The 56,668-nt window shown below is 56.6% G+C and carries 56 protein-coding genes and 1 tRNA gene (1 of these 57 cut by a window edge); 29 read left to right on the forward strand and 28 right to left on the reverse strand.

The features are described from left to right. Positions 1-123 precede the first annotated feature (123 nt). Complete coding sequence (locus tag DS906_RS14370; RefSeq protein ID WP_113790835.1) at positions 124-1,119, forward strand: helix-turn-helix domain-containing protein; 996 nt, start codon at positions 124-126, stop codon at positions 1,117-1,119. 234 nt (positions 1,120-1,353) lie between these two features. On the opposite strand, the gene DS906_RS14375 is transcribed toward DS906_RS14370, so the two are convergent. Together DS906_RS14375 and DS906_RS14380 are read right to left on the reverse strand one after the other, a co-directional pair. Further along, a complete protein-coding gene (locus DS906_RS14375; protein ID WP_113790836.1) occupies positions 1,354-2,991 on the reverse strand; it encodes an adenylate/guanylate cyclase domain-containing protein in 1,638 nt (545 codons plus the stop codon). 120 nt (positions 2,992-3,111) lie between these two features. Next, entirely contained in the window at positions 3,112-3,804 is a 693-nt protein-coding gene (locus DS906_RS14380) for a Crp/Fnr family transcriptional regulator (RefSeq protein ID WP_113790837.1), read from the reverse strand. 181 nt (positions 3,805-3,985) lie between these two features. Between DS906_RS14380 and hemA the strand changes: the two genes are divergently transcribed. The 3 genes from hemA (at position 3,986) to DS906_RS14395 (ending at position 6,382) form a co-directional block, all read left to right on the forward strand. Then, positions 3,986-5,209, forward strand: a complete 1,224-nt coding sequence (hemA, locus tag DS906_RS14385) for a 5-aminolevulinate synthase (RefSeq protein ID WP_113790838.1) — start codon at positions 3,986-3,988, stop codon at positions 5,207-5,209. Positions 5,210-5,303: 94 nt separating this feature from the next. Then, positions 5,304-5,783 carry a hypothetical protein gene (locus DS906_RS14390; RefSeq protein WP_147235263.1) on the forward strand — a complete coding sequence of 160 codons (480 nt, stop codon included), beginning with the start codon at positions 5,304-5,306 and terminating at the stop codon, positions 5,781-5,783. Further along, positions 5,780-6,382 (forward strand): hypothetical protein, encoded by a 603-nt coding sequence (locus DS906_RS14395; protein ID WP_113790840.1) that lies wholly within the window; start codon positions 5,780-5,782, stop codon positions 6,380-6,382. The genes DS906_RS14390 and DS906_RS14395 overlap by 4 nt, the downstream gene beginning before the upstream one ends. Before the next feature lie 18 nt (positions 6,383-6,400). On the opposite strand, the gene DS906_RS22645 is transcribed toward DS906_RS14395, so the two are convergent. Genes DS906_RS22645 through DS906_RS14425 form a run of 6 tightly spaced genes read right to left on the reverse strand, consistent with a single transcriptional unit; the run spans position 6,401 to position 11,819 of the window. Continuing rightward, positions 6,401-6,697 carry a cytochrome C oxidase subunit IV family protein gene (locus DS906_RS22645; protein WP_369934939.1) on the reverse strand — a complete coding sequence of 99 codons (297 nt, stop codon included), beginning with the start codon at positions 6,695-6,697 and terminating at the stop codon, positions 6,401-6,403. Next, positions 6,694-7,242, reverse strand: coding sequence for a cytochrome c oxidase subunit 3 (locus tag DS906_RS14405; RefSeq protein WP_113790842.1), 549 nt, complete (start codon positions 7,240-7,242; stop codon positions 6,694-6,696). Before DS906_RS14405 ends, DS906_RS22645 begins: the two co-directional genes overlap by 4 nt. Next, positions 7,239-9,161, reverse strand: a complete 1,923-nt coding sequence (locus tag DS906_RS14410; RefSeq protein WP_113790843.1) for a nitric oxide reductase activation protein NorD — start codon at positions 9,159-9,161, stop codon at positions 7,239-7,241. The genes DS906_RS14405 and DS906_RS14410 overlap by 4 nt, the downstream gene beginning before the upstream one ends. A gap of 9 nt (positions 9,162-9,170) precedes the next feature. Continuing rightward, positions 9,171-9,980 carry a CbbQ/NirQ/NorQ/GpvN family protein gene (locus tag DS906_RS14415; RefSeq protein ID WP_113791204.1) on the reverse strand — a complete coding sequence of 270 codons (810 nt, stop codon included), beginning with the start codon at positions 9,978-9,980 and terminating at the stop codon, positions 9,171-9,173. A 5-nt stretch (positions 9,981-9,985) separates the two neighbouring features. Beyond that, entirely contained in the window at positions 9,986-11,353 is a 1,368-nt protein-coding gene (locus tag DS906_RS14420; RefSeq protein ID WP_058274912.1) for a cbb3-type cytochrome c oxidase subunit I, read from the reverse strand. A gap of 16 nt (positions 11,354-11,369) precedes the next feature. Next, entirely contained in the window at positions 11,370-11,819 is a 450-nt protein-coding gene (locus DS906_RS14425) for a cytochrome c (RefSeq protein ID WP_113790844.1), read from the reverse strand. Between the two features lie 269 nt (positions 11,820-12,088). On the opposite strand from DS906_RS14425, the gene DS906_RS22520 reads away from it, so the two are divergent. Then, complete coding sequence (locus DS906_RS22520) at positions 12,089-13,198, forward strand: Hint domain-containing protein (RefSeq protein ID WP_233494805.1); 1,110 nt, start codon at positions 12,089-12,091, stop codon at positions 13,196-13,198. A gap of 27 nt (positions 13,199-13,225) precedes the next feature. Here DS906_RS22520 and DS906_RS14435 read toward each other — a convergent pair whose 3' ends face one another. Next, the gene (locus DS906_RS14435; protein ID WP_113790845.1) at positions 13,226-14,404 is read right to left on the reverse strand and encodes an NnrS family protein; all 1,179 of its coding nucleotides are present in this window, start codon (positions 14,402-14,404) and stop codon (positions 13,226-13,228) included. Between the two features lie 235 nt (positions 14,405-14,639). Here DS906_RS14435 and DS906_RS14440 point away from each other — a divergent pair, with 235 nt between their 5' ends. The 20 genes from DS906_RS14440 to DS906_RS14535 all read left to right on the forward strand — a co-directional run bounded on the left by DS906_RS14440 (position 14,640) and on the right by DS906_RS14535 (position 35,014). Next, positions 14,640-16,316, forward strand: a complete 1,677-nt coding sequence (locus DS906_RS14440; protein ID WP_113790846.1) for a cytochrome D1 domain-containing protein — start codon at positions 14,640-14,642, stop codon at positions 16,314-16,316. 124 nt (positions 16,317-16,440) lie between these two features. Then, positions 16,441-18,231, forward strand: coding sequence for a NapC/NirT family cytochrome c (locus DS906_RS22670; RefSeq protein ID WP_113790847.1), 1,791 nt, complete (start codon positions 16,441-16,443; stop codon positions 18,229-18,231). Between the two features lie 54 nt (positions 18,232-18,285). Further along, entirely contained in the window at positions 18,286-18,687 is a 402-nt protein-coding gene (locus DS906_RS14450) for a plastocyanin/azurin family copper-binding protein (RefSeq protein ID WP_113790848.1), read from the forward strand. A 190-nt stretch (positions 18,688-18,877) separates the two neighbouring features. Continuing rightward, complete coding sequence (gene cobA, locus DS906_RS14455) at positions 18,878-19,639, forward strand: uroporphyrinogen-III C-methyltransferase (protein ID WP_113790849.1); 762 nt, start codon at positions 18,878-18,880, stop codon at positions 19,637-19,639. After that, positions 19,632-19,982 (forward strand): cytochrome c, encoded by a 351-nt coding sequence (locus DS906_RS14460; RefSeq protein ID WP_113790850.1) that lies wholly within the window; start codon positions 19,632-19,634, stop codon positions 19,980-19,982. Before cobA ends, DS906_RS14460 begins: the two co-directional genes overlap by 8 nt. Beyond that, the gene (locus DS906_RS14465) at positions 19,979-21,124 is read left to right on the forward strand and encodes a cytochrome D1 domain-containing protein (RefSeq protein ID WP_113790851.1); all 1,146 of its coding nucleotides are present in this window, start codon (positions 19,979-19,981) and stop codon (positions 21,122-21,124) included. The genes DS906_RS14460 and DS906_RS14465 overlap by 4 nt, the downstream gene beginning before the upstream one ends. Before the next feature lie 3 nt (positions 21,125-21,127). Then, the gene (locus DS906_RS14470; protein ID WP_113790852.1) at positions 21,128-22,117 is read left to right on the forward strand and encodes an AsnC family transcriptional regulator; all 990 of its coding nucleotides are present in this window, start codon (positions 21,128-21,130) and stop codon (positions 22,115-22,117) included. Continuing rightward, positions 22,114-22,563: an Lrp/AsnC family transcriptional regulator gene (locus tag DS906_RS14475; RefSeq protein WP_113790853.1), complete on the forward strand. Its 450-nt coding sequence runs from the start codon at positions 22,114-22,116 to the stop codon at positions 22,561-22,563. Before DS906_RS14470 ends, DS906_RS14475 begins: the two co-directional genes overlap by 4 nt. Continuing rightward, positions 22,560-23,042 carry an Lrp/AsnC family transcriptional regulator gene (locus DS906_RS14480; protein WP_113790854.1) on the forward strand — a complete coding sequence of 161 codons (483 nt, stop codon included), beginning with the start codon at positions 22,560-22,562 and terminating at the stop codon, positions 23,040-23,042. Before DS906_RS14475 ends, DS906_RS14480 begins: the two co-directional genes overlap by 4 nt. Positions 23,043-23,045: 3 nt before the next feature. Continuing rightward, on the forward strand, positions 23,046-24,260 hold the full coding sequence (nirJ, locus tag DS906_RS14485) for a heme d1 biosynthesis radical SAM protein NirJ (protein ID WP_113790855.1): 1,215 nt from the start codon (positions 23,046-23,048) through the stop codon (positions 24,258-24,260). After that, positions 24,235-25,788 (forward strand): nitrite reductase, encoded by a 1,554-nt coding sequence (locus DS906_RS14490; RefSeq protein WP_199528575.1) that lies wholly within the window; start codon positions 24,235-24,237, stop codon positions 25,786-25,788. Before nirJ ends, DS906_RS14490 begins: the two co-directional genes overlap by 26 nt. After that, a complete protein-coding gene (locus DS906_RS14495) occupies positions 25,745-26,008 on the forward strand; it encodes a hypothetical protein (RefSeq protein ID WP_058274926.1) in 264 nt (87 codons plus the stop codon). Before DS906_RS14490 ends, DS906_RS14495 begins: the two co-directional genes overlap by 44 nt. An 89-nt stretch (positions 26,009-26,097) precedes the next feature. After that, a complete protein-coding gene (locus tag DS906_RS14500) occupies positions 26,098-26,562 on the forward strand; it encodes a hypothetical protein (RefSeq protein WP_233494806.1) in 465 nt (154 codons plus the stop codon). A gap of 44 nt (positions 26,563-26,606) precedes the next feature. Beyond that, entirely contained in the window at positions 26,607-28,730 is a 2,124-nt protein-coding gene (locus DS906_RS14505) for a 4Fe-4S binding protein (protein WP_369935127.1), read from the forward strand. A gap of 13 nt (positions 28,731-28,743) precedes the next feature. Next, complete coding sequence (gene nosZ / locus DS906_RS14510) at positions 28,744-30,651, forward strand: TAT-dependent nitrous-oxide reductase (protein ID WP_113790857.1); 1,908 nt, start codon at positions 28,744-28,746, stop codon at positions 30,649-30,651. A 3-nt stretch (positions 30,652-30,654) separates the two neighbouring features. Beyond that, complete coding sequence (locus DS906_RS14515; RefSeq protein ID WP_113790858.1) at positions 30,655-31,911, forward strand: nitrous oxide reductase family maturation protein NosD; 1,257 nt, start codon at positions 30,655-30,657, stop codon at positions 31,909-31,911. Next, a complete protein-coding gene (locus DS906_RS14520; protein ID WP_113790859.1) occupies positions 31,901-32,794 on the forward strand; it encodes an ABC transporter ATP-binding protein in 894 nt (297 codons plus the stop codon). Before DS906_RS14515 ends, DS906_RS14520 begins: the two co-directional genes overlap by 11 nt. Beyond that, the gene (locus DS906_RS14525) at positions 32,791-33,612 is read left to right on the forward strand and encodes an ABC transporter permease (protein WP_113790860.1); all 822 of its coding nucleotides are present in this window, start codon (positions 32,791-32,793) and stop codon (positions 33,610-33,612) included. The genes DS906_RS14520 and DS906_RS14525 overlap by 4 nt, the downstream gene beginning before the upstream one ends. Beyond that, positions 33,609-34,124 carry a nitrous oxide reductase accessory protein NosL gene (locus tag DS906_RS14530; RefSeq protein ID WP_113790861.1) on the forward strand — a complete coding sequence of 172 codons (516 nt, stop codon included), beginning with the start codon at positions 33,609-33,611 and terminating at the stop codon, positions 34,122-34,124. The genes DS906_RS14525 and DS906_RS14530 overlap by 4 nt, the downstream gene beginning before the upstream one ends. Continuing rightward, complete coding sequence (locus DS906_RS14535; protein ID WP_113790862.1) at positions 34,121-35,014, forward strand: FAD:protein FMN transferase; 894 nt, start codon at positions 34,121-34,123, stop codon at positions 35,012-35,014. Before DS906_RS14530 ends, DS906_RS14535 begins: the two co-directional genes overlap by 4 nt. A gap of 225 nt (positions 35,015-35,239) precedes the next feature. Here the strand turns inward: DS906_RS14535 and DS906_RS22065 are convergent, their stop codons facing one another. The 6 genes from DS906_RS22065 to DS906_RS14565 are packed head-to-tail and all read right to left on the reverse strand — an operon-like array spanning position 35,240 to position 44,523. After that, on the reverse strand, positions 35,240-36,118 hold the full coding sequence (locus tag DS906_RS22065) for an HNH endonuclease (RefSeq protein WP_147235265.1): 879 nt from the start codon (positions 36,116-36,118) through the stop codon (positions 35,240-35,242). After that, on the reverse strand, positions 36,115-37,641 hold the full coding sequence (locus DS906_RS14545; protein ID WP_113790864.1) for an AAA family ATPase: 1,527 nt from the start codon (positions 37,639-37,641) through the stop codon (positions 36,115-36,117). Before DS906_RS14545 ends, DS906_RS22065 begins: the two co-directional genes overlap by 4 nt. 33 nt (positions 37,642-37,674) lie before the next feature. Further along, on the reverse strand, positions 37,675-39,162 hold the full coding sequence (locus DS906_RS14550) for a class I SAM-dependent DNA methyltransferase (RefSeq protein ID WP_113790865.1): 1,488 nt from the start codon (positions 39,160-39,162) through the stop codon (positions 37,675-37,677). Continuing rightward, entirely contained in the window at positions 39,159-40,076 is a 918-nt protein-coding gene (locus DS906_RS14555; RefSeq protein ID WP_113790866.1) for a GIY-YIG nuclease family protein, read from the reverse strand. The genes DS906_RS14550 and DS906_RS14555 overlap by 4 nt, the downstream gene beginning before the upstream one ends. Then, complete coding sequence (locus DS906_RS14560; protein ID WP_113790867.1) at positions 40,073-41,617, reverse strand: restriction endonuclease subunit S; 1,545 nt, start codon at positions 41,615-41,617, stop codon at positions 40,073-40,075. Before DS906_RS14560 ends, DS906_RS14555 begins: the two co-directional genes overlap by 4 nt. Beyond that, entirely contained in the window at positions 41,614-44,523 is a 2,910-nt protein-coding gene (locus DS906_RS14565; RefSeq protein ID WP_199528577.1) for a DEAD/DEAH box helicase family protein, read from the reverse strand. The genes DS906_RS14560 and DS906_RS14565 overlap by 4 nt, the downstream gene beginning before the upstream one ends. 561 nt (positions 44,524-45,084) lie before the next feature. On the opposite strand from DS906_RS14565, the gene DS906_RS14570 reads away from it, so the two are divergent. Further along, positions 45,085-45,372, forward strand: a complete 288-nt coding sequence (locus DS906_RS14570) for a hypothetical protein (protein WP_113790868.1) — start codon at positions 45,085-45,087, stop codon at positions 45,370-45,372. 134 nt (positions 45,373-45,506) lie between these two features. Here the strand turns inward: DS906_RS14570 and DS906_RS22225 are convergent, their stop codons facing one another. The 13 genes from DS906_RS22225 to DS906_RS14630 all read right to left on the reverse strand — a co-directional run bounded on the left by DS906_RS22225 (position 45,507) and on the right by DS906_RS14630 (position 55,120). Then, positions 45,507-45,689, reverse strand: coding sequence for a hypothetical protein (locus DS906_RS22225; RefSeq protein ID WP_233494807.1), 183 nt, complete (start codon positions 45,687-45,689; stop codon positions 45,507-45,509). Positions 45,690-45,824: 135 nt separating this feature from the next. After that, on the reverse strand, positions 45,825-46,850 hold the full coding sequence (locus tag DS906_RS14575; protein WP_113790869.1) for a type IV secretion system protein: 1,026 nt from the start codon (positions 46,848-46,850) through the stop codon (positions 45,825-45,827). Further along, a complete protein-coding gene (locus tag DS906_RS14580) occupies positions 46,850-47,476 on the reverse strand; it encodes a hypothetical protein (RefSeq protein ID WP_113790870.1) in 627 nt (208 codons plus the stop codon). The genes DS906_RS14575 and DS906_RS14580 overlap by 1 nt, the downstream gene beginning before the upstream one ends. After that, complete coding sequence (locus DS906_RS14585) at positions 47,445-48,989, reverse strand: relaxase/mobilization nuclease domain-containing protein (protein WP_113790871.1); 1,545 nt, start codon at positions 48,987-48,989, stop codon at positions 47,445-47,447. The genes DS906_RS14580 and DS906_RS14585 overlap by 32 nt, the downstream gene beginning before the upstream one ends. After that, positions 48,989-49,312 (reverse strand): ribbon-helix-helix protein, CopG family, encoded by a 324-nt coding sequence (locus DS906_RS14590; RefSeq protein WP_113790872.1) that lies wholly within the window; start codon positions 49,310-49,312, stop codon positions 48,989-48,991. The genes DS906_RS14585 and DS906_RS14590 overlap by 1 nt, the downstream gene beginning before the upstream one ends. A gap of 130 nt (positions 49,313-49,442) precedes the next feature. Continuing rightward, positions 49,443-50,195 carry a helix-turn-helix domain-containing protein gene (locus DS906_RS14595; protein ID WP_113790873.1) on the reverse strand — a complete coding sequence of 251 codons (753 nt, stop codon included), beginning with the start codon at positions 50,193-50,195 and terminating at the stop codon, positions 49,443-49,445. Continuing rightward, on the reverse strand, positions 50,188-50,400 hold the full coding sequence (locus tag DS906_RS14600; RefSeq protein WP_113790874.1) for a MerR family transcriptional regulator: 213 nt from the start codon (positions 50,398-50,400) through the stop codon (positions 50,188-50,190). Before DS906_RS14600 ends, DS906_RS14595 begins: the two co-directional genes overlap by 8 nt. Positions 50,401-50,484: 84 nt before the next feature. Further along, positions 50,485-51,153, reverse strand: coding sequence for a hypothetical protein (locus DS906_RS14605; RefSeq protein WP_113790875.1), 669 nt, complete (start codon positions 51,151-51,153; stop codon positions 50,485-50,487). Next, complete coding sequence (locus tag DS906_RS14610; RefSeq protein ID WP_113790876.1) at positions 51,150-52,325, reverse strand: integrase arm-type DNA-binding domain-containing protein; 1,176 nt, start codon at positions 52,323-52,325, stop codon at positions 51,150-51,152. Before DS906_RS14610 ends, DS906_RS14605 begins: the two co-directional genes overlap by 4 nt. 146 nt (positions 52,326-52,471) lie before the next feature. Further along, a tRNA-Ser gene (locus tag DS906_RS14615) sits at positions 52,472-52,561 on the reverse strand. A gap of 171 nt (positions 52,562-52,732) precedes the next feature. Next, positions 52,733-53,788, reverse strand: a complete 1,056-nt coding sequence (locus DS906_RS14620; protein ID WP_233494808.1) for a hypothetical protein — start codon at positions 53,786-53,788, stop codon at positions 52,733-52,735. Between the two features lie 153 nt (positions 53,789-53,941). Continuing rightward, on the reverse strand, positions 53,942-54,259 hold the full coding sequence (locus tag DS906_RS14625; RefSeq protein WP_058275224.1) for a DUF3775 domain-containing protein: 318 nt from the start codon (positions 54,257-54,259) through the stop codon (positions 53,942-53,944). An 87-nt stretch (positions 54,260-54,346) separates the two neighbouring features. Further along, entirely contained in the window at positions 54,347-55,120 is a 774-nt protein-coding gene (locus DS906_RS14630; protein WP_113790878.1) for a DUF1365 domain-containing protein, read from the reverse strand. 149 nt (positions 55,121-55,269) lie between these two features. Between DS906_RS14630 and DS906_RS14635 the strand changes: the two genes are divergently transcribed. The 3 genes from DS906_RS14635 to DS906_RS14645 form a co-directional block, all read left to right on the forward strand. Next, on the forward strand, positions 55,270-55,926 hold the full coding sequence (locus tag DS906_RS14635) for a sigma-70 family RNA polymerase sigma factor (RefSeq protein WP_113790879.1): 657 nt from the start codon (positions 55,270-55,272) through the stop codon (positions 55,924-55,926). Positions 55,927-55,936: 10 nt separating this feature from the next. Further along, entirely contained in the window at positions 55,937-56,587 is a 651-nt protein-coding gene (locus tag DS906_RS14640; protein WP_113791209.1) for a ChrR family anti-sigma-E factor, read from the forward strand. 70 nt (positions 56,588-56,657) lie between these two features. Beyond that, positions 56,658-56,668, forward strand: partial view of a hypothetical protein gene (locus tag DS906_RS14645; protein WP_113791210.1) — the start only. Its footprint extends 382 nt past the window's final position; the window shows 11 of its 393 coding nt (coding positions 1-11); its start codon is at positions 56,658-56,660; its stop codon lies off the right edge, out of view.

Consider the following 56,668-nt stretch of genomic DNA (forward strand, 5'->3'; position numbering starts at 1 on the left):
ACGAAGAAGCCGCAGAGTAGGCGGGCTGAAACTCACGACCGACCCCCGAATTTATGGGGGTCGGCCATAAGAAATGAGCGGTGCCCCGAAGGGCAAAGCCGAAGACCATCAGGTGGAGGAACAATGAAACACTATGTCCTCAAAAATGCCCGTTCACGGCAAGCCAGCGTTGCCAGGCAAACACCCAACAGAAATCATCATGTCGATGTTGTCCTCTCTGGCGCGGACACCGAAGCATCTGCACAGATCGTCCTGGATTTCTTTGATGCCTTGAACAGGCTGGCCGAACATCATTCTTACATCATCAACATTCGCAGGTTGGCTAAAGACCCGGTCGGAGGGCCGCTGTACTGGTCTGGGCGAACGGCACTGTTTTGGGGGGATATCCACGAAAACTGGCGGTTGGATGACTCTGAGAAATCCTGGACCTCGCAGGTTGTGAACCTGTCGTCGCGCACAATACTTGTCGGCAGCGCCGTTTTGCTGCTTGCTCAGATCGGGCGGGCAGAAAAAACGGTCGCCGCGGTGCACCCTAACTTCACGGCCGCAGCGCAGGAAATCGGACTGATCGAAGATGGATCGGGTGTTCACATGGCCTATGATAACCGTTTGCACAGCGCATCGACCCGGTTAAGCGGCTTACGGTTGTTGTCCAATTTCGTTTCGATCGATCACGGAGAGCACCTCGCAGACACTCTGCGTGGATACATTGGCCTGTCCGAGCCAAAAAGGACCGCCAAGAGCCATCTTGCAATCCGGCTTTTCCAACGATCCGAGGCCGATCCACAAGTGCGCAGAGCCATCGAAACGATGAGTGATAATCTTGAGGAGCCATTGCGGATCTCGGATCTGGCGCAAATGCTGGGTACGTCTACCAGACAGTTGCAGCGTCGGTTCCTGAACAGAACCGGCACAAAGCTTTTGACAACGTACAGAGAGCTGCGTCTGGAACGAGCTGACACCTTGCTTCGAACAACGGATCTGTCGCAGCGAGAGATTTCGGCAGCTACCGGGTTTTCTTCTGCCGTCGCTTTGGGTCGCGCCTTTCGTGCCCACTACAAGACATCCCCGGACGACATCCGAAATCAACGCTTTGCGGGACAGTTGTCCGCCAGGTAGGACGAAAAGGATCGCGCCCCGGTATACCGTCGGTTCGTAACCCCCACCTCAAGTCAAACACACCCGCTGACCCACGCATCGGGTGAGTTGCCGTTCCCATTGGGTCGTCATCTGCGTGGGTGCAGAAACTGCTTTGGTTGGCTCGGTCTTTTAATTGCAGGCGCGTCCATCGCTGGCACATGACCGCCTGACCCCGCCTTTTGAAGTTACCAAGGGCGCAACTCCCTGCATTTGTCAGGGAAAGGGCGCATAAACGTGAGGCGCCGCCCGGCTTTCGACCAGACGCGCCAATTCAAAGGCCGAAACGCGGGTTCCTATGCCTTTCAGATCGAATGGTCCCGCCGGGGTCATATCTATCCGGACTTGACGCGCAGTCGCCCTTGAGACAAGCACCTGACCGTCCTTGGCAATTTTGCAAAGGCGTGCCGCCAGATTGGGCGCCGGCCCGATGGCCGAGTAATCCAGACGACCCTCAAAACCAATTCGACCCAAGGTTGCTGCGCCCGTTGCGATCCCAATGCCGAGGCCAAGACCGTGTTGAGCTATACCGGCCCTGTATGGGACCATCGCCTTTCGGACACCCACTTGCATTTTCTGGGCCAGATCAACGGCACGCTGCGCAGCATCATCCAGCGGCACCGGCGCGCCGAACAAAACCATCAAACCGTCGCCAAGAAACCGCTCCAACGTTCCTCCACAGGCTTCGACAAGCGGTCCACAAGTGCCGTGAAATGAGTTCAGGGCCGCGACGACCTGGTCCGCATTGGCAACAGTGGCGAAGGCCGTGAACCCGCGCAGATCGGCAAAAAGAACTGTGATCTCGGCCTTACGGGTTCTCAAGACATCCGCCTCATCCGTCGCGCCGACAATCATCGCTGCCACCTGCGACGGCAGGAAGCGTTTCAGACGATTGGCGCGCTCGATCTCTTCTATCTGGTTGGCGACCCGAGTTTCCAGCGCTGCATTCAAATCGGCCAGCTGGGCTTTTTGCACTTCGACTTGCCCGTAAAGCGCACCCAGTTTTTCGCTGGTCTGGTTCACGTGGTTTGCCAGCTCGCCCAGTTCGTCCCGATTGGGAACCGTAATCCGGTTGTCGAACCCACCCCGGGACAGCTTGCTGAGCACCGCATGGATGCGTTCGATCGGCCACAATAGGGACGACGAAATCGAATATCCCAACAAAAGGGCAATCCCAATCGCTGCGATCGCCGCAGCCGTGATGCTCAGGCGTGAGGTCAAATATGCCTGTTCTGTTGTCCGCGCCAGTTCGCGCACTTCCTGTTCAACATCCTGCGCCACCGTATACGCCTCGCGTTGCATGGCTTGTAGTGGCTCAAACATTTGGTCGATACCGTGTTGCGCTGCGGCTAACAGATCGCCTTCGCGGTTCAGACGGCGCAGTTCAGTGATTGCCGGTAAAATGTCCTGAAGGTCAGATCGAAGGTTCGCGATCGCCTGCGCATCCGGCATTCCCGGCTGTCCGAAACTGCGAAAACCAAGGGCAAGGTTACGCTCCAGCGCCGCCGAAACGTGAAGTATCGAACGCGTAGAAGCTCCCAGAATTCCGTTCTGACGAGGAAAGTCCTTCAGGTTCTGCGGAACGAACAAGGACAGTAGGTGTGTGTTCAGGTTCGAGATCGTCGTGTGGGTGTCATTGAAAAACGCAATACGTTCCTGATCGCGCATCATCGTCTCGGACCGCAGATTGGCCTGATGCAAGGCATAAAGACCAAACAACACCAAGCAGACCAGCAAACCGGTTATCCCTAGAAAAGCCACCAGCAGCTTGGCCCGAACCGAAAGAGCGACCTTGGCGACGCTGAGCGCGACCAAGGGCGGCCTGTCAGGGCCACCGTTGCGGTCGTGTGTCATGCTGCACCCCCCGCCGAAATACGCGGCAGAACTGACATCATTGTACACAAATATGCGAAAAAACGCTAGCAAATATGCCGAAATGTCTGCGCAAATAAGCCAGCCGAAGCGGAATGTGCACTACTTTTCGGACGAGTCGCTTTCGGCGTAGTCGCGAAGGCTTTGGATATCCGCGATTTCGGCGTGATTACGGTTGATTTTCACGCCCACCGGCTTGAGCCGCGAAAATGCCCGGCTCAGACTTTCGGGTTTCATGCCCAAGCGCCCGGCAATCAGCATTTTATCATAAGGCAGCTCAACCTCACAGCCGCCGGACACCTTGTCGGACAGGTTCAGCAAAAACTCGGCCACCCTTTGCGCGCCGGTCTGGGCCTTGAGTTGCTCCAGCTGCGCAACCAGTGAATGCAGATGGGTAAAGGTCGAAGCCAGGATCGACACGCCAATCTCAGGGTCTTCGCGCATCAGAGACAAAAGAAGCGGGCTGGGAATATGCATGATTTCGCAGGCGGAAACAGCCTCGGCAGAGACAGGGTAAGGCACATTGCGCAGCGCGACCGCCTCGCCAAAACTTTCGCCACGGGTAAAGACACTCACCACGGCCTCGGCGCCTGTTGGCGCCATACGAAACAGCTTGACCCAACCCGCCAGAACCACGTGAACCGCCTTAGCCTCTTCCTCCTGCAGAAAAATCGTCTCGCCCCGATCGTAGCGCCGCCAGATCGCATGGCTGAGCAGCTTGTCGATATGATGCTCTGGCAGGCTTTTCAGCAATAGCGACTGTCTGGCGATTGCCTTTTGTGTTTCATGGGCCAAGAAGTGCCCCCTTTTTCCCTGGCCAATCTCTCGGCCGGTACATTCGTTGCCTTATGGCTATGCCAAACCTGAATCCTCTGCACCAGCTTTTTCCTGCGCCACAACTTGACAATTGTCATGTCATCGCACCGCCACCATGCCTAACCTCAGGTCAAAGCCAGTATTCCCGGGAGTGTGTGAGATGGACTACCAGCGATTTTTCACCCAGAGCCTTGATGATTTGCGGGACGAAGGAAACTATCGCGTTTTCATAGATCTGCAACGGCACTGCGGGGCCTTCCCAAATGCGCGCCAGACTGATGGAGCGGTGCAGCGAGATGTGCGGATCTGGTGTTCCAACGACTATCTGGGCATGGGGCAGCATTCGGAGGTGATTGGTGCGATGCATGACGCACTGGATCGCTGCGGTGCAGGTGCGGGTGGCACGCGCAACATCTCGGGAACAACACATGACCACGTGCTGCTGGAAAATGAACTGGCCGATCTGCACGGGAAAGAGGCCGCGCTGCTGTTCACTTCGGGCTACGTCTCGAACTGGGCCGCGCTGGGAACTCTGGCGGCCAAAATCCCCGGGCTGATCGTTTTCTCTGATGCGTTGAATCACGCGTCGATGATCGAAGGCATCCGCCATTCGCGCGCGCAAAAGGTCATCTGGAAGCACAACGATCTGGCAGACCTCGAGGCGAAGCTGGCTGCTGCCGATCCCGACGCGCCCAAGATGATTGCGTTTGAATCCGTCTATTCGATGGATGGCGACATCGCTCCGATCAAGGATATCTGCGATTTGGCCGACAAATACGGCGCGATGACCTATCTGGATGAAGTTCACGCCGTTGGTCTTTACGGCCCCCGTGGCGGTGGCATTGCCGAGCGTGAGGGGCTGATGGACCGGCTGACCGTGATCGAAGGCACGCTGGGCAAAGCATACGGCGTGGTTGGCGGGTACATCGCTGCCTCGGCTGCGCTATGCGATTTTGTGCGCAGTTTTTCCAGCGGGTTCATCTTTACCACCGCCCTGCCCCCCGCAATTGCGGCAGGTGCTGCCGCCTCGATCCGACATCTGAAGCAGTCGAATGCCGAGCGTGACCTTCAAAAAGCGCGCGTGGATAAGGTCCGGGCCCGGTTGGATGCCGAAGGTATCCCCCACTTGCCCAATCCCAGCCATATCATCCCCGTGATGGTGGGCGATCCAATGAAATGTAAATTCATCTCGGACACGCTGCTGGAAGAGTTCGGCATTTATATCCAGCCGATCAACTACCCCACCGTGCCCAAAGGGACTGAACGTTTGCGTATCACGCCATCGCCCGTGCATACGGATGAAGATATCGACCATCTGGTCGGCGCACTGTCGGCGCTGTGGCAACGCTGCCAGATCGCGCGGATGCCGATGGCGGCGCAATAGTCAAAGCGCCCCCTCGTTTCAAAATCGCCGCCTCATCGAGGCGGCTTTCTTGGCGCGACAAACTTCTGCCCAATTCACATTCTAACCGGAAAGCATGAAGCAGTTTATTCCTTTAGGTTGTATTGTCCTCGCCCTCAGTGGGTGCAGCCGAGAAACCCCACGCGACAAGATGTTCGATGAATTGCGTACGCAAAAGGATGTTCAGACGCCTTTTCCAAGCGCAGGTTATACCTATGCCAGCTTTGACACCGGCCACGGCTATCAAATCGAGTATCTGGATTCCAATGGGCGCGCTTTTCTTTGGTACCCGGGCAATCGTAGTGCTGTGTCGGGCGAATGGAAAATCGTGCTGGACGAGATTTGCTATCGCTACGGCTCGAACACGTTCAACCCTCAAACATTGCAGCGAGGCGGATCCTGGAGCTGCGATTACACGGGACGGGCTGGCTATCTCGTCACCGCCTATCAAAAAGGTGATCCCTTCAATTTGAGATCCGGGAAAATCCCTTATGCCCGCAGCAAATGCGATCTTCCCAAAGGTTTGAATCAAGTAAAAAACGTGAGTTGCAAATGAAAGCTCTTTTGTCCGCATTGGCATTTGTCCTGCTTGGCCACACAACTGCCATAGCTTGCACGAACATGAACCGTTTGCCGGTTTTCAACTACAAAAAGCATGCCAGCGGTAACGCCGACTTTTACGGGGTCGACCCCAAGAAGGGTCGATCTATCATCATCCGACATACTGACGGTATCTCGAGGATTGATATCCGCGCAAAACGGGGCGCGAAGGATCTATATACCAAGTCAGGAACAGGTTCGCCACTTCCTGTGACTGTCACGGTAACCGAGAATTTGTGCGTTCAAGGCAGCAAGAAGCTTTTCACCAAAAAGTTCCACGCCCGGTTGAAGGAACAGCATTCCACGCAGTTCTTTACCCCGTTTGTGGCGAAACAGAACAAAGATCAGGCCATTTCTCTGGCTCAATCGGTTTTGCGGGCAACGTACTGTCCAAAAGGTGAAATCGCGCTGAACCACAAATTCCAATATGTCGACAAGTCCGGCAACAATCCGGTGGTGAAAACTGCGCCTGCTGCCCGAGCCTGGGGGGCAGATCCATTCGATGAAGAGTGGATCATTCAACTCACCTGCTCGGAATGGCGAAGTATCCAATAGTGACTGCGGCAGACGGCTTCAGATCAGGTACAACGCCAGAATAAGGCACGCAAAGGCGATCATGACAAAAGTGAACCCGCGCAGCCACGTGGGGCTTTCGGCAAGGTCGAGATAGCGCGCGAGGATCACCCGCGCTTTGATCAGCGCCAGAATCAGAATGCCTCCACCAAGTAAGGCCGAGTACACTGGCAGCATGGTCAGCAATGTGGATGCCAGGCTGAGTGCCAGCAGGGCAATCCATGCGTGTGTCAGTAGATTCGAATGCCTCCGGCGGGAGGAGTTGAGAAAAGAAGAAGCGCTAGGCATGCCTATCATCCCAACAGGTAGATCACGGGAAACAGCATGATCCAAACCAGATCGACCATGTGCCAGAACTGAGCGCCTGCCTCGATATTGTGGACATCGTCGCGCCAGGCGACTAATAGCAGGATACCCACTCCGGCCAGCACATGTGCCGCGTGAAAGCCCGTCAGCAAGTAGTAGAACATGAAGAACGGGTGGGTCTCAAACGTGATTCCCTGCGCCGCTTTGCCTGCGTATTCGACACCTTTGATGACCAGGAACACCACGCCCAACAGAGCCGCGCCAATCAGCGCGAGGCGGGCGATGCCACGACGGCAAGCACGGCGCCAATTCAGCGCCTGCACGGCGAGGTAACCTGACGTAACCAGCACTGCTGTATTGAAGGCCGCACCCGTGCGATAAAGATGCGACTGCGCCTCCGCAAAGCCCGCCGGGTCGGTCAGGCGAACGGCCATAAAGGCGATCAAGCCTGCCCCGAATACCAGCAGCTCCGAGATGATGAGCACCCACATCAACAACTCACCCGGAAGCTCGTCGATCAGGGAGGTATCGCTCATGCGCCGACCAGTTGGCGGTAGATCTGCGGCAGCGCCATAGTCAGCCGGTGCGGGTCGGGGATGACGGCGAAACCGCCCTGTCCGAACATGCGGGGGAACCAGCTTTTGCCTGTCTTGTCGATGGTCACACCAAACACTGATTGCCCGGCGCGGCGGGCCTCGCGGACAGCCATGCAGGTGTCTTCGATACCGTGGCGGCCTTCGTAATGGTCCAGATCGTTGGGCTTGCCATCGGTGATGACCAGCAGCAGGCGGCGCTTTCGCGATTGTGCCGTCAGGTCGACTGAACAATGTCGGATCGCAGCCCCGAGCCGGGTATAGTGGCCCGGCCGCAGCGATGCGATGCGCTGTTCAACGGTCGTACCCATCGGCTCATCAAAGCGTTTGCAGCGCTGTACGTAGACGCGCTGGCGTTTTAGCGAACTGAAGGCGTGGATGGCGAAATCGTCACCACAGGCGTTCAGGCCCCAGGCGAGCGCGGCCAGTGCCTCGCGCGCGATGTCGATCACGGCCCGGCCTGTGACGGCGCTTTCAGTGGAGCGGCTGACATCCAGCAGGATCGAGATGGCAAGGTCGCGCGCCTCGGGACGGGATTGCATCCAGATACGCTCGGTTCCTTCGCCATTGGCGCAGCGATCGACCTGCGCTCGAACGGCGGCCTCGATATCCAATTGGTCGCCATCCAGATGGCCGCGCGTCATAACACGACCTGGGCGAAGGGCTTCAAATTGGCGCTTAACGGCGCGGATCCGGCGGGCGGTCGCTGGATCCTTTCCGAACGCGGCCGCGTCATCGCGAATATCGGCATCCGAAAGTAGGACGTTAACGTGGTCAGGCAGGTATTGCCCCGTGCGTACATCCCACTCGGGGTAGAGGATGCGGCCTGACAACCGCTCGCGATTCACATCCTCGGGTGCAAGGTCCAGATGCAGTTTCAGCTTGGTGGGCGGGGCTTTTGAGATTTGTCCAAGGCCAATCTCTTCTTGGTCGTCGGCAGCCTTTTTGGCGTTGTCGGGATCATCGTCGTCGATACGGCGATTGATGTTAAGAAACTCAGCCCAGCTGAGGATGGCTTCGAACTTGTGCAGGATGAAACTGTCACTGCGGGATGCCTGATCCGATTTGCGGCGGCGGGCGCGATGGGTTTTCTTGCCAGATTCCTCGGGCGGACCTTCGGTGTCGGGGTTTTCTACCTCGTTGTGTTCGGAAAAGCCGACGGCGCGCAGTTCGGGCCACAAGGGGACCGGGCGCATCGGCTGATAGCCGCGCGGTGCAATCATGTCATCGTCCATTGCCAGAAGGTGTTCGGCTATTTCAGACAGCGGGCTTGGATCGCCCAGTCGATGTCGGATCAATTCTTCGACAGCGGCCTCGACGGGCGGAAGGTTGGGAATGTCACGTTGATGCAGCACCCCTTTGCAGAGTTCGGCGTAAAGTGGGCGCAAGCCGGGGGCGTCCTCCAGAGTCGCCTCGACCATGTGTCGAGCGGCGATCAGCGCACTCAAGTCGGCGCGTAACGGATCATTGTCATCAATTCGGGTTCCGGCATGGGCCGCCGCAGCCGCCAGCCAGACGTACAGTGCGCCGTTGGCCGCGCGCACGGGAAACACCGCCAAACGGTCCGGCAGGCGCAGAACCTCGCCATCAAACGAAGCGCGCGGCATCAGTTCCACCTCAGTGGCCAGCCGACGGCGCCAGCTTAGGCGATGGCGGGAAACCTCGGGTGAGACCGGGCGTAATTCGACGCCCGGACTACCCCCAAGTCCTCGGAAGAGGACAGCCAACCGCCCCGCGACCTCAGAAAGGTCGACCGCGGCTCCAACATGCACCTCCGGTGCATCGAAGCGGCTGGCAAGGGTGTGCCACAGTTTCCCGATCGTTTCTTCGGGTTCCCATGGCTCAAAATCGATCTTGACCATTGGCCGGCCTCACCCAAAGACAGCCGTGACAAGATCGAGGAGCCCGCGTTTGATATCCTCGTCATCCGTCAGAGGTTCGATCATAGCGGCGAGGATGGCGCGGTCGGTGGACATGCCCTGTGCGATCAGCGTCGCGGCATAAACGACCAGACGGGTGGAAACGCCCTCCTCAAGATCCTGACCTTTGAGGCCCCTCAGCTTACCCGCCAGCCGAACCAACGGTTTGCAACGGTCCAGAGCCAGCCCACTTTCCTGTGCGACGACTTCGGCCTCCATTTCCGGTGATGGAAAGTCGAACTCCAGCGAGATAAATCGCTGACGGGTCGAGGGTTTCAGGGTTTTCAGGATGTTCTGGTAACCAGGGTTGTACGAGGCCACCAGCATGAAACCAGGTGTGGCCTCAAGCTCTTCGCCGGTGCGGTCGATCGGCAGGATACGTCTGTCGTCAGTCAGCGGGTGCAGTACGACAGTCACGTCTTTACGGGCCTCTACCACCTCATCCAGATAGCAGATTGCGCCCTCGCGGACAGCGCGGGTCAGAGGGCCGTCGACCCATATGGTCTCGCCCCCCTTTAGCAGATAACGACCGATCAGGTCTGCGGCGGCCAGATCGTCGTGGCAAGCCACTGTGTAGAGGGGCCGACGCAGGCGCGCGGCCATATGAGCCACAAAGCGGGTTTTTCCGCAGCCTGTCGGACCTTTCAGCAGGACCGGCAAGTTGTTGGCATAGGCGGCGGTGAACACATCGCATTCATCGCGTTGGGGCAGGTAGAAGGGGGCGTCAGCCGCCCCCGTTCCCATTTGAATGGAGCCATCCATTTGCATCACTCCGCTGGGGTTTCAGCTGCGCCCGGCTCGATGATCTCTTTGCGAGGCACCCAGACCGAGTAGATGAACAACAGCGCGCCAAGGACCACCACAACTCCGGACCCAAAGCGCATCCAGTAGAAGATCGCGATCTGGTCTTGCACGTCCATGAAGTAGTCTCCGACCACGCGCTGCATGTGCGTCTGCACGGTTCCGCCGAAGGTCAGCACGAAGGTCATGAAGACCATACCGCTGGTCATCAGCCAGAACGACCCCATGTTCATCACCTGATTGTACGGATCGCGGTTTTTAAGGATCGGCATGGCATAGCTGAAGATCGCCAGGTTGAGGCAGACATAGGCACCGTAAAAGGCCAGGTGACCATGGGCGGCCGTGATCTGCGTACCGTGGGTGTAATAGTTCACTCCGTGCAGCGTGTGCAGGAAGCCCCAGACGCCAGCGCCAAAGAAAGCCAGCGTGGCACAGCCCAGCGACCACAGCAGCGCGGCCTTGTTGGGGTGGTCCCGACGGCCTTTCCAGACCATGACGAAGGCAAAGGCCATCATCGCGAAGAACGGGATCACCTCGAGGCTTGAGAAGATCGACCCGATCCACTGCCAATACGCAGGCGTACCAATCCAGTAGTAGTGGTGCCCGGTGCCGAGGATGCCCGAGAACAGCGCGGCGGCGACGATGACATAGAGCCATTTCTCGACCACCTCACGGTCAACACCGGTCAGCTTCAGCATCAAGTAGGCCAGGATCGAGGCCATGATCAGTTCCCACACACCTTCGACCCACAGGTGGACAACATACCACCAGTATTGCTTGTCCAGCGACAGGTTGCCCGGGTTGTAGAAGGCAAACAGGAATAGCAGCGCCAGACCCCAAAGACCCAGCAGCAGGATGTTGGTGATCGCGGTCTTCTTGCCCTTCAGAACGGTCATCGACACGTTATAAAGGAAGATCAGTGCGGCCACGACGATCCCGGCCTTGACCCATTTGGGTTGCTCAAGGAACTCGCGCCCCTCTTTCCCCAGCAGCCAGTTTCCTTCGAACAGGTTGAATGTATAGGTCAAAACCACGCCAAGTGTACCGACAACCAGAATGATCAGTTGCAGATAGGCCAGCATGGGCGAATGGATCTCACGTTCGGCCTCTTCCGGGATCAGAAAATAGGCCGCGCCAAAGAAGCCCAGGATCAACCAGACGATCAGCGCATTTGTATGTAGCATCCGCACAATGTTGAACGGCAGGAGCTCGCTCAGGAAATTGGGCGATACATAAATCCAGCCGGCGATCAGACCGCCGATTACCTGGATCGCGAAAAGGCCCATCGCTACGGCAAAGTAGGCGTAGGCAATTTTTTGGGATTCGTACTTCATTACTCCGTTCCCTTCCTCAGCCGGCCTCGTTGGGCGGCCAGTCCTGAGCATCGATATTATCCGTCCAGATCAGGAAGTTGGTCAGATCGCGGATTTCTTCATCGCTAAGGTTGAATTGCGGCATCTGCCGACGTCCGGGGATGCCGGTAGGCTGTGCTTCCATCCACCCCTTGAGTGCATCAAAGGCCGATTCCGGATCATCCAGAACATCCCACCGTGTCATCACATTGCCGACCTCGGGGGCAAAGTAGGCCCCTTCACCCAGAATCGTGTGACAATTGATACAGGCGTGTTTTTCCCAGACGTGTTTGCCCCGCACCACGCTATCATCAAGATTCGCGGCATTCTCGGAATTCACGATGTACCAGTGGGAATGGGCCGACAAAGCCAGAAAGATAAGAATAAAGAACAATGACCCGCCATAGAAAATATTGCGGGCCATGCTCTTGGTCATGACTTCTCGCATCGCGCTCTCCTTTGCGCAGATTAGCTTGTGAAGATCAGCATGCAGGTGGGGACGGTGGAGCGCCTTAACGAAAGTCAAGACTGGAGATTTGTTGCGCTATGGCAAAAAAAACAGCCGCATTCATGAATTCAAAAAAATGCCGTGGTATTGCCTTGAAATAAGGGGATTGAGTAGAGATTGTTGCTGAACAATGCCCCTGAATGAAGATTTTCGTGCCAAAAGCACTGGCTGAAACGAACTGCGCGCGTGACAAGAGGTAGTGAGTACAGATGGCAAACTATTCCTACATTGGATATGATCCCGACGTCATTTCGGTCATCACGGCGGGGCCAGACCAGGTCATTTTGGACACCGATTTTGACCCGGCCACTGACCGGCGCGTTTTCAATGTCGAGGATGCCGCAGGCGGAAACATTCTGTCGCGCCCCGGGGAACCAACGCTTCCAGATACTGGCACCGTTTTTAACGGCGACTTCAATAACGACGAAGTCGGCGATGACTTAACGCAATCCGGTACGGTCACCAATCTGGACGGGTCCACCACATTTCTGAGTGGTGATATCTATCTGGAAGAATCCTATATCCTGACCGATCCGGATGGCGGCACCATTACCGTTTACCGGGTTGAGGTCGAGGGTGACCTGGCAGGCTATATCACGTCAGAGCCTTTGGACCCCGGCACTGCTTATTCGATGACAATTGTCAACGTCACGCCGGGCAATGCGCCTGACACAACCGACCCCACATCCATCGTTGACGTGCCCTGTTTTACCGCTGGTACACTGATCCGGACGCCGGGTGGAGATATGGCGATCGAACGTCTGAGTGCGGGCGATCTGGTTGAGACGATGGACCACGGGCCACAGCGCATTCGCTGGATCGGCGCGCGTAAGCTGTCCAGCCAGGAGTTGTCGGAAAAGCCCAAACTACGGCCCATCCATATCGCAGCCGGTGCACTGGGAAGCGGGTTGCCTCAGCGGGATCTACTGGTGTCTCCGCAGCACCGGATGCTGGTGCGGTCCGCCATTGCAATCCGTATGTTCGAGACCAGCGAAATCCTTGTGGCCGCGCACGCGCTTGTTGGCGTTCCCGGCATATCCGTCGAGGAAAACGCTCAATCAGTCGAGTATTATCATATGCTGTTCGAACAGCATGAAATCGTTTTTGCCGACGGTGCCCCGTCTGAAAGTCTGTTTGCCGGCGCCGAGGCCCTCAGGACTGTGCCGCCTGTGGCGCGGGCAGAAATGCTGGAATTGTTTCCCGCCTTGGCCACCGAGGGTTTCGTACCTCCGCCCGCACGTCCGATCCCGACCAAAGGCAAGCAGGTTCGGAACATGGTGCAACGTCATATCAAGAACAGCCGATCGTTGATCGAGTGACATTGGCCTCTTGGAACGACGAGGTGCCTAGCTCCGCGTCGCGCGCGGGCCGGTCAAAGCAGGCCACATCGCAATCAGATACAGCGCAAAGGCGGTGACCCACAAACCGTCCGACAAAAGCATCGCGACGAGATAGCCCGCATTCAACTCGGCCCCGACCCAGCGCGACAGTGCGGCCACCGCCATCAAACCATAGGCTAAAACCATCAGCCCGGGCGCGACCAGCGCGCGACCGCTATGTCCAAGCGCAGCGCGGCTCATGACGGCCAATGTCATGCCACCTACGCAACCGATACCAAGGACATGCAAGGCTGCAACCTCATTGCCAATGCCCAGAACCGCCATCCCCCACAGGATCAGACCCAGTGCCAGCATGCCCAACCCCAGATGCAGCGCCAGCAGGATCGGCTCCCGTGCGGCCCAAGCTGTCCGCCACCGGGCCATGCGCAGGATTTGCACGACGCCCAACACCAGGGCAACTACACCGGCAGCACCCCAATCGCCTGATGCCAAAACGCTCAACGGTAGGATAAGCGACAGTCCGATACCCAGCTTGTCCAATGCACCGACGGAAACGGGCCAATCCGTTTCGGGCACACCGGCGCGTTTCATGGCATTACGGGTAAAGGCCGGCGTGATCCGTCCGCCCAGAATGGCAATCATCGCGCAGAGCGCCAGCAGACCCGCCCGCAGCCCAGATTGCAACGTGTCATCCGTCAACCCTATCCACTCCAGATGGGTCAGCAGGTCCGCGACCCAGATCAAGCTGAGCAGCAGGAGGAAAATCAGGTTCTGTGGTTTTGGTCGGCGCATCAGCTGCGTCGCGATCTTCGCCGCGAGGATCGGAACAAAAGCAAGGTCTACCGCTGCAACCACCACCGGCGGCAATACACCCGAAAACCACATCGCCATCCGGCCAGCCAGCCACACCCCGGCCGCGATCGCAATAAACCGCGCGCGCACGTCCGGCGCGCCAGTCCAGTTTGGCACTGCCGTCAGAAAGAAGCCGCCCAACGCTGCGGTCGCATATCCAAAGATCATCTCATGCGCGTGCCACATGGGCGGCGTCATGCCGTAATCCGGCGACAGGTAAGGCACCGTCAACCACAGCCCCCAGACCAATCCGACAAACAGGCCATACAATCCGGCGGACAGAAAAAATACGCGGAACCCCTCACCAAATATCCGGGTGATAATTGCGGGCATGGCTGCTCTCCTTGGCCGTTTTCCCAAGCCCTAACATCCCATCTGCGCGCAGCACTTAACCAAAATCAAAACCGGCGGAAAACATGTCCCTAGAACACAGATTTTCTAAGGTTCTTTTGGCGCATTTTTTGCATTCATGCCCCTGTTTGCGCGCCATCCGTTGACTTTCGTCAAGGAGCCGAAGGCTGCGATGGGCCACCCTTAGAGCTGCCTCACCAGCAAATGGAGAGTGATCATGTCACTTGGAATCAGCTACATAAAAACTGGCCGTGCCTTTGGGGTCGGTTTGGCGATGCTGTTGGGCAGCGTCGCTGCCCCTACACTCGCCGAAGAGCCAACCCTTGACAAGGAAGCCTTTGAATCGTCCAAACAATTGTACTTTGAACGCTGCGCCGGGTGCCATGGCGTATTGCGCAAAGGGGCGACCGGTAAAAGCCTTGAACCATTGGTCGAAACGAAAAACGCCGACGGTACCGTGACCGAATCCGGCACCCTGAAACTGGGACAGGAACGGCTTGAAAAGATCATCGCCTGGGGCACCGAAGGCGGGATGAACAACTTCTCGGACGTGATGTCCGAGGACGAGATTAGCAACATGGCGACCTACATCCAGATGGAGCCACCCAAGCCGCCGGAAATGTCTCTTGAGCAGATGATGGCGACCCGCAAAGTCTACGTTGAACCCGAAGATTACCCAAACGAGCCGTTGCATGGTCGCAACTGGGAAAACTTCTTCGTTGTCATCGAACGTGACGTGGGCAAAGTGGCCGTGATCGATGGCGACACCAAGGAAGTGCTGGCACATATTCCGACAGGTTATGCCGTGCACGTCCTGAAAGCGTCCGAGCATCACAAGCTGGAGGAACCCGAAAACCCTGGCCGTTTCTGGTACACTATGGGCCGCGACGGCAAGATGACCAAGATCGACCTGTGGCAGAACCCTGAAAACATGCTCGTGGCCGAGGTGACCATTGGCTATGACGCCCGTGACGTAGCCGTATCTGGCGACGGTAAATATGTGATCGGTGGGGCCTATTGGCCGCCGCATTTCGCCATCGTGGATGCCGACACAATGGAACCGAAAAAGGTTGTCTCTACCCGGGGCTACAATGTGGACGGGGACTATGTGGAAGAGGCTCGCGTGGCCGCAATCTACACCACCCCGAATGAACCCACGTGGATTGTGGCCGTGAAGGAACTCGGTCAGCTGTGGCAGGTGGACTATTCCGATCTGGACAACCTGCGGATCGACAAAATCGACAGCGCCAAATTCCTGCATGACGGGTTTTTCGATCCAACCGGTCGTTATTTCCAGATCGCCGCCAACGCGTCGAACAAGATGGTTGTGGTCGATACCGAAACCCACAAACTAGAAGCCATGATCGACACCGCGCCGCTGCCACACCCCGGTCCGGGCGCCAACTGGGAAGACCCGAATTGTGGCCCGGTTGCCGGTACGACCCACTTGGGCGAAGGCACTGTCACCGTGTGGGGCAACGACCCCGAAGGTCGTCCGGATGACGCCTGGAAAGTCTGCTACGAGGTGGAAACCGACGGACCCGGTCTGTTCATTCGGACACACCCGGAATCGGACTATATCTGGGCCGACCAGACCAAGCACCCTGAGCCTGAGGTTCAGCAATCGGTGCAGGTCATCGACAAGGCCACCGGTGAGATCGTGAAAACGATCCAGATCACAGAAGAGGAAGGCAACGTCGCCGTCCACTTCGAGTTCAACCAGGACGGCTCTGAGGTTTGGGTTTCCAAATGGAACCGCTCGACCTCGAAAGAAGCGAACGGTGAAATCGTGATCTACGACGCCAAGACGCTGGAAGAGATCGGCCGCGTGAAGGGTCTGTTTGCGCCCACCGGCAAGTTCAACGTCTACAACCGGTCGAACCACGTCACCTGACGGTTTCGCAACCAACTCCGGAAAGGGCGGGCCCCTCGCCCGCCCTTTCCTCGTTTGTTCACTCAGCCAAACTCACCGGCCTGCCATCCAAGGCCAGACAAGACAGCCAAAACGGAGCCCGGACATGACTTCCGAACCGGATAAGAAAAAACCGATCTGGCGCCGGTATTTCCTGTGGGGAATGCCCGTGGCCGGTATTGCCGCAGCCTTTGTCGGCGGCATCATCTTCTGGGGTGGATTCAACACCGCCATGGAAGCCACCAACACCAAAGATTTCTGTATCTCTTGTCACGAGATGCGCGACTTTGTCTACGAAGAATACACCGGCACGATCCATGACGTGAACCGGTCCGGTGTCGGTGCGGTCTGTTCTGACTGCCACGTGCCGAAGGACTGGACCCACAAGATGATCCGCAAGATCAAGGCGTCCAAAGAGCTGTACGGCAAGGTGGTTGGCACCATCAACACCCGCGAAAAGTTCGAAGCTAAACGCGTACATCTGGCCATGAACGAATGGGAGCGGATGAAAGCCACCGACTCGCGTGAATGCCGCAACTGCCACGACTTTGAATCGATGATGCCCGAATTCCAGAAACCCCGTGCGCGTCAACAGCACCTGAACGCGATGACTGTGGGCCAGACCTGTATCGACTGTCACAAGGGGATTGCGCACTCGGACGCCCGCGATCGGGCCGACGAAGAGTATCTGGAAGAGCTTGAAGCGCCGAACCCGGACTTTATCCGTCAGATCCCGCCGGAATATATGGCGAGCCTTGAACGGATCGAAGCCAAGGAAGCCGCAGAAGCCGCGACCGAGAAAGCAGCCAAACAGGCGCAGCATGAAGCCGTGCAGGCTCAGATTGCAGCTGCTGTGGACGCAGCCGTGGCGGAAGAACGCGCCAAATCCAGCGGCGAGGAAGCCGGAGCACCCGCAGGTGGTGGGGGTGGTGGCGACGTCGCTGCGAATGTCGACTGGAACGCGGTTGCCAGCGCCGACTTGAAACTGTTCTACCCCGGTCAAGCTTCGTTTGAATGGGTCCAAAACGGTAAGTCCCACGGCGGCGCCCGTCCTCTGACCAAAGGGGGCGACCAGTGTACGACTTGCCACGCCAAAGAGCTGGACACGATCGGCAACAAGATTGTTGCGGGCGGCGAATTGGAGCCGACCCCAATCCCCGGTAAACGCGGCGTGATCGACGCAACCGTTCAGGCAGCGCATGATGACGAGAACCTATATATCCGTCTGCAATGGCCGGATGCAGGTCACAACCCCGCGCCTTTCGTGGACGGTGGCAAAATGGATCCCGACAACCAGATCAAGGTCGCCATGATGATCACCGGCACCGGGATTGAGCTGGGCGATCAGGTTGGCTGCTGGGCTTCGTGCCATGCCGACAACAGCTATATGCCCTTCGCACCTGAGGCGGATGCGATTGCCGCAAATGGTGATGTTGCGGGCCGTTTGGCCACGCAGGATACGGTGACCAAATACATCAGCGAAAGCCGCACAGATGTTGAGGTCAAAGGCCGCCGTGGCAAAGCTCTGGGCGGTTGGGACAAGCTAGAGGCAGAAGCTCAGATCGAGCAATACCTGGCCGATGGCACCTATCTAGACCTGATGCGCGTCTATGCCGATGGCAGTGCGTCAAACGGCTATCTGCTGGAACAGCGCGTGGTCAATGACGGTGAAATCGCCGCCTCGGCCAATCTAGCTGGCGGTATGTGGACCGTTGTGTTTGCCCGCCCGCTGAATTCAGGCGCGCCGGGTGACGTCCCGCTTGAGCCTGGTCAGACCTATACGGTTGGTTTTGCGATCCACGACGATTTCGCCGCCGCCCGGTTCCACCATGTCACGTTGGACACCAGCCTGGCGCTGGATGACGACAGCGCGTTCATCAATGTTGTCAAACAATAACGGACGGGGGCCGGGTATTCCGACCCCTTTCTTTTTGGAAAGGAGATTTGGACGATGAAGCCTCAACGCCTTCTTCCCGCCTTGCTTCTTCTGTCTTTGCCCGCATGGGCGGATGAGGCCGCCGATATCTGCGCCGAGGCTGAGGACCGTTATGTCGAGCTTCTGGGTCAATCATCTTCGGCCGTCGAGGATGCCGAGGTGGTGCTGATGTACAAGTACAACTTCTGCCCGTCCGAACTGACCGTGAAGGCTGGCACTACAGTCCGTTGGGTCAATGTCGACAAGCGGACCAGCCACTCGGTCCTGCTGAAGGATGGCGGCGAGCCGGAAAGCGACCGGTTGTTCCCTGAAGAAACGGTCGAGATAACCTTCCTTACCCCGGGTCCGCAGGAATACCTGTGCGGCCCACATTGGGAAACACAGAACATGATCGGAATGATCACAGTCGAACCCTGAGCCGAGGCAAAAATACAGGCAGAAAGAAAGGAGCGCGGGCGCAATTCCCGCGCTCCTTAACTTTAGTCAAGGAAGTCGCGCGGTTATTGCGCAAACCTGCCCACATGACACGCCCGGTTGGCCCAGCGACGTCCTCAATTCGCCGAATGGACCCGGGTTTCGAAGACATTCAGACCAAGCGAGTTTGCACATGAGCGGTAAGGTTTTTCTGATTGGTGCCGGTCCCGGCGACCCCGAACTCATGACCCTGCGCGCACTGCGCATGCTGCAAGAGGCCGATGTGGTTGTTTATGACCGGCTGGTCTCGGCCGACATTCTGGAGCTGCATGCCCCCGGCGCGCGGCTGATCCCGGTCGGCAAAGCGCCCAAGTGCCATACGGTGCCGCAGGATCGCATCAACGACATTCTGGTCAAAGAAGCCCGCGCAGGCCATTGCGTTGCGCGTTTGAAAGGCGGCGACCCGATGATCTTTGGACGTGGTTCGGAAGAGGCCGCGTATCTGATGGCCCACGATATCGCGATTGAATACGCGCCGGGCATCACCGCCGCACAAGGAGCATCCAGTTCCACCGGCGTGCCGCTGACCCATCGCGGCCTTGCAACCTCGGTTCAATATGTCACTGGTCACAGACAGGCCGACAAGGTGCTGGATCTGGATTGGAAGCGACTGGCCGATCCTGACGCGACGCTGGTCATCTACATGGGTGTCGCAAATATCGGTCAGATCGCCATGGGCCTGATGACGGAAAACCTGCCTGGCTCGACGCCTGTTTTGGCCGTAGGCAAAGCGACAAAGCCAGACGAGCGTCGACTTGTTTCAAGACTGGACAAATTGGCGGCGGATGTGCGCGAGGCGGATCTGAAGGCCCCGACGCTGTTTATCGTCGGGCAAGTGGTTACCCTTTATGCGGATCAACCCGTGACGAACCTGCTGGAGCAGGCCCATGGCTAGTGTCCTCCAATCGAATGGCGGGCTTCCGGCATGGACTTCGCGCGCTTTTCTCACAACAGCCGTCCTCATCGCCACCTCGGCCCTTGCCGCCGACGTGCTGGATGGCAACGCCCTGAAACGCCTTGTTCATCAGGATTGTGGCTCGTGCCACGGCTTGTCTTTGAAGGGTGGCCTTGGGCCGGATCTGCGGTCGAAATCGCTGGACCATTATGATGCTGATGTTTTGACCGACGTCATCCTTGACGGCATCCCCGGCACCGCAATGCCCCCGTGGCGGCCCCTGATCAGCGAGGAAGAGGCCGAATGGATCGCCCGCTATCTTCTGGAATCGGAGGCACAATGAAACACCTCATCCTTAGCCTTGCGGCCACCCTAATCATGACAACGGCGCAGGCCGAGCCCACCGCTACAGGCGATTTAGGTCTGGTAGTCGAACGTGCCAACGGTTCGGTTCTGCTGGTGGATCAATCTGACCGGGCAGCGTTGGCGCGGATCGAAGGCTTAGGTGATCTGTCCCACGCTTCGCTGGTCTATTCGCCTGATGAACGTTTCGCGTATGTGTTCGGACGCGATGGTGGGCTGACCAAGGTCGATATTGTGACACGCCAGATCGTGAACCGGGTCGTGCAGGCAGGCAACGCCATCGGCGGTGCTATCTCGGACGACGGTCAACTGGTGGCCGTCTCGAATTACGAACCGGGCGGTGTTCGCGTCTTCAATGCCGAGACGCTCGAGATGGTCGCGGATATTCCTACCGAAAGCAAAACCATCGGTCTGGTCGACGCACCAGGCCGCCGGTTTGTGTTCACCATGTGGGACACGGGCGAAACCTGGATCGCCGATTTCTCAGCGGGCACCCCCGAAATCACCAAGATCCCAGAGATGGGCAAGAACCCCTATGACGCGCTTATCACCGCCAATGGTCGGACCTACATCACCGGGCTATTCGGCGAAGACGGGCTAACCGCACTGGACCTCTGGGCCGACAACCCCGAACCGATCCGCATGCTGCCCGATTATGGCCGTGGTCAGGAAGAGATGCCCGTCTACAAGATGCCTCATCTGGAAGGCTGGGCGCTGACCGGGCGCGAATTCGTGTTGCCTGCAGTTGGTCATCACGAGGTGCTCTGGATCGACGCCGATACTCTGACCGAGACCGGTCGGACGCAAACCCACGGCCAGCCTGTCTTTGCCATGGCGCGGCCCGACGGACGGCAGGTCTGGGTGAATTTTGCCCACCCGCTGAACGACACGATTCAGGTGATCGACAGTGTCAGCAAGGAGATCATCCACGAGTTCAAGCCGGGGCCTGCCGTGCTGCATATGGAGTTCACCCCGCGCGGGCATGAGGTCTGGATCAGCGTGCGGGATGCCAACAAGGTCATCGTCTACGACACACAAACCTTCGAAAAGCTACGCGAGATCGAGGCAGACAGCCCATCTGGTATTTTCTTCACCGCCCGCGCGCACAAAACGGGGCTATAGGCGATGGAACATATCACCGATCCGATCGATCGCCGCCTGCTGGATGAGTTTCAACGCAATTTTCCGGTAACGGACCGCCCATTCCAGGTTTTGGCTTTCACGTTGGGGCTGGACGAGATTGAAGTGTTGGATCGCCTAGCCCGAATGCGGGCAACCGGCCGGATTACGAGAGTCGGCGCGACCATTGCCCCTGGCGCGGTTTCTGCCAGCACTCTGGCCGCCGTCGCTGCACCGGGTGAACGCCTGGAAGAAGTGGCCGCTCTGATCGACGCCGAACCGGGTGTGAACCATAACTACCAGCGCGAGGACGAATGGAACCTCTGGTTCGTGGCAACCGGTCCGGACCGGGCGCATGTCAATGACACGCTGGCTCGGATCGCACAGCGCACAGGGCTGCAGGTTCTCGACCTTCGGTTGGTTCGTCCGTTCAACGTGGATCTGGGGTTTCGCATGTCCGGCAAGACCCGAAACGTTCCAAGCCCGCGCAAGATAGATCGATCGGTCTTGCAGGACGGCGATCGCGCGTTGCTTCAAGCCCTCAGTTCGGGTTTGCCGCTGGTCGCTGAACCCTATGCCGTACTGGCCCAGTCAATGGGTCGCGACGCTGCGGGTGTGACGGTTCGGATCGAGGTACTGCACAGAGCCGGTATCATCTCGCGCCTGGGCGTGATCGTACGCCACCGTGCGCTCGGATGGTCGGCCAACGCGATGGTTGTCTGGGACTTGCCATCCGAACAGATCGACACCGCCGGTCCTGCCCTTGCAGCCCACCCCGGAGTGACCTTGTGCTATGAACGGTGTCCGGTCGAAGGGGTCTGGCCTTATCGCCTTTACTCAATGATCCACGCCCGTACCCGCAGCGAAGCGCTGGAGATTCTGGCCAGTGCGCACGCGCTGCCGGACCTGTTTGGAGCGCAGCACAAGGTTTTGTTCTCGACGCGCTGTTTCAAACAGACCGGCGCGCTGATCCAACCGAAAGAGGCCGCCGCATGACACTGGATGGAACCGACCGCGCGATCCTGAACCGGATGCAGGACGATCTGCCCTTGGTATCGCACCCTTATGCAGCCGTGGCAGAGGAGTTGGGCATTCCTGAAAGCGAAGTGCTTAACCGCCTGACCCGTATGAAAGACGCCCGAGTGATCACCCGCTTTGGTCCGTTCTTCGACGCCGCCGCCATGGGGGGCGCTTTTTGCCTGTGTGCAATGGCGGTTCCAACTGAAGAATTCGAAACCGTCCTGACCAAAGTCAATGCGCATGCAGAGGTTGCCCACAATTATGAACGTACGCACCGGCTGAACATGTGGTTCGTGCTGGCCACCGAAACTCCCGAGGGGATCGTGGGCACTGCTGATGCAATCGAATGGGAAACGGGGATCTGCGTTCTTCGTTTCCCCAAACTACAGGAATTTTTCATCGGCTTTCGGGTGGCGGCATGATCGACGCAAGAGATCGAGAGATTATCGAGGCGCTGCAAGGCGGCCTGCCCCTTGTGCCCGCGCCTTATGCGCAGGTGGCCGAGATACTTGGCATGGATGAAGATGCCCTTTTGTACCGCTTGGCCGAGTTGAAGTCGCGCGGTGTGATCCGTCGCATCGCTGCCGCGCCGAACCACTACAAATTGGGCATGACATCGAACGGGATGACCGTCTGGGATGTGGATGACGACCGGATCACCGAATTAGGTGCCCGGATCGGCGCGTTGCCCTTTGTCACCCATTGCTATGAACGCCCCCGCGCCCTGCCCGATTGGCCATACAATCTGTTCGCCATGGTACACGGCGCTGATCGTGACGAGGTCGAAGCAAAGCGCGCCGAAATTGCTGCCATTCTGGGCGATGCCTGCCGTTTCAAAGATATCCTTTATTCCACGCGCATCCTGAAAAAGACCGGGCTGCGCCTGAAAGCGAAAGGCTGAGACATGTTCCGCCTGACCGAATACATGCACCAACTGGTCAATCCGACCTCGGTGCGCAAACGCCGCTCCGGCCCGGTGAAACCGGTGGTTATCTGGAACCTGACGCGGCGCTGCAATTTGAAATGCCGCCATTGCTATACCGTTTCGGCGGATGTGGCCTTCCCCGGCGAGCTCAGCCATGAGCAAGCCATGGTAACCCTTGAGGATCTGGGCCAATTTCGCGTCCCGGCCCTGATCCTCTCGGGTGGGGAACCACTCGACCGGTTCGATTTCTTTGACATCGCCAAACGGGCCCGCGATCTGGTGCCGATGCTGGCACTGTCGACCAACGGCACGCGGATCTATGACGAAACAGCCGATTTGATTGCCGATGTGGGATTCAACTATGTTGGCATCTCGCTAGACGGGATCGGAGCCACGAACGATTGGTTTCGCGGTGTCGAGGGCGCCTTTGCCGACGCCCTGCGCGGCGTGCGTGAGTGTAAGAAACGAGGCATCAAGGTGGGCCTTCGGTTTTGCCTGACTGAGGGCACGCAACACCATCTGCCCGATCTGCTGCAGCTGTGCGATGACGAGGGTGTCGACAAGTTCTACTTATCCCATCTGGTTTATGCCGGGCGTGGCGACAAGAACCGGGGAGAAGATGCTGAACATCTGCGTACACGGAAAGGGCTGGATCTGCTGTTGGAGCGCGCATGGGAGGCTGCCTCGGGTGGTCGTCCTCTGGATATCGTGACCGGGAATAACGACGCTGACGCGGGGTATTTCCTGAACTGGGTCCGCGCCCGTTTCGATGCTGAAAAAGCAGTTCATGTACGCGAGCATCTGGCGGCGTGGGGCGGAAACTCCAGTGGTTTGGGCGTGGCCAATATTGACAACCTGGGCCGCGTGCACCCTGATACCTATTGGTCGGATTACACGGTTGGCAATGTGAAAACCCGGCCGTTCTCCGAGCTCTGGACCAGCGATGATCAAATGTTGGCCATGCTGCGCACACGTCCCCGCCCCCTGAAAGGGCGCTGCGGCGCCTGTCAGCTCAAGGATGTCTGTGGTGGCAACACCCGTATCCGAGCTTTGCAGGTGACCGGCGACCCGTGGGCGGAAGATCCGGCATGCTATCTGTCAAACCAAGAAATCGGCGTGGATGACGCGGGCGAACGCCTGCAGGTCACGCCGTTCCGGGGGAAACGCCATGATCCAGCGCATCAGTTCTTCTAAGACACTCAAACTCGGCGCTCTCTGCTCGCTGTTGTTGATCGGAACCGCGTGGGCTGGCGCTCCCTCGGATTACGCTGAGTTTTGTGCGTCCTGCCACGGCGAAAGCCGCTTGGGCGGCGTGGGTCCGGCGCTTATCCCTGAAACGCTTAAGCGGATGCGCGGTCCTCGCGTCGCCGCAGTTATCGCCGAAGGGCGGACCGCAACCCAAATGCCTGCTTTCTCGCACGAACTGGATGCGCTGCAGATCGAAGAATTGGCGGGTTGGTTGAAATCACCGCTGGAAAGCGATCCCGAGTGGGGTGAGGCCGACATAATGGCCAGCCGAATTCTGGACGAGAATTACGTCGCAGTTGAAGCACCAGTCTGGGACAGCGACCCGATGAACATCACTCTGGCTGTGGAGACCGGTGACCATCACGTCAGCGTGCTGGACGGTGACACTTTCGAGGTTTTGGACCGGTTCGAGACACCCTTTGCCGTTCATGGCGGTCCAAAATTCAGCCCCGATGGGCGATATGTGTTCATCATGTCACGTGATGGCTGGGTCCAGAAGTATGATATCTGGGCCTTGGAACAGGTGGGCCGCGTGCGCGCTGGCCTGAACAGCCGCAACATCGCCATGTCGAGCGATGGCAAATGGGTGGCCGTGGCAAATTACCTGCCGAACAGCCTGACCCTGCTGTCGACCGAGGATCTAACCGTGGCCAAGGTCATCGACATCAAAAGTAAGAAGGGCAAACCCAGCCGCGTTTCGGCGGTCTATCAGGCCCCCCCACGCGAGAGCTTTGTTCTGGCCCTCAAGGATGTGCCGGAGATCTGGGAGGTCTTCTACGGGGCCAATCCTCCTCAATTTGGTATCGGTCATGATTTCCGCATCGAAGGACAATTCAAGAACCCCGACCCCTTCCCGGTGCGCAAGATCACCACGCCGGACTATCTGGACGATTTCTTTTTCGACCAGAGCTATGAATACGTCATGGGCGCATCCCGCGGCGGCGAGGGCGGTCAGGTGATTGATCTAGTCATCGGTCAGAAAGTCGCCGATCTGGATCTGCCGGGGATGCCGCATCTGGGCTCGGGGATCACGTGGAGGTATGGCGATACGACCGTGATGGCAACGCCGCACCTGACCGACGGCACCGTTTCCGTGATCGACATGGAGACATGGGAAACCGTGAAGCAGATCAAAACCGAAGGGCCGGGTTTTTTCATGCGCAGCCATGAGAATTCTCCTTACGTCTGGGCCGATGTGTTCTTTGGACCCAACAAGGACGCTATGCATGTGATCGACAAGCAGAGTCTTGAAATCGTTAAGACTCTGCGCCCGGCCCCCGGTCAAACCGTGGCTCATGTAGAGTTCACCAAAGATGGCAGCCACGCGCTCGTGTCCATCTGGGAAGATGATGGCGCGGTGATTGTCTATAACGCGCAAACATTGGAAGAGGTCCGCCGCCTGCCGATGCGCAAACCTTCAGGGAAATACAATGTCTGGAACAAAATCACCTTCTCGGAAGGCACCAGCCACTGAGGGCAATTGGCCGGTTTGGAAACTGGCCATCCTTTTGTATCCGGCCACGGCTTTGACCGTGGCCATCAACCTGTTTCTAGCGGGGCTGATCGCCAACAGCGCCGGGTTTGGCGTGATTACGCCTGTAGCCGCGATCCTGTGGTCGATTCCTCTGGGCGTACCCGCCGCGTGGTTGGCAGGGCGTTGGTTGCGCGGGTTGATGGATGAAGCGGACGAATAACGCGAAATTTCCTGCAGCCTAACCGAAGTCAAGTATCACCACGCGAGAATCCCCTACGACTTAGGAAAGACTTCCGAGTTGGATTCTCCATGCCCACCCTTAGCCCTCTGCACAGCCTCCCTGTTCGCGCGTTTCGTACGACGTGTGCGTTGGCGGGCATCCTTCTGCTGTTGTTGCAAATGCTTGGCCCGGCGCTGGCGAGTCCCGGCCAAAGCATGTGGGTGGAAATCTGCTCGGAGGCAGGGGCGGTCTGGGTCCAGATAGACCTTGAGGAGGAAGATCAAGACCCAGCCGCGCCCTGTCCCAAATGCGCCGACTGCGCCTTGTGTGCCGTCACCTCAGCGGCCCCGGTGCCGGATCTGCCCGTCCTGATACGGGGCAGCATCGTTCACACCGCACACCCTTCGCCTTGCGATCTGGTCCAGGTCTGCAACTTGAAACGATTGTGGCCTGAAACCCGTGGCCCCCCGGCTGCGCCCAAATACAAAGCCGAACGCGCCCAGCGCGCGTCCATAGCGTCAATCCAAGTATCCGGAGGTGCGCTGTGGTCGTAAGTCGCGCAATCCAATTCCTGCTGGCCATTGCCCTGTCCTGCCTGATGGCAATCAGCGCCCATGCCGACAGCCTTGCCAGCTTCCTGCCTGATATCACCCCTTCTGAGTTGGTTCCCGGTGCCGATGCCTTTGGCCCGGTACGTGATGACGTGCCTGTTGCCCCAGTTCTGAAGGGTGGCGAGACCGTCGCCTGGGCCTTCCTGACCTCGGATTTCGTCGGCACCACCGGTTATTCGGGCAAACCTATCCACGTAGTGGCCGCCATCGACGACGATGCGGTTCTGACCGGTGTGAAACTGGTTAAGCACTCCGAACCGATTGTGCTGATCGGCATCCCCAATTCGCGCATGGTTAAATTGACGGAAGGCTATGCTGGGCTCGACCTGAAGGTTGAAGCTGAGACCGGTGGCGAAGGACATGACCTCGATATCATCTCGGGCGCGACCGTGACGATCATGGTGATTGATGACAGCCTGGTTCGCGGCGGCATCAAGGTAGCCCGCGCGTTGGGTCTGGGGGGGCTTTCTCCGTTGCAGGCCGATGGTCCCAAGCGCGAAATCGATATGGCTAAGAACTCAGTCTATGACTGGACCACTCTGTCCGGCGATGGCTCGGTCCGACGCCTGACGCTGGATGTCGGTCAGGTCAATGCCGCCTTTGCAGCCACAGGCGATCAGCGTGCAATTAAACGCCCGGAACCGGGCGAGCCGGATGACACGTTCATCGACATGCATTTGGCGCTGGTCTCGGTCCCTTCGATCGGCAAGTCCCTGTTGGGCGAGGCTGAATATCAGAACCTGACCGAGCGGCTGGACGAAGGTGAACAAGCCATTCTGGTGCTGGGTCGCGGGGCCTACAGCTTCAAGGGATCGGGCTATGTGCGCGGCGGTATTTTCGACCGCATTCAGTTAATCCAGGGCGACAATTCCGTTCGGTTCTTTGACAAGCAGCAAGAGCGTCTGGGCAAGGTTGCAGCCCCGGATGCGCCCAGTTTCACCGAGCTGGATATCTTCAAAATCCCCGCTGAAGCAGAGTTTGATCCCGCCGAGCCGTTCCGCCTGCAATTGCTGGTGCAACGGGCCGTGGGCGCGGTTGAGAAGACGTTCCTAACCTTTGATCTGGGCTACAAACTGCCCGAGCAATATCTGCTGCCCGTCACCGCCCCGGCGGTCGTAGACGATGCCACCGGCGAAGCCGCGGCCAAAGCCGCACTTTGGAAGCGTATCTGGAAGGATCGCACCGTCGAAATTGGTGTCCTTGGCGTCATGCTGCTGGTTCTGAGCGCGACTTTCTTCTTCCAGTTCCACGCCACGATGAATGCACGGTTCTTCTACTGGTTCCGCATCGGCTACCTGACCATGACCCTGTTCTTCATCGGCTGGTATGCCAATGCACAGCTGAGCGTGGTGAACCTGATGGCACTGGCAGGCAGCCTGCGCACGGGCTTTTCATGGGACGCTTTCCTGCTGGACCCGCTGGTGTTCATCCAATGGTTCGCCGTCGCCGCAGCGCTGCTGTTCTGGGGTCGTGGGGCCTATTGCGGCTGGCTGTGCCCGTTTGGTGCCTTGCAAGAACTGACCAACAAGATCGCCCGCGCGCTGAAAGTGCCGCAATGGACGCTGCCCTGGGGTCTGAACGAACGCCTCTGGCCTGCAAAATACATGATCTTTCTGGGTCTCTTCGGCCTCAGCTTTGTGTCGATCCCACTGGCAGAGAAATATGCCGAGGTCGAGCCGTTCAAGACCGCGATCATTCTAAAATTCATGCGCGACTGGCCCTTTGTTGTCTTTGCGCTGGCCCTGCTGGGGATCGGGCTGTTCATTGAACGCTTCTATTGCCGCTACCTCTGCCCGCTGGGCGGAGCGCTGGCGATCCCGGCCCGAATGCGCATGTTCGACTGGCTGCGCCGCTACAAGGGCTGCGGCACCCCCTGTCAGACCTGCGCCAACGAATGCCCCGTTCAGGCGATCCACCCCACCGGTGAGATCAATCCGAACGAGTGCGTCACCTGCCTGCATTGTCAGGTGCTCTACCAGTCCGAGGACAAATGTCCCGTCGTTATCCGCCAGCTCAAGCGGCGGGCCAAGACAGGGTCGGTCGAACTCAAGACCCCACTCGGGCAACCACCGGCGAACCATCCGAACGCCAAACCGAAAACCGTTTCCTAAAGGAGGAACGATCATGTCGGAACATGACAACAAACTGAACATTACACGCCGCGGGATGCTGGGTGCAACCGCAACCGGCGCCGTGCTGGCCGGGACCGGTCTGGGCTCAACCCTGATGACCGCGAAAGAGGCCAGTGCCGCAGCCAATGCCAATCTGCAGCCCGGCGAACTGGACGAATATTACGGCTTCTGGTCCTCGGGTCAGACCGGTGAACTGCGTATCCTTGGCTTCCCATCCATGCGCGAGCTGATGCGAGTGCCGGTGTTCAACCGCTGCTCGGCCACTGGTTGGGGCCAGACCAATGAATCGCTGAAAATCATGACCGATGGTCTGTTGCCGGAAACCAAGGAATTTCTCGCCAAGCGCGGCATGAAAACCTATGACAACGGCGACCTTCACCACCCGCATATGTCGTTCACCGACGGCACCTATGATGGCCGCTACCTGTTCATGAACGACAAGGCCAACACTCGTGTCGCCCGCGTGCGCTGCGATGTGATGAAATGCGACAAGATCACCGAGATCCCGAACGCCAAGGCGATCCACGGTCTGCGTCCGCAGAAATTCCCGCGCACCGGTTATGTCTTTGCCAATGGTGAAGATGAAACTCCGCTGGTCAACGATGGCACAGTGCTGGACGATCCGTCGCAGTACGTGAACATCTTCACCGCGCTGGACGGCGACACCATGGAGGTCGCATGGCAGGTGATCGTGTCGGGGAACCTCGACAACACGGACTGCGACTATCAGGGCAAATACGCCTATTCGACATCATACAACTCGGAAATGGGCATGAACCTGGCCGAGATGACCGAGAACGAGCTGGACCACGTCGTTGTCTTCAACCTCGCGGAAATCGAAGCAGGGATTGAGGCCGGTGACTATCAGGAACTGAAAGGCGTCAAGGTTCTGGACGGACGCAAGGGTCAGAACAAGAAGTACACCCGTTACATCCCGATCCCGAACTCGCCGCACGGCATCAACACCGCGCCCGACGGCAAGCACGTCTGCATCAACGGTAAGCTGTCGCCGACCGTATCGATCATGGATGTGACCAAACTGGATGCTCTGTTCGAAAGCGATGCAGACCCGCGGTCCTGCATCGTGGGTGAGCCGCAGCTGGGTCTTGGCCCGCTTCACACCGCCTATGACGGTCAGGGCAACGCTTTCACCACGCTGTTCCTCGACAGCCAGATCGTGAAGTGGAACATCGACAAGGCGATCGAGGCTTACGGTGGGGCCGATGTGGACCCGATCATCTCGAAGGTCGACGTGCATTATCAGCCAGGCCACAACTCGACCACCATGGGTGAGACCAAGGAAGCCGACGGCAAATGGCTGATTTCGATGAACAAGTTTTCGAAAGACCGGTTCCTGAACACAGGTCCGCTGAAGCCTGAAAATGAGCAGCTGATCGACATCTCATCCAACGAGATGAAGGTGGTTCACGACGGTCCGACCTTTGCCGAGCCGCATGACTCGATCATGGTTCGCGCCGACATCGTCAACCCGGTCAACGTCTGGGACCGCGCCGATGTCACATGGGAAGACGCTCGCAAACAGGCCGAGGCTGATGGAATCGATTTGGAGGACGGCGCCGAGGAGCCCATCCGGGACGGCAATAAGGTGCGGGTCTATATGACATCGCAAGCCCCGACCTTCAGCCTTGAGAAGTTCACCGTCAAACAGGGTGACGAGGTAACGGTTTACATCACCAACCTGGATGACGTGGACGACGTAACCCACGGCTTCTGCCTGGGCAACTACGGCGTCGCGATGGAAGTGGCTCCGATGGCAACCGCATCGGTCACCTTCACTGCTGACCGTCCGGGCGTGCACTGGTTCTATTGCCAGTGGTTCTGCCACGCGCTGCACATGGAAATGCGCGGCCGGATGCTGGTCGAACCGGCGGGAGCATAACCCATGCGTTGGTCCCTGCTTATACCGCTCCTGCTTGGCTCGCCCCTTTGGGCGGCGGACTGGGATGTGCCCAACCGGGCGGGGGCCATCAACGAGATACTGGCGCAGGCGGCGGATGGGGACACCCTCCGCCTGAGCCCCGGTGTCTACACCGAAACGCTTGTGCTGGGCCGGCCCGTCACCATCGACGGGCTGGGACAGGCTACCATAAACGGACAAGGTGAAGGCAGTGTCATCACCGTGACTGGGCTCGGCGTAACCGTTCGGGGTCTGACAGTGATCGGTTCCGGTTCAAGCCATGAAGGGATCGACAGCGGCATCCAACTGACCAAAACGGCCAAGGCCCCTGTGGTCGAGGATAATGTGCTGCTGGGCAATCTCTATGGCGTCGACATTCATGGTGCCAAAGACAGCATCGTTCGTGGTAACCGCATTGAAGGTCGCCAAGACCAGCGAATGAATGACCGTGGAAACGGAGTCTATGTCTGGAACGCGCCCGGTTCGGTGGTGGATCGCAATGACATCCGCTATGGCCGCGACGGGATCTTTGTGAACTCGTCGAAAAAGAACACCTTTACCGGCAACCTGTTCCGCGACCTGCGTTTTGCGGTGCATTACATGTATGCCGACGACTCTGTTGTCAGTGACAATGTCTCGATCGGCAACGATCTGGGCTATGCAGTGATGTTCACGACCAACGTGAAGGTCGCAGACAACGTCTCAATCGGTGACCGCGAACATGGTGTCATGCTGAACTACGCCAACAAGAGCGAGATCACCGGCAACGTCGTGATCGGTGCCAAGGAAAAATGCACCTTCCTTTATAACTCCAACAAGAACGAATTCACCGACAACTGGTTCGAGGGATGCGGCATCGGCATCCACTTTACCGCTGGCAGCGAGCGCAACCGCATCGTTGGCAACGCGTTCATCGGGAATCGGACTCAGGTGAAATACGTCTCGACCAAATGGGTCGAGTGGTCCCAAGACGGGCGCGGCAATTACTGGTCCGATTTTGCCGCCTATGATGTGGATGGCGACGGCATCGCTGACGCCCCTTACCGCCCCAATGACAGTATGGACCATGTGCTGTGGACCCAACCCGCAGCCAAACTTTTGCTCGGCTCCCCTGCCGTGCAGCTAGTGCGCTGGTCCCAATCGGCCTTCCCGGCGCTGTTGCCGGGCGGTGTGATGGACACCAACCCATTGATGCAAGCCCCTGAACCCCCAGCTATGAAAAAGGTGCCTCATGACGGATAAGGCCCTGAGTATTACCCAAGTCAGCAAGGACCGAGGTAAAACCCGTGTTCTTGACGAAATCACCCTGTCTCTTGCCCCTGGTCAGCGCGTCGCGCTGCTGGGCCATAACGGCGCGGGCAAGTCGACCCTGATCAAATCCATCCTTGGTCTGACGCCGATCCACGACGGAACCATCCGGATCGGCGTCGCCGCTCCCGGCAGTGCGCAGGCGCGGCGCGAAACGGCCTATCTACCCGAGGCTGTGTCTTTCCATCCGGCACTTACGGGCCGAGAACAGCTGACCCTGTTCGCGCAGCTCTCCGGGTCCAAGGTCGATGTCCCCTGCCTGCTGGACCGCGTGGGCCTTAGCGACGCTCTGGACCGCCGGATCGGAACCTACTCCAAAGGCATGCGCCAACGTCTGGGTCTGGCGCAAGTGCTGCTGGGCCAGCCGAAAGTGGCGCTGTTGGATGAGCCGACGAGCGGGTTGGACCCGATCTCGCGGCAAGATCTTTATGCCATCATCGATGAATTGGCCGGGCAGGGCACAGCGGTCCTGATCGCGTCCCACGCTCTGACCGAGGTCGAGGCCCGCACCGACCGCATTGCGATCATGCGGAAGGGGCGGATGGTCGCGGATGACACTCTGACCAATCTGTCTGCCCTGGCTGGCCTGCCGATCCGGCTGAAAGTGCGTGCCAGCGCCAACCCCGAAGCACTTGCCGCCGAATTAGGTGGTAAACGGATAAATGGCGCGTCGATCGAAATGCTCTGCACACCCGATGACAAGATGGAGGCGCTGCGCCGCATCGCCGGGATGGGCGACGCCGTGGCGGATGTGGAAATGACCCCGCCCAAACTTGAAGACCTCTACCGCCATTACGCACAGGAGGAGATGCAATGACCCGCTTCCTCGCCATCACCCGCACCGAAATGTTGATCCTGCGCCGCAACCGTTGGCTGTTGATGGCCACGCTGATCATGGTGCTGTTCGCCTTGGCCCTGACCTTTGCAGGCAGCGCGCCGACCGGCACGCTGGGCGTCGATATGCTGACCGTCTCGGTCGCCTCGATGACCACGCTTTCGGTCTATCTTGCACCGCTGCTGGCGCTGATGATCGCTTTCGACGCCATCGCAGGCGACGTGGACCGGGGCAGTCTGTCGTTGCTGCTGTCCTACCCTGCCGGGCGCGGAGAAATCCTGCTTGGCAAGTTCGCCGCTCATCTCGCCGCTTTGGCCTTTGCCATGACCATCGGCTTCGGCACCGCTGGTGCGGTCGCCGCTTGGTTCGGCGGCGCGGGCCCCGAAAGCCTGATGGCTCTGGCGCGCCTAATCCTTACCTCCATCTTGCTGGGCGCCGTTTTTCTGGCGCTGGGATACCTGCTGTCTGCTCTGGCAAGGGGCGCTACGGCGGCGGCAGGTCTGTCGGCCGGGCTTTGGCTGGTCTTTGTCGTCCTCTATGATCTTGGCTTGTTGGGAGCCGTGGTCATGGACGAGGGCGGCACATTCACCCAATCCGTCTTTCCATGGGTGATGGTGGCCAACCCGGCCGACGCATTTCGGCTGTGGAACATCGCCGCGACCGAAGGCGTCGCAATGGCGTCCGGCATGACCGGTGCGGCCCAAGCCCTGCCCGTCTGGGCCGCGCCCGCCTCGCTGCTGATCTGGCCGATACTGGGCTTTGCCCTTGCCCGCGCAGCCTTCCGGAGGGTTGAACCATGAAACGTCTTGTGCTGATTGCGCTGATTGCCTTGACGGCTTGCAAAGAGGAAGTCGCCGTTGCCCCCGACCCGGTTGATCTGACTCGCGATGCGCTGAGCTTCTTCTGCCAAATGAACATCGCCGAGCATGGCGGACCCAAAGGGCAAATCCACCTGGAAGGATACCCCACGCCGCTGTTTTTTGCGCAGGTGCGGGACATGGTAGCCTATCTTAAAAGCCCCGAACGGGACGCTGATATCACCGCTGTCTATGTCAGCGATATGAGCGTTGCAACCAACTGGCGTCAGCCAGGCATCTCGAATTGGATCGACGCCGACGGCGCGACATTTGTTGTCGGCTCCAACGTGGCAGGCGGCATGGGTGCGCGTGAGGTGGTGCCATTTTCCAACCCAGACGATGCCGCATCATTCATCGATCAGTATGGCGGTGCCGCTCTGCCCTTGTCCGAGATCCCTGATACCGAGGTGCTAGGCCCGGTCGATCTGGGCTTACTACTGGAGACACCCGCATGACCTTTCTGTCCCGCCGCCGGTTTCTGACCATCTCGGCTGCAAGCGCGGCCTGCCCTGCAATCGCTAGCCCTGATACAGCGGCACGGTGGCGCGGTTCCGCGTTGGGCGCACCAGCAAGCATGCAATTGGTCGGGCTGACAGATGTCCAAGCCCACCCGATTTTTGCCGCCATTGAAGCAGAAGTCACACGGCTGGAGGATATCTTCAGCCTGTACCGCCCGGATTCCCAACTCTCACGCCTGAACCGCGACGGGTATCTGGCGCATCCGGCACCAGAGATGTTGGACCTGCTCAGCCTGTGCACGGTTTTGCACGAGAATTCCGGGGGCGCATTCGACCCAACAATCCAACCTCTCTGGACTGCTTTGGTAAGCGGTACCGACACAGCTAACGCCCGGAAAACCATCGGATGGAACAAGGTCTCGGTTAACAGTGATGTCGTGCGCCTGCCCTATCCCGGCCATTCGGCGCTGACTCTGAATGGAATAGCGCAAGGGGCAATCACGGATCGCATCGCCGCCCTGCTCATCTCAAAGGGGCTGCAAGACATTTTGGTCGATATGGGGGAAATCGCGGCCTTCGGACAACGTCACGATGGGCGCGATTGGCAAGTCGGTTTGGCAGGCCCCGAAAGCCAGATTACAAAGCGTATCTTTCTGCGCGACCGAGCTGTTGCGACCTCTGATTCCGCTAACCTGATGCTGACTGACGCTCACGGTCACATCCTCAGCCCCACCGGGCAAACACCAGCGCGCCGGGTTTTGTCGGTATCTGCAAACTCCGCAGCGCTCGCCGATGGACTTTCAACTACCCTGTGCGCACTGTCTGACAAAGATCTGCCAAACGTTCTGAACCGTTTCCAAGATGCGCGACTGGAGATGAAAGTCTGACCCGGACCGCACGCGTCGGACATAAACGTCGCGCATCATCGGCAACAAATGAATTCGCGATTACTACCAATTCAGAGTGTAATGGCGGAGACGAAGGGATCAATACTTAACCTATAAGCCACTGTTAATAAACATTAAAAAAACTAAGATTTTATTTTGTACCACATTTCGCACCCCATCTTGCAAATTTACCATGCCGAACGGTTTCAATGCGGCGAAACAGTATCACTCAAATTCTTCGTCACAAAACCAGTTCGAACTTACTAACGCAGAATAGAGCACCCTCTTCCAACCATTGATTGGCAACCCTGGTTCATTTGCGGCCACAGCAAGGTGCTCTCTAAATTGATCCGGACTCAAGCTGCTCAGTGAGGACCGCCTTTGCGAAATGAGCGGGCTAATCTCTGACCATACCCGAGATCGATAACGCGACCCCAACTTACAAGCTTCGAAATGAGCAGCGACACGTAGCCTATCCTTCTCAGGCCAATCCGCAGGCGGGTTCGCGGCATAGTCAACTGCCAACGGGTCGCCGGGGCGAACAGAAGCAAACAACCACTTTGTGGTAAAGAAGTGATCTTCGTCCAAATATGGATGCAATGGTTGCAAATGTTCGTCGGTCGGAAAGCTTGCACCCATACCTTTATTGCAAACTTGGCATGCGGGCACCAAGTTGACCGGCATCACAGAATAGGTGGGAAAGTAGGCTTTCGGCAGAAAATGGTCGGCTGTTCCAAGTTCACCTACCTCGCCCATCTCGCCAATTCCACCGCAATATGGACATTCATCGCGGGCAGAAACCTTGATCTGATCATAGATCCTTCTTGGTTCTCCACGCGACTTAACAACGCCTTCATCATACAGAGCCACCAACTCCCCTTTAGAAAGCGTACCAACAACGATTGCATCCGGATGTCCGTGAGCAGCCCTTGGAAGGTTGCACCAAGTTTTTGTTTGCGAATTTTCATCAAACAAGTGGAACGCTTCGACTACCGTCGGTCGATTTTCTTCGAATTTCGCTCGAAGTGCTTCATCTGCTAGGCCAGCTACACTAGAATCATACAAAGCCGCCGACTCGTATGCCGGTAAGTCTAGCCTCTTCATTCGTCGAAGGGCTCCTCATCGCGATTGATAATCATCGCTCTGAGAATTCCTCTTGCCTCATTACCTAGACTATCACCTAGCTCAGCGACAATTTCCTCATAGCTACCGCCGCGGCCAACCAAATCGGATAGTACGGTATGGAAACCAGATCGGGTGACCTCAAGGCCAAAGACATCCCGTGTCAACACACCGACGTTTTCACCAAAAGTTTCTGAATCGGGACGTTTTTTCTCGGAAGCAAGCTTGCTGCGAAAAACCTTCCAAACGCATGATCGGGGAATTTCCTGCAATACAACCGGCGAATGGGTCGCAATAATCGCAACCGCATTTCGCATATGAAGTAGCTGGCTGAGGCTTCGCATTAAGGCAGAGAGCAAAGGCGGATGGAGATGGCTTTCCGGTTCGTCAAAGAGCACAAGTGTCTTCTCTTCCACTTTGGCAACCAAGAGGGTCATCGTAAGGAGTACAACTGCGTGACCAGAGCTCATCTTCCCGATCAAGAAAAGCGCCCGGTTCCTCAGTTCATCACCCCGCAAGTCAGTCAGCGAAGATAGTTGCATATCGGCAAAATTCTCGTCGCTTTGGAGAGTTTCAATGGCCTGAACCCAGCGGTTTCTTCTCAAGTCATCGTCTAAGCAAAATGCAAGGCCTTCAGCGAATTCTTCGAAAATGGCATCCTTTGACTTAATGATAGCGCCATCGTCGCCCGCGTAGTCCGTCAGCCCAATGTAGGTATATGGGGTGTGGTCTCCGTCTTCCGGCAGATCAAACGGGTCGAACGCGCTGAATGCGACTGACACCAGGCTTGGGAAATAGCCGTTATCTTTTGATAAGTTGCCGAACGGACCTGATGTGTAAAAATGTGCATCAGTTTCCACTTCGTCAGCAATCGCCTTGACCATAGAGTTCAACAGGGTCGTCTTACCGACGCCGTTTCGACCTATCACCGCATGCATGTTTGTACTGGGCGTAGAACTTGCCCTAACGCTGAACTTGAGGTCGAAGCCCGCGAACTTTTCCGCAGGAGGAAGGCAGAAGCCAAACTTGAAATCTGTTAGGAGCACATCGCCCCTCAGCACACTGGCGAACTGGTCCCGTACTTTACTTATTGAGATCGAACGTAGATGAGAGATGTCAAAAACACTTTCGTTTTTCGCAGCTTCCAACAGTGTCTGATCCCAAACAACATCTCGAATACCGGTCAAGAAGCCGGCCCTCCAATTTTCAGAAAAGTTGGAGAAAAGGTTCTTGTAGTAGTCGACATCCATGCCAAGTGAGAAAAAGGTCTCATCGAGAGAGTCAAAACTGTCACCTAGTTTTTCGTAAGTCGCTACTTCCTTGGTCTGACCAAAGAAGCCAATCCTCACACTCGATAGCTCGTGTTTAACACCGTTTTCATCGAAGGCGAAAACACCAAAGCTTGTGACAAACGAGTAATCGTTCCAATGATCAATTATGAGGTAAACTTCGTTACATCCTGATGATGGCGGCCCACTTCGTGCCGGGAGAACGTGAAATCTCATGTCTCACATTCCAGTGCGGTATTGAAACCCATTTCAAACGTCCTCCATCAGTTCCGCTCGAACGTTTCGGAAGCTCTCCAGCCCTGCCTGCAACTCATCAATAATCTCTTCCGCAAGGACATCCGGCGCGGGCAAGTTGTCCATGTCCGTCAAGCTCTTGTCCTTAAGCCAGAACACATCGAGGCTGGCCTTGTCTCTGTCGAGAAGCTCTTTCAGCGGGTACTTCCGCCAGCGCCCGTCTGGCGTTTCCTTAGACCAAGATTCGGCCCGTCCGTGCATCTCGCCAGCTTTGAAACACGCCACGAAGTCCGACAGATGGGCATAGGTCATCGGCTTTTTCTTCAACGTGTGATGCACGTTCGTGCGGTAGTCGTAGAACCAGACCTCTTTTGTCTGGGCATCCGGGCTCGCCGGTTTGTTGTCGAAGAACAGGACATTCGCCTTCACGCCTTGCGCATAAAAGATACCTGTTGGCAGGCGTAAAATGGTGTGCAGATCGGTGGATTGCAGCAACTTGCGCCGCACCGTCTCACCCGCGCCGCCCTCGAACAGCACATTGTCTGGCACCACCACAGCTGCGCGACCGGTACTCTTGAGCATCGACCGTATGTGTTGGACAAAGTTCAGCTGCTTGTTCGATGTAGTCGCCCAGAAATCTTGACGATTGTAGGTCAGATCATCCGTTTCCTGCTCGCCCTCGTCATTGGTGAAGCTCATTGAGCTTTTCTTGCCAAACGGCGGGTTCGCTAGGACGTAGTCAAAGGTCTGAGTTGAAGCGGTCACCAACGCATCGTTGGGCGATACAAGGCTGTCACCATCAATCTCGCCGATATTGTGCAGCATCATGTTCATCAGGCACATCCGGCGCGTATTGGCGACGATCTCATTCCCGAAAAAAGTATCGTGTTTAAGGAACGCCTTCTGATCTCGGTCCAGAGCACCGCGTTTTGGGTCATTAAGATAGTCGTATGCAGCAAGAAAAAAGCCACCGGTTCCGCAAGCTGGATCCGCGATTGTCTTGCCCGGTTCCGGCGACAGGCATTCCACCATTGCTGAAATCAGGGAACGAGGCGTAAAGTACTGGCCTGCACCAGATTTCGTATCTTCGGCGTTCTTCTCCAAAAGCCCTTCGTACACATCGCCCTTAACGTCTGCGCCCAGCATCACCCAATCGACACCATCCACCATGTCGATTAACCGATAGAGCTTCGCCGGATCCTGAATCTTGTTCTGCGCCTTCGTGAAAATCTGCCCCAACATCCCCGACTTAGTGCCAAGCGACCGAAGTAGATCGACGTAGTGAACCTCAAGCTCTGCGCCGCGCTTTGCCTTAAGCGAAGCCCAGTCATATCCTTCCGGTACTCCGACGCTCCGACTATGCGGCGGCTTGGCGTACTCGTCCGCCATCTTAAGGAAAATCAGATAAGTCAGCTGCTCAAGATAATCACCATATCCGACGCCGTCATCGCGTAGGGTTGTGCAGAAGCTCCACACTTTTGAAACAATGGGGGCCGTATTCATATCGCTGCCTCTTCTTCGGTCTGCGAAGCTTTCTCAACCTCGTAGTCACCGTATTTTTTCGTCTGATCACTCTCTAGCAGCCAGGCACTGGGGCCTGCTGCGGGTCGTCCTGTCACAACAGACGCAGCTGCGCTTACGCTGTTGAAGGCATAGCTTTTCAGGAATTGCCGCGCCCCGTCTTTTTCTCCAATCACCCCTTGGGCGACGAGCGATTCATAGAGCCGGCCATAAGTGGAATCCTTCGTGGTCGAACCAACCCATTTGCTGCGGGCACCGGATCCTTCTTCAACAACAAAGTCACCGCCTTCTTGGCGCGCTCGGGCTGTCACACCTTTGGATGAAAGGACAAAGTAGACTGTTTCAGGCTCGTCGTCAGCCTTGGCCACCGGCACCTTCGGCTTGGTCTGCTCTGTCAGAAAATCAAACCGCAATGCCGGAAGTACGAGGCGCAAATTCCGCAGAAAGTCCTCCATATGAGCAAGTGCCGCTTTGCTGAGCGGGCTTTCAGTAGGAGCCTTATTGTTTGCCAGAGCGACCTTTGAGATCCGCGACGCCAGCCCATAGATCCGGCTTTCAAGATAACGGGCATGCGCTTTGTTGAGTGGCTCGCCTTGTGCCGTCACAAAGATTGCCCGCTCCCACCAGTCTTTGGACGCATCCTTGATGTGCTGATTGATCCTCGCGCGGATCTCGTCCGTCTCTCCCACGTAGAGCGTCAGGCCGTTTTCGGTTTCGCCGACCAGAAAGTAGATGCCTGGCTGAGACGCTTCCGGTTCCTTAAGTGCATCGAAAACCTGTGTTCGGTTTGTGACCAAGACATGCCCTGTCCACTGAAATGGGATTGTTGCCGTCGTCATCCCATCGGGATCGCCATCATGGAAAAAGAGTTCGATTGAGCGTCCTTGCGGCGTCATGCGGGCGTCTTTCGTTTTCGCTTAGGCTTCGGGGCTGCATCCCGTTCGGATTTAATGCGAGCGAGGAGGGCTGAGGCGGGTTCATCTGTTGGGTCTTGGGGGACGAGTTTGCCCTCAAAGGCGCGTTTGAGTATCGATTGGCGTAACGCGCGGGAGCGGGCGAGTTGATTGTCGATGTCGGCCTCAAGTGCGTCGAGGAAAGAGAGCTTAGCTTCGAGACGGTTGACGATTTCCGCTTGTTCGGCGGGCGAACAGAGTGGAATAATAAGCTCTTCCAAAGTTGTTAAGTTGATATTTTTTTGAGCCGTTGCTGGCGCGTAGGCCTCGACCCGTTGCCGAACTGCCTGAATGAAAAGCTCAACGTAGTACGGTGAAACGAGGTCTTCAAAAGAGGAAAAACCAACAACGCTGTCAGGAAAACAAGCATCGATGCCAAGAAAGGCTGTCTCAGCGATATTCGCTGCAATAGTGATGCAAAGCGTCCCCTTTGGCCAAAGCTTGCTTTGCGCAAGGCCCGTCTCTGAATAGGTCTGCTTATATTCACGGATGACGCGTGAAGCTGCTTTGACCTCTCCAGTTTGAATGAACGGGTACTTCCCGCCGAACAAGGCTTTGTCATTGCGTGGCCTGTGCTTGGACTTTCCTCGACCAAGATCGCCAAGGTTTGATAGATTGGTGTACGCCCATTTCTCAGGGATCAATGGGAGTTCTTCGTCATCCTCTTCATCGAGCGCGAGGAGGGCTTTCTGACGTTTCGGTTTCGCGGGCTTCTTCGCTTCCTCACCGTCCACGCGCCATTTGACCAAAGCATCCTGCCAGTCGTCGAGGGATTGTTTGTAGCGGGCGTCGCGTTCTTCCTGGATGCGGGCCAAAAGGGTTTCGGGGTCTTCGAGTTTGTCGGGGTTGGCGGCGCGCCAGTCGGCGGTCAGGTGGCCCTCGAAGGCGTGTTTGAGCAGGGATTGCCGATACAGGCCCGCCTTGTCCCGCGCCGCCCGCAAACTCTCCTCCCCCTTGTCCAGAAAGTCAAAAAGCTGCTCGATCTTCTCCACGATGCGACGTTGTTCGTTGGTGGGAGGGAGTAAGAAATGAAAGTTTGAGAGATAAGGTTCAGGGACGCGCTTTTGGCCTACAGCGCCAGTCATATTGTGTTCCGCATCGTAGCGGAAACCAAGTGACGAAACGCGATAGTACACAAACTTTGGCACCACCCCTTCCGGGCTTCGCAAGACGTGAAATTCAGTGGAGCCAAAGCCTAAACTGCATGGAAGCTCTGGCACCACAGCCATTTTGCCATTTTCCATACACGGCGTAATTTTGGCGAACAGGACGTCGTTGGCTTCAAAGGGCGTATAGCCCGTTTTGACTTTGGCGAAGCGACGAGTCTCCGAAACATCAATTGCTCCGGTTTCCGCTTCTACTGCGGGCATCGGAACAAAGTTCACGTCAGCATCCAGTGGTATGGATTTCTTGTCGGCTACTGGATTAATCTCGACGATTTGGGAAAGCGGCGCATCAGCCCACCCACTCGGCAACTCACTCATCCCGCCACAGCCTCATTCATCTCAGCCATCAGTGGCTCCATTTCTTCACCGAACAGTTGATACATCCGGCCTAGCCCGCCTTGCCCGTCGAAAGGGGCAAAGTCCAGATCATCTCGTTCGATATGGAAGCTGCTGGACAAATGATCACGGATCATCCGCAGCCAAGTCATTTGCTCCTCGTCAAACTTGGCCCCCTTGCCAGCGTGGCGCTTCAGAACCCAGTTCTGGAAATTCTTGCGAACGCGATCCGCATGAGGCGTCAGCTTGTCATCCAGCCCAACAACACGGCGGATCAGAGCAACCAGGGCTTCCAGCTCTTTCTCGGGTGCGGCTCCTTGCACCACGTCCAGATGCGCGTAGGCCCGCCACACATTGAGTGGGGCCAAGCGCGGGGCATCGGCCCGCAATGCCTCCAATACAACGCGGATCATGGCGAATGTGATTTCTGATCGGCGTGCTGGCTGGTTAAAGAAAATTGTCAGGGCCTCAAGCCGATCGCGGTTATCATTGAGGTAGGCCTCAAAATCCTGACTGAGCGCTTTCGCGTTCTCATCCGTGTCGCCCGCCCATTCCGCCTTGGTCACATGGTCAAGGTTTTCATGGTCTACGGTCTGTTCCAGATCGCGTCGAATGGTTTCGAGCGTATTGATGAGTGTGCCGTTCAACATCTTGGCTGCTTCACCCACACGCTTGGCCCGCGCGGTGTCCTGAGCGGCCTCGTCAGGCTCATCCTGGCCCGTTGCCGCCTTGGCATCAGCCAAGACATCATCCGCGTCGATGGCATCAAACAGGCCCTTAATCACTGAGCGCAAGGAACGACCCGCGGCAGCCTCTACCTGCGTGCGTTGCTGATCATCAATTTGCCTATCGATCCGCGAAAGGCGGCCAGCAAGGGACGTGACTGATGCTTCATCCCGTGCCGCGCCCATCATGACACCCATAGCGAGGTCTTTGAGAGGAACGGAAGGCTTAGTGTCCAATGGCTGGCTTGCCGTTTTCACCGACTTCGTCACGCCGATCGCATCGACGATCACGTAGTGACTTTTTGCGCGGGCTGATGGCGTGACCTTTTTTAGATCGTCAGCTTTCACCACACGGGTGCCGCGTCCTTTCATTTGTTCAAAGTAGTTTTTCGATTTCACGTCCCGCATGAACAAGAGACATTCGAGCGGCTTCACGTCCGTACCGGTTGCGATCATGTCGACGGTCACAGCGATACGCGGATAGTAATCGTTGCGGAAGGCCGCGAGAACGGATTTCGGATCGCCGTCAGTCTTGCTTGTGATCTTTTTGCAGAACTCATTGCCTTCGCCAAACTCCTGGCGGACGGTTTGAATGATATCATCCGCGTGGCTATCGGTTTTAGCAAAAATAAGGGTCTTCGGAACTTCGTTCCGACCAGGAAAGATGTTGGGCAGATTGTCTTTGAAAGCCCTGATGACTGTCCGGATTTGGTCCGCATTCACGACTGAGCGGTCGAGCTGCTTGGCCGAATATGCTTCATCCTCGTCTTGTTGTTCCCACCGTTTCTTTCTGGACAGCTTCTCGCGGCGCTCGACTTGCTGCCTCGCAACCAGTTTTGCTCCCTTCTGGGTAACTTCGGTCTCGATCACGTAGATTTCGTTGCCGACGTTCACGCCATCGGCAACGGCATCTTCGTGTGTATATTCGCTCACAACATTCTTCTGGAAAAACCCGAAGGTGCGATCATCGGGCGTGGCCGTGAGACCAATCAGGAAAGCATCAAAATACTCAATGACCTGGCGCCATAAGTTATAGATCGAGCGGTGTGCTTCATCGATGACGATGAAGTCGAAATACTCAGGCGGGATCTTATCGCTATAAACCACAGGAAGTGGCTCACGTTTCCGCTTCCATTGTTCAGCTGGGTTTTCGTCTTCAGCGCCTTCTGGCAGCTCCTCATCCTTTAGGATCGCATACATACGTTGAATAGTTGAGATGCAAACCTGGCTATCGCCAGCAACATGTTGCGACTTGAGACGCTGCACGTTGTAAAGCTCGGTGAACTTTCTAGTATCGTCACTCGGGACGAAAGACATGAACTCTTGCTCAGCTTGCTCGCCTAGGTTTTTCGTATCGACCAGGAACAGCACTCGTTTGGCATCCGCGTGCTTTAGCAAACGGTAGATTTCCGTAATCGCGGTAAAAGTTTTGCCTGACCCAGTGGCCATCTGGATCAGCGCTCGTGGCCGATTGTCTTTCAAAGACTCTTCGAGCTTATTAATGGCGTTGATCTGGCAGTCTCGCAGCCCTTCCTCATTGAGCTTAGGCAAGTCTCTCAGCGCTGACCTGAGCGACTGCGGCTGGTTGATCCAACCGGCCAACGTTTCAGGACGGTGAAACGAAAAAACTTCACGTGACCTTGGCTTAGGGTCCCGACCATCGGTGAACCGAGTAATCGCACCAGTGCTCTCGTAGATGAACGGCAACGGATCCGGATTGTTGATCCACTTTAGTTGAGCTGTGGCGTATCCGCCGGATTGCTCTTCGACCGTTGTAAGCTTCTGCCCCCACTCTTCAGGCTTTGCTTCCAAAACCCCAACTGCAGTACCGTTAACAAACAGGACGTAGTCAGCGGGCCCGATGTCAGTTTGGTACTCGCGAACAGCAACACCCATTGCTGCCGTAGGGTTCAGTTCGGCCTTGTTTTGAATCACCCACCCGGATGACCGAAGCAGCTCATCGATCCTGTCACGAGCAATTTGCTCAGGATTTTGGTTAATTTCGTTCAAGTTCATTTGCCCTAAATTACGCCGCAACTTTAGAGTGCAAGCAAAGGGAATAAAACTGAAAAAGGTCAGATGAACTTGAATGGAAGTGGAACGCCAAACCCTAGGGATGTCTACAATCTCAACTCGTGGGCAAAGCCGCCACACCGAGACCACTATCGCGTTAGAAACTTGGCCTTAGCGGCTTGCTGTCAGCATTCATGTGCGGCTGAAATCATGGATCCGCTAACTCGTAAATTACGTTCTCCCGGCGCATATCCTTCCAGAGAGGCGCTTGTTCCCCAGTGTTCCACTCGTAAAGCCAGCCCACATGCTCACGTGTGTCCGCATCAATAATGCGTGCGATGGCTCCTGCTTCTAGCTTTTTTTGTCTTGGCATAGTCTTCACTCCAGTTTGAAACACAGAGCGCTCTTCCATCGCACAGTTAAGAATTTGTACGGGTAAGCGCCCGCTTACCCCTGCCTAGCGGCGAGCGTGAGAGGATGGGGGTGAAGTAAAATTGACAGGGGTGGTGCGGCCCACAGCGCAGCGAGGACACGGCTCTGTCCATTTTGCTTCAGGGGGAAGGAAGCCAAAACTCCTTACCCCTACAATGTCAATAACGTGGCGCGTCATACGGCGCCTTCTTAGTCTTTTGAGACGTGATTTGAATTGCTTGTTGCAAGTATGCAGTGTGCCGCCCACAATGACATTGACATCGAAATGGCGGACGACAATTGCCCGATATTACCTTTGATCTGCCGGACGAGCTGTACGATAGCCTTTGCGAAATGGCTACAGACTTTGGTATCTCTGCCGAAGATCTGGTGCGCCAAATGATAGCGCTGAAGGTCGGTTTCAACCCTTCGTCCAGCGCCACCCCAATCTCAGCCTGTTTTCTGCGACGGCTTACAGATGACGTATTGGCCATTGCGAACAGGGAGCCTGTTCATTTCGTCGACTTGGATAAACGGAAGTATGTTTTGATTTCAATCGATGACTATAACCAGCTCAAAGCTTCTTAGTCCTGAGTTGTCTTGGGGCTGTCTGCCCCCGCGTCTTGCGTCGCTCCCCCGAGGATGTATGAGGGAAGATGAAAATGAAGAAATTACGTTCCATCAAGCGTTAGGCGCAGATTTTGGCGATCAGCTCATGAGGCTCATTTCTCTTCCTCATCACGATATATATCCGCTGGCACGTTTTGGACCTTAGTGCTTGAGACAGCACATTCAGGTTCAATAAACCATGCGACCGCGGGCATCATTTCCCCCTTGGCAATCGACAAGGCTTCATTTGCACCTCGGATGAGGCTTTGGCCAATGGTTTCCAATTTCATCTCCACTTTGATTGCCCGCAGGCCGAAATATGCGCGCCGAAAAACCGAATTTTTTTCCTCGGCCGTGTCGTTTGCGGTTTATCGAATGCCTACTTTCCACGATGGCAACACACAACAGGTTTTCCGGATTGTGGCCGCTGGTTAGTTCCGGAGTCGATCGGCCCGTTCTTTAATCCGCAGCAGCTTAGCGCCTGTTCCTGTGCTTTGCGGATCTGATGTTCGCGGCGTCGCATCACTGGTAGGTGAACTCCCTCGCTGCATATTTCGTTGGATAACATCTGAGTTTGGCCGAATACCGCTTTGTGGCGGTCGCGTCATACGTTGCCCCATGCCTGCCGTAAACGACCCGGCGATACCGGCGTTAATGTCACCCGAAAGGGTTCGAACAATCGTCGGGATAAACCAGATCATCGCCAGCGACAGTGAAATCAGCGCAAGAAAAGGAATGGCTGCACCGATGTTGGTTGTATTGCCAGCCCCACCCAACGCGCTCTGCATCACGCGCATAAGGCCGAATATCACCGAAAAAACACCGGCTATAACAACGGGATAGAACGACCAACTGACGAGCGCCGCCAACCAGCGCTGGAAGTAGTCGTGAGTAGTTCTGAACAGTGACATCATTATCATCGCTGGGGCGATGCCGATCAGCAATGTCACCACCATTTTGGCCAGCACGAGCACGAGCGCCGCCGCGCCACCAAGAACTGAAAGCAGTACAGTAAGAACCACGCTCAAAACTGCTCCAGTCATCCAATTTAGGTTCGACCCGATTTCATTGGCATAGTCGGCAAGATCATCAATCATCTGATCGAAACGATCGGCGAAATACCCAGCACCTGAGCCACTATCGCCGGTTATCGACCCGATGAGCATGCCAGCGACGTTATCAAGCCCATCAAAGATTTGGCCACTGACATAGTTGAAATTCACCCAATTGAAGGCAAAAGCGTTGATCAGCGCAATCTTGAACAGAAGTGGATAGACTTCGCTGGCGACCATCGGCCTGATCTGCAGAGCCAAATTGATGAACAACATAATCATGGCGAACGTGGCGGCGATGACGATTGCCGTTCCGAGGCCTCCTGCTACAGCTGCAAACTGAGAGGCAGCTACTGTTTCGAGGCCTTGGTCGGCTGCATCTACAATGAAACTTACAATCCCCATCACTCAATCCCCCCGCAAAGATTTTGCACAGCATCGCGAAGACCTGAGATTACCGGAAAATAGTCGATATCCACCCATTCGTTATAGGTGCTGGATTCCCCCGCAGCGAACCCCAGAGATTGATAATCATCCTCGATGACAGACCAATCCGGTCGCAAGGTTGCGCAATCGCAGCTCTGATCTTTCAACGACGTGCCATAGCGATGGATATCATAGAGTTTGTCAGCGGCAATTGAACGCCATGCATCTCGGAATGTGGTAAACGTCAGATGTTCCGGCCGCTGCAAGATCTGACAACCGAAGCGATCAACAGTAAGGTCCTCTTGATTGACCTGGGGCTGCGGGACTTCAGCAAAGGCGGTCGATGCCGCACCAACAAAACCAATCAGAAAAATTTTCAAAATCATATAGCTACTCCTGCGTTGGATGTTGACCGGGCGATATAGGTTCCGCAGCGTTTCCTGTTTCCTGTTTCCTGTTTCCTGTTTCCTGTTTCCTGTTTCCTGTTTCCTGTTGCCTGTTTCCTGTTGCCTGTTGAAGGTGCCGTGTTCTTTGTTCCCTGCACCATGTCGCGTGTTCCCTGTTCCTTGCTGATCAGTGGCGAAGTCCATGAGTTTCATCGCCATTTTGGTAGCTCAACGTGTCGTAAGTTGTTTCTGGGCCCTCTGTACGTGCTCCATGCTGTCTTTCAGTTTCGGCGACGTCTGCTCCGTGCCTGAGGCTTCCTGCATCCAACCGTTTAAGGCTTCGACCAATGAGATCTGTGATCTGAGCAACGCGATCACGGAGTTGCGCAAACAATCCACTTCCTCTCCGAGATCCTTCCCTAAGGTGACCAATTCCCTCGCTGATGCCTCGGAGGCTTCCGTCAACCGCTCGACGTAGCTCAGCAATTCGCGTTCTAGCGGTGTCAGACCATCCATTGTTCAGTCCTTGCTGATCATCAGACAATTCACGGTTTGACCTGCGAGCGTACATCTGGTCAGCACCGCATTGTCGTTTAAGGGGATCAAATAGATCGCCTCTGTTCGTTCGATTTTCCTGACACCCATCGACGCCATCGATGGCGTCAACCAGGTCAACACCGACCACGTGGCCGTCGACGAACTGATCATCAGGCAACAGGCCACCAACACCGGCCAGATCATCGCCCTCGCTTCCGAGTGTGCTTTTTTCGCGTTCTGCCTCAGAAGGTGCTTCCTCACCCGCAGAAGATACCCTTCCGTATCTGTCTTGATTATAGCCAGCGCGCTTTCGGCAGTGGCTTTCAAATCGCTCCTGAAGCTCTTCAATTGAGAATCTATCAAGGCGGCGTTCTCTGTTCTGATCCGCTCCATATCTTCGTTCAGTTTCTCGCTCAGACGTTGTTTCGGCACGCCAGTCTTCATGAAAAATCTCTCCTTTCAGCCGAAACCGCTCTTCGGTGTCGGGGTCTTTGACGGTCAGATAGTTTTTTCCCGTACGCGGCACCTCGAAGCCCGCATCTGTCAGAACGGCAATCATCTCCGCTCGATCGTTGATCAGGCCCATAGAAATCTGGTCGCTAATCCAGATATGGAGCCCGTCGCGACCGGCGGCGCGGTCCGGGGCCTCCGACACCGACTTGACCTCGGCCGCTCGCTCCACATCCATGGGATCGGCCCAGCCGTGGGCCTTGTTCATCAGGTCGCGCAGACTGTCAAAGGCACGCTCATAGCCGGGCGGAGCGATGTTGAGACTGCGCCCGCTGTGCAACTCCATACGCGGTGTGCAGAAATGCAGCTCAACACGATCTTCGTGAGTGTGTCGCACCCAAAGGCAGGCGTAACGATCGACATCAAGGCTGGCGAAAGCGATCTCCTCGAAACGATTGATCACCTCCTGCTGCTGTTCTTCGGTCGGGGCGTCTTCGCGAGCGAAGCTTACAACGCCGGCGCGGTAGGTCCATTTGTGCGGGCAGGCACCGATTAGGTCGATCATGCCCTGGGGATCGCCGCGAACGATTTCTGGCAAGGGCTCGCGGGTCACGGACATGGGCCGCCCCGAGGCATCGCGGACCAGGTCGCGGTTGTCGTCATAGGCAAGCACCGTGCGGGCGGTCAAATACTGGACAGGACCCACGCCTCTGCCTTTGCCGTTGGGGAAAAATTTGATCAGCATCAGGACGGTCTCCTGTGCTGAGCAACAATTTCCGCCAACCGCCGCTCGATGCCCACCAAGGCCGCTGCCACACGCAGGGCATCAACCTCTCTGGCTGAGCCCGCGCGGGCTGCGGTATTAAGCCAACGCGAAATCTGGTTGAGGTTCCCGCCGTAGCGGGACACAGCCAGAATAAGCGCCGGATCGACATGGGGCGCAGGTTTGCGCCGCTTCTGTGCAACGCCGGTGGCAAGCTGACGAAGCATGGCAGACATCGACAGCCCGCGATCCGCCGCCGCCTGTCTGATCAGCGCCTTTTCATCGGAGGAGCAATAAAAGAACACCGCTTCTTGCTTCTCTGAGGAGACCGCGCCCAGCGTGGTCTGGTTGGGGTTCGAAGGGGAGGCTCGCCGCCCCTCGCAAGGTCCCGGTTCGCAGGTCGCAGACCTAGAATTGGGTCGCCTTGCTCTTTGCTCACGCGACATCACTTTGCCTCCGCTCTGCAGCGTGGATGTCGACTAGACTCTCGACTATCTCAATCTGTTCCCTCAGCAGCTCGCTATCTTTTGGTGCCGGACCAAGTGCGGGCAACATATAGCCTCGCCGCCCTTCTTCGCAGCGCACCTCTGGCAAGCAGCGACTGAGCGCGCGGATGCCGTGGCGGCGAAGGCAATCATCCCAGTCTCTTTCAAGCCGCCCTCCGCCACCGGGGACAAAGACTAAGTATGGACCGTTCTGCCTCGCTTTGGGCAAATCCTGAGCGCAAGTGCTCCCAAGTTCTCTTTTTAGTTCTTGTTCTCTATTCGGGGGGCGATCCTGTCCCCCTTCACTGGACGAAACTGTCCTGCTTCGCAGACGGTTTTGCCCCCCTTTAGTACGGTTAAGCAGTACAATTTTGTCCCCTTCTTTGCGGCGACTTGTAGCTCTCATGATTGCGGCTTCTGTAGGACGGTAGCGCGATGAGTTTCCTTTGTTGGTCCCGCGTACCACGGTCATATAGCCCGCCTCTTCCAAGCCGTTTACGGCCCGTTTTACAGACTTCGCATGTTTGCCGATGGCAGCACCGATAGTCTCAAAAGAAGGGTGACTTTCACCAGTCTTATGATCCGCGTGGGCCAGTGAAAGATAGAGCGCAACACGCAGAGCATTGTCGTTTAGCTGATGATCAGAGACCATCTCCAGAAGGTACTGCAACTTTATTTTGCAGAAGGGCAACGGCTCAGACATGAGACGTAGTCGTCGTGATCCGGTTGCGGTTGATCCATTCGTTTAGATCAGCACCGTGATACTTTACCCTGCGCCCAAATTTCAGAAAGCTAGGCCCAACTCTTCGATGCCGCCATTGAGCCCGTTTTGCTTTTGGCGCGATAAGGTCCAGTTCGGTATCGGCATCGTCATAGAGCCTCTCGCTTTCAAAAACTTCATGTGGCATTTATCGGTCCTCGTAGTGAAACGTTGATACCGATGACCATTCATTTCCGTGCAGTTATTGATAGCGACAGTGGATTGGCGGAAACTAGCAGAACCTCAGCTCAATCCATGGCTCAAGGTTAGGTTTACGCGTCTTCGCTTCGGATATGAGCTTTCTCGAAAGCTCGTTTTCGATGGCAGGAAGATCCGAGGCTAGTGGTGCTTCTTCATCATTTTGGATCGCTAGTTGTCTGAGGTAAATCATCATCACGTGCGGCAAAACACATTGATATTGCGACCATTTTCGCTCCAATGTACGGACGCTCACATCGCTTAAGGATTTTGGCCATTTCTTTGTGTGATCAGGGTCGTCACTGCGGTGCAGAAACGACCCATAAGCTGCCTGTTCGGCGAGCGCCGCAGATTTTGTTCTGCCATCTTTCCAAATAAGTGAGACGGCTCTTCCCAAGGGACCGACTGCCTCAGAGAAAACGTCTTCGACACGCTCCATTACTTCATTTGCATAAAGTCGCGGTCGGTCGAATTGCACTACGTTTGTTAGCGCCGCAGCCCTATCCGACGTCGACAGAACGTGATGGTGTGACCTCAGCCAGTCAAAGTACAACTGTCCCAATAGACCGTTATATAGGTCATAGAATTTTTTCCCTGACCCAACCGATATCACAAGCGCCTCAATCGCCAGCCAAGATGCCACCTCTTCATTTACGAAAGATAGGTTCTTGGTCTTAGCCACGTATACTTTTGCTGCCTTCATTGCGCACCAGAAACAAACAGATTCCAAGCAGACATCAGTTTTCTTCTATGCTGGATTAGGTCCGAGCGAGCGTATGCGCGCTCGACCTCTGAACCTATCTGGTGCGCCAAGCTCATTTCAGCTAGTTCCCGACTGAATCCCGGCTGCTCTGCAGCCCAATCGCGAAAAGCCGATCGGAATCCGTGGACAGTGATGCCATCAACTTTCATGCGGCGAAGAAGCATTAGCATTGCCATGTTTGACATTGGTCGGTGACGCTTCTGACCTTCGAAAACCACCTCTGAGCGCAGAGCCTGAAGTGGCTCAATGATTGCCAACATCTGTTCTGTTAGAGGAATGCGGTGCTCCTTGTCCGCTTTCATTCGCTCGGCTGGGATCGTCCATAGAAGCTCCTCCAAGTCGAACTCCTCCCATCGAGCTTTCAGCACTTCACTTGTGCGGCTAGCGGTAAGGCAGGTGAACATCAGCGCTTTGGCCGCCATTGCATCTTTCTTTGCCACATCCGCATAGAATGCGGGCACGTCCTTCCAGTGCATCGCTTTGTGGTGTTGGACCTTCTGTTTGACCTGCGGCAACACCCGTGCATCACGGATCGTCGTCACCGGGTTCTCACCGTCTCGGAACCCCTTCGATTTTGCGACGTCCAAAACTGCTTTGATTCGCTGTGCAAGGCGCTTGGCTGTTTCGTGTTTATCTGTCCAAACCGGCAACAGGACTTGCAAAATTTCGGGCTGTCCAACCTCAGAGACGGGCAAGCGACCAATCTTGGGAAACGCATATTCGGCCAGTGTATTGATCCATTGCTGGCCGTGCTTAGGGTTCTTCCAGGTCGGCAAGCGCTCGATGTGGACTTGCCGCGCGATTTCTTCAAAGCAAGGGATTTCCTGACGTCCGTTGTACCGCGGGTTGATGCCTTGCTTTGCTAGCCGACGATATTCCAATGCGCGGTCGCGCGCTTCATTCAACGTCACAACATCAGCGCCGCCCAGGCCGAAGTCTGTGCGCAATGGCTTGCCTTCGCGGTTGCGCTGCCCCTTCACTGTCACCCGAACAATCCAACGCCGAGCGCCAGATGGATCAACAACAAGGTACAACCCGCTTCCATCGCCGTGACGACCGGGACCCAAGGTCCGCACCAGATTCTTCGTCAGCTTTCCACTAAGAGCAGTCATAAAGTACCACAATTCCTACCACGCAATGAACAGAAATCAGTCTAATCGAAGAAAGCCCAATAGCAACAACGAATGCAGATTAATCAACAAAAACAGCCCCATAAGGGGCTAAACAGCATCGAACACAAGTGAATGAAAATGGTGGGTGGCGGAGACGAAGGGATTCGAACCCTCGAGACCCTTCCGGGCCTACTCCCTTAGCAGGGGAGCGCCTTCGACCACTCGGCCACGTCTCCGCTGGCGGGTATATCCTTGCATGTCGACCAGATACAAGACGATTTTGATCGAGCGCGATATTTTTCTGAAATCGATTGCGCTGATGCTGCTAGGGTGCATTTGCTTGGCGAAAGCGCTGCCTCATCTGTTACCGAAAGCGATTTGGAACTATGAGGAGCGCCACCGCGACGTTAACCCGGTTCGTCAGCTTCGATTGCCGCTCGCATTAGAAACAGCGTCGCCGGGTCCAGATCATTTTGAGCCATGATAGCCTCAAAGTTGGGGTTCAGTGCGTTGGTGCCCCATGGTCGGACAGCCAGGGCAATCCAGATCGCAACAGTGCTGTCTTTGTCCAAATGATGCCTAAACACATCCAGGATCAGGGGTCGCAACTTGGGATAGGTCGTTCCGCCATCGGCCAGACTGCGGATCAGGAATCGCTTTTCGTCGGCGGTGCGCTCAGACCGCTCCAGCGACTTTTCAATTTCAAGTATTGCCTGATCACCATCCACTGCGATACCGGCCAAACCCCAGTCGTACAGGTTGAGGCCTCCACTGCGGAGCGCGCTTTGATAACCAAGCCTTACGCGTTCTTTGGCCTTTGGGTCCGACTGAAGACCCAACAATCTGATAAGTGCCGGTGCGTAGGCGAGGCGATTGGGATTGCGCAGGTCCTGCAACAATTGTGCGGTTGGCACGGTATCGGTCAGGTGGGTCAAAAGCCAATAGGGCGCGCGGTGGATTTCGATCAGCGCCGTGTTGCGCAACAGGCGATCGTCATGTGAGAGATAGGCACTAAAAAAGGCAACCTGCGCCGCGCGATCCGGCGCGCCACTGGCCCAGTCCTGCCCCTCGGCACGCAGCGTATGAAGGAAATCGGCCCGATCCGGTGTCATCAAGAACCCTTTGGTCCAACCACTGGGCAGGCTGCGACCGGCCTTGTCCTGATACCCCGCCCCGTAGACCATCAAAACCGTTCTGCCCGGTTTCGCGCGAAAGGCGGATCGCATGACACTGTCGACCAGGAAAGGAATTTCGGGCAAAGCCTCAACCTGTTCCGGCGTGCCTTTCAAAACCGAAACGGGGGTGAACCTGAAAGGGTTGTCTGGCGATGGTGCCGCCAGCACGATCACACGCGCCGAAAGGATTCGGTCCGCCAGAGAATATTCCGGAAGCTCAACGCAGACGCCGCAGGCGTGGGCCGGGCGGGAATGGAAGCCCACGCAAAGCGCGAGTACCGCAAACATTTGCAAGACGCGCCACATGGATCACGCTCCGTCTAATAGCACCCCAGCCTGAATGCGTGCTTTCGGGTTTCCTGATCATGTTATCCGAAAACCGGGTATTCAGCGAATGGTTTGCAATTTGCGGGCTGCACCTGTTGCACATAGCCGGTGCACTTACATCAGGTCGTTTTCCACATCCTCAGCCGAGATGCCCAGTGCATCCAAGCCGTTCTCAAGGTGATCCGACAGGTGCGGCGTACCGATCAGGTAGTCTGCGCAAGGGGTCGAAGCCTCGGACTTGGCGGTTGCGATGGCCTCAGGCAGATCTTCGGCGAAAAAGCTTTCGCGCCCGACCCACATGACAGCCACCAGTTCGGCCTGTTCGTCCTCGCTCATTCGGTCGATGAAGGCGCGCAATTCGCCCTCGGCGCGACCCAACTCGCGCCCCATCATCGCAACCTGAGCGATTTTCCTTGGCGAAATTTCCATCATGACCCAGCTCCTCGTATTCGCGGTTTCAATAATACCACAACCATGAGGAGGGGGCTGAGTCTTTGATCTTAAGCAAAGACCTAAGGGCTAAGGCTTGCGACTGCGGGATATCGGCTGATCGGGCACAGGGGCCGTTCGGAACGGGACAAACCGTGCCTTTTTGATCTTAAGTTTGATCGCCTGCCACACAATAAGGAAAAACGCACGCCGCGCACCGAAGGGCCGCCGCAGCAACGACCACAGGATCGCCCGGTTGGTCAGCGGTGCACGCGGCCCGGTCAGGGTGGCAATCAACCCACCCGCTTTTCGACCATAGTCGATCCAGACGCCGATACGCTTGGGGCGGTGGTCGAACCGGAACTCATACGTCCCTTCGATCTTTTGAAACGGTGAGACATGCATCAGCTTATCCGCAACGATGCGATCCGTCGGTTGGATTGGCGCAAACCCGGGATTGTTGCACAGATAGCTGTGGCGCGTGCCGTAGGTGTTCGTAACCTCGGCCACCACCGCATATAGCTGTTCACCGGCATCGAAGCAGAACCAGAAGCTGACCGGATTAAAGACATGCCCCAGCACCCGTGGCTGCGTCAGCAACTCGAGTCTTGCAGGTTGCGTCACACCCATTTCGTCGAATTTGGCTCGCAACCACGCCGCACCCTGCCCTTTGCCGGGTTCACCACCGTGGTCAAGGTCTCGCCAATACATCGCATTTACGCGGTTCATCGAAAACAAAAACGGTGTGTCAGGCCGGGCTTCGGGGTCCAACAGGATGTAATCGATGGAATACCGAAACGCATTCTCGATCCCGCCTTTTCGACCGTGGTAAGTATGGCCTGAAATATGGTCGATCTTGTTCATTCTCGTCTGTGTTCCAGTTTTCCTGTAAGCTGTTCAAGTGGCGGTGTTTTTTTCACCATGCACATACTTATCATACGAAACATGGTCCGGTTCGGATTAAAATAGCATCACGTTGTGATCCAGCTTGGGGATTACCGCGTAATGTTGTTATGTTTACCGAGATCGATACCGCGACCTTGGATGAACCGGTGGCCAGCAGGCCTTCACAGAAACCGTGGCGCGCAAAGAAACGCATCAAGGGAAAACCGGTGAACCGAGCGCAAGACAGTTGTGACAAACGAGCTGAGTGGGTGGACCACGTCAGGCGCATAAGGGACGCGCAGGATCAGGCAGCGTTTGCTGAGTTGTTTCAGCACTTCGCGCCGCGGATCAAGGGTTTCCTGATCAAGTCGGGCTCAGATGCGGCCATGGCCGAAGAGTGCGCGCAAGAGGTGATGGTCACGCTGTGGCACAAGTCTCATTTGTTCGACCCCACGCGGGCAACGGTGGCCACATGGGTGTTCACGATAGCCCGGAACAAGCGCATTGACGTCCTGCGCAAACAACGTCGCCCCGAGCCCGAAGAACTGGGATGGGGACCCGAGGCTGAGCCGGAGCAGGACGACATACTCGTGCTGCAACAGGAAACCGCGCAGCTGCGCAACGCGATGACCGCGCTGCCAGAAGCGCAAAGACAACTGATCGAGAAAGCCTATTTTGGCGATCTGAGCCATCGAGAAATCGCTTCTCAGACCGGATTGCCACTGGGAACGATCAAATCACGGATACGGCTGGCGCTGGACCGCTTGCGCCATGCGATGAATTGAGATGACGGATATGAGCAACAAGATCAAACATCACCTGACAGACGACCTGCTGATGGCTTACGCCGCAGGCACTCTGCCCGAGGCTTTCGACCTGATGGTCGCGACACATCTGTCCCTGTGCAATCAATGTCGTGCGCAGGCCGAAAGCTTTGACGCCGTTGGCGGATATGTCCTGGAAGAACAGGACGAGACCGTTGCGATGAACGACAAGGCATTTGCGGAAACGATGGCTTTGATTGCAAACGGTGCGCCGATTGCCAAACCCAGGCGACCCGGCTGCTCGGTTTTGCCAACCCCGTTGCAGGATTACGTGGGCGGTGACGTAAATGACATCCGCTGGCGACCAATCGGCATGGGGGTCAAGCAGGCGATCCTGCCGACGAGCGGCGAAGCAACAGCTCGGTTGCTGTTCATTCCGGCGGGCTCCGCAGTTCCCGACCACAGCCACAACGGCGTGGAACTGACCATGGTTTTGCAGGGCGCGTTTTCGGACGAGGTCGACCATTTTGCCCGTGGTGATGTGGAGATTGCAGATGAAGACCTGCACCACACGCCGACAGCCGACATAAGTGGAGATTGCATTTGCCTGGCTGTCACTGACGCGCCGCTGAAATTCAACAAGCTGATGCCGCGCCTGTTCCAACCTTTCCTGAAAATCTGACGCAACCAGCGCTCATGTGGTACGCTGCCCTGCAAGCTGATTGGTGGAGGCATTTGAAATGATCCGGTCTATGTTCTTTGT

Source organism: Ruegeria sp. A3M17, from assembly GCF_003318255.1.
In the GTDB taxonomy this organism is placed as follows: domain Bacteria; phylum Pseudomonadota; class Alphaproteobacteria; order Rhodobacterales; family Rhodobacteraceae; genus Ruegeria.

What these genes read in the sequence shown, in the direction of transcription:
- DS906_RS14460 (WP_113790850.1), top strand. Translation starts at nt 19,632, where the DNA reads ATGGCTAGTGTCCTCCAATCGAATGGCGGGCTTCCGGCATGGACTTCG.
- DS906_RS14630 (WP_113790878.1), bottom strand. Translation starts at nt 55,120, where the DNA reads ATGAACAAGATCGACCATATTTCAGGCCATACTTACCACGGTCGAAAA.
- DS906_RS22670 (WP_113790847.1), top strand. Translation starts at nt 16,441, where the DNA reads ATGACTTCCGAACCGGATAAGAAAAAACCGATCTGGCGCCGGTATTTC.
- DS906_RS14505 (WP_369935127.1), top strand. Translation starts at nt 26,607, where the DNA reads ATGGCAATCAGCGCCCATGCCGACAGCCTTGCCAGCTTCCTGCCTGAT.
- DS906_RS14610 (WP_113790876.1), bottom strand. Translation starts at nt 52,325, where the DNA reads ATGACTGCTCTTAGTGGAAAGCTGACGAAGAATCTGGTGCGGACCTTG.
- DS906_RS14475 (WP_113790853.1), top strand. Translation starts at nt 22,114, where the DNA reads ATGACACTGGATGGAACCGACCGCGCGATCCTGAACCGGATGCAGGAC.
- DS906_RS14520 (WP_113790859.1), top strand. Translation starts at nt 31,901, where the DNA reads ATGACGGATAAGGCCCTGAGTATTACCCAAGTCAGCAAGGACCGAGGT.
- DS906_RS14600 (WP_113790874.1), bottom strand. Translation starts at nt 50,400, where the DNA reads ATGCCACATGAAGTTTTTGAAAGCGAGAGGCTCTATGACGATGCCGAT.
- DS906_RS14560 (WP_113790867.1), bottom strand. Translation starts at nt 41,617, where the DNA reads ATGAGTGAGTTGCCGAGTGGGTGGGCTGATGCGCCGCTTTCCCAAATC.
- DS906_RS14550 (WP_113790865.1), bottom strand. Translation starts at nt 39,162, where the DNA reads ATGAATACGGCCCCCATTGTTTCAAAAGTGTGGAGCTTCTGCACAACC.
- DS906_RS14480 (WP_113790854.1), top strand. Translation starts at nt 22,560, where the DNA reads ATGATCGACGCAAGAGATCGAGAGATTATCGAGGCGCTGCAAGGCGGC.
- DS906_RS14545 (WP_113790864.1), bottom strand. Translation starts at nt 37,641, where the DNA reads ATGAGATTTCACGTTCTCCCGGCACGAAGTGGGCCGCCATCATCAGGA.
- DS906_RS14415 (WP_113791204.1), bottom strand. Translation starts at nt 9,980, where the DNA reads ATGGATGGCTCCATTCAAATGGGAACGGGGGCGGCTGACGCCCCCTTC.
- DS906_RS14635 (WP_113790879.1), top strand. Translation starts at nt 55,270, where the DNA reads ATGTTTACCGAGATCGATACCGCGACCTTGGATGAACCGGTGGCCAGC.
- DS906_RS14390 (WP_147235263.1), top strand. Translation starts at nt 5,304, where the DNA reads ATGAAGCAGTTTATTCCTTTAGGTTGTATTGTCCTCGCCCTCAGTGGG.
- DS906_RS14515 (WP_113790858.1), top strand. Translation starts at nt 30,655, where the DNA reads ATGCGTTGGTCCCTGCTTATACCGCTCCTGCTTGGCTCGCCCCTTTGG.
- DS906_RS14395 (WP_113790840.1), top strand. Translation starts at nt 5,780, where the DNA reads ATGAAAGCTCTTTTGTCCGCATTGGCATTTGTCCTGCTTGGCCACACA.
- DS906_RS14375 (WP_113790836.1), bottom strand. Translation starts at nt 2,991, where the DNA reads ATGACACACGACCGCAACGGTGGCCCTGACAGGCCGCCCTTGGTCGCG.
- DS906_RS14370 (WP_113790835.1), top strand. Translation starts at nt 124, where the DNA reads ATGAAACACTATGTCCTCAAAAATGCCCGTTCACGGCAAGCCAGCGTT.
- DS906_RS14530 (WP_113790861.1), top strand. Translation starts at nt 33,609, where the DNA reads ATGAAACGTCTTGTGCTGATTGCGCTGATTGCCTTGACGGCTTGCAAA.
- DS906_RS14585 (WP_113790871.1), bottom strand. Translation starts at nt 48,989, where the DNA reads ATGCTGATCAAATTTTTCCCCAACGGCAAAGGCAGAGGCGTGGGTCCT.
- DS906_RS14490 (WP_199528575.1), top strand. Translation starts at nt 24,235, where the DNA reads ATGATCCAGCGCATCAGTTCTTCTAAGACACTCAAACTCGGCGCTCTC.
- DS906_RS14575 (WP_113790869.1), bottom strand. Translation starts at nt 46,850, where the DNA reads ATGGGGATTGTAAGTTTCATTGTAGATGCAGCCGACCAAGGCCTCGAA.
- DS906_RS22645 (WP_369934939.1), bottom strand. Translation starts at nt 6,697, where the DNA reads ATGATAGGCATGCCTAGCGCTTCTTCTTTTCTCAACTCCTCCCGCCGG.
- DS906_RS14580 (WP_113790870.1), bottom strand. Translation starts at nt 47,476, where the DNA reads ATGGCGATGAAACTCATGGACTTCGCCACTGATCAGCAAGGAACAGGG.
- DS906_RS14450 (WP_113790848.1), top strand. Translation starts at nt 18,286, where the DNA reads ATGAAGCCTCAACGCCTTCTTCCCGCCTTGCTTCTTCTGTCTTTGCCC.
- DS906_RS14465 (WP_113790851.1), top strand. Translation starts at nt 19,979, where the DNA reads ATGAAACACCTCATCCTTAGCCTTGCGGCCACCCTAATCATGACAACG.
- DS906_RS14420 (WP_058274912.1), bottom strand. Translation starts at nt 11,353, where the DNA reads ATGAAGTACGAATCCCAAAAAATTGCCTACGCCTACTTTGCCGTAGCG.
- DS906_RS14620 (WP_233494808.1), bottom strand. Translation starts at nt 53,788, where the DNA reads ATGTTTGCGGTACTCGCGCTTTGCGTGGGCTTCCATTCCCGCCCGGCC.
- DS906_RS22065 (WP_147235265.1), bottom strand. Translation starts at nt 36,118, where the DNA reads ATGAAGAGGCTAGACTTACCGGCATACGAGTCGGCGGCTTTGTATGAT.
- DS906_RS14470 (WP_113790852.1), top strand. Translation starts at nt 21,128, where the DNA reads ATGGAACATATCACCGATCCGATCGATCGCCGCCTGCTGGATGAGTTT.
- nirJ (WP_113790855.1), top strand. Translation starts at nt 23,046, where the DNA reads ATGTTCCGCCTGACCGAATACATGCACCAACTGGTCAATCCGACCTCG.
- DS906_RS14495 (WP_058274926.1), top strand. Translation starts at nt 25,745, where the DNA reads ATGTCTGGAACAAAATCACCTTCTCGGAAGGCACCAGCCACTGAGGGC.
- hemA (WP_113790838.1), top strand. Translation starts at nt 3,986, where the DNA reads ATGGACTACCAGCGATTTTTCACCCAGAGCCTTGATGATTTGCGGGAC.
- DS906_RS14525 (WP_113790860.1), top strand. Translation starts at nt 32,791, where the DNA reads ATGACCCGCTTCCTCGCCATCACCCGCACCGAAATGTTGATCCTGCGC.
- DS906_RS14640 (WP_113791209.1), top strand. Translation starts at nt 55,937, where the DNA reads ATGAGCAACAAGATCAAACATCACCTGACAGACGACCTGCTGATGGCT.
- DS906_RS14435 (WP_113790845.1), bottom strand. Translation starts at nt 14,404, where the DNA reads ATGCCCGCAATTATCACCCGGATATTTGGTGAGGGGTTCCGCGTATTT.
- DS906_RS14625 (WP_058275224.1), bottom strand. Translation starts at nt 54,259, where the DNA reads ATGATGGAAATTTCGCCAAGGAAAATCGCTCAGGTTGCGATGATGGGG.
- DS906_RS14405 (WP_113790842.1), bottom strand. Translation starts at nt 7,242, where the DNA reads ATGAGCGATACCTCCCTGATCGACGAGCTTCCGGGTGAGTTGTTGATG.
- DS906_RS14440 (WP_113790846.1), top strand. Translation starts at nt 14,640, where the DNA reads ATGTCACTTGGAATCAGCTACATAAAAACTGGCCGTGCCTTTGGGGTC.
- DS906_RS14425 (WP_113790844.1), bottom strand. Translation starts at nt 11,819, where the DNA reads ATGCGAGAAGTCATGACCAAGAGCATGGCCCGCAATATTTTCTATGGC.
- DS906_RS14535 (WP_113790862.1), top strand. Translation starts at nt 34,121, where the DNA reads ATGACCTTTCTGTCCCGCCGCCGGTTTCTGACCATCTCGGCTGCAAGC.
- DS906_RS14410 (WP_113790843.1), bottom strand. Translation starts at nt 9,161, where the DNA reads ATGGTCAAGATCGATTTTGAGCCATGGGAACCCGAAGAAACGATCGGG.
- cobA (WP_113790849.1), top strand. Translation starts at nt 18,878, where the DNA reads ATGAGCGGTAAGGTTTTTCTGATTGGTGCCGGTCCCGGCGACCCCGAA.
- DS906_RS14595 (WP_113790873.1), bottom strand. Translation starts at nt 50,195, where the DNA reads ATGTCTGAGCCGTTGCCCTTCTGCAAAATAAAGTTGCAGTACCTTCTG.
- DS906_RS22520 (WP_233494805.1), top strand. Translation starts at nt 12,089, where the DNA reads ATGGCAAACTATTCCTACATTGGATATGATCCCGACGTCATTTCGGTC.
- DS906_RS14555 (WP_113790866.1), bottom strand. Translation starts at nt 40,076, where the DNA reads ATGACGCCGCAAGGACGCTCAATCGAACTCTTTTTCCATGATGGCGAT.
- DS906_RS14500 (WP_233494806.1), top strand. Translation starts at nt 26,098, where the DNA reads ATGCCCACCCTTAGCCCTCTGCACAGCCTCCCTGTTCGCGCGTTTCGT.
- nosZ (WP_113790857.1), top strand. Translation starts at nt 28,744, where the DNA reads ATGTCGGAACATGACAACAAACTGAACATTACACGCCGCGGGATGCTG.
- DS906_RS14605 (WP_113790875.1), bottom strand. Translation starts at nt 51,153, where the DNA reads ATGAAGGCAGCAAAAGTATACGTGGCTAAGACCAAGAACCTATCTTTC.